Source organism: Actinomadura formosensis (assembly GCF_050948385.1).
Classification (GTDB): Bacteria; Actinomycetota; Actinomycetes; order Streptosporangiales; family Streptosporangiaceae; genus Spirillospora; species Spirillospora formosensis.
In genome coordinates, this window is record NZ_CP192011.1 from 3161040 (window position 1) to 3216780 (window position 55741).

Annotated in this window: 52 protein-coding genes and 3 rRNA genes (2 of these 55 only partly in view); 34 read left to right on the forward strand and 21 right to left on the reverse strand. The window is 71.4% G+C overall.

Annotated features, from left to right (window positions below; genetic code table 11):
* Positions 1-266, forward strand: the 3' portion of a protein-coding gene (locus ACQP1N_RS14965) for an ATP-binding protein (protein ID WP_242608745.1). 103 nt of this gene lie to the left of the window's left edge; the window shows 266 of its 369 coding nt (coding positions 104-369); the start codon falls outside the window, past its left edge; the stop codon is at positions 264-266.
* An 82-nt stretch (positions 267-348) separates the two neighbouring features.
* Here the strand turns inward: ACQP1N_RS14965 and ACQP1N_RS14970 are convergent, their stop codons facing one another.
* Together ACQP1N_RS14970 and ACQP1N_RS14975 are read right to left on the reverse strand one after the other, a co-directional pair.
* Positions 349-1698, reverse strand: a complete 1350-nt coding sequence (locus ACQP1N_RS14970; RefSeq protein WP_067796736.1) for a class II 3-deoxy-7-phosphoheptulonate synthase — start codon at positions 1696-1698, stop codon at positions 349-351.
* A gap of 128 nt (positions 1699-1826) precedes the next feature.
* On the reverse strand, positions 1827-2831 hold the full coding sequence (locus ACQP1N_RS14975; protein ID WP_067796740.1) for a sigma-70 family RNA polymerase sigma factor: 1005 nt from the start codon (positions 2829-2831) through the stop codon (positions 1827-1829).
* A gap of 130 nt (positions 2832-2961) precedes the next feature.
* On the opposite strand from ACQP1N_RS14975, the gene trxA reads away from it, so the two are divergent.
* Together trxA and ACQP1N_RS14985 are read left to right on the forward strand one after the other, a co-directional pair.
* On the forward strand, positions 2962-3315 hold the full coding sequence (gene trxA, locus ACQP1N_RS14980) for a thioredoxin (RefSeq protein WP_067796743.1): 354 nt from the start codon (positions 2962-2964) through the stop codon (positions 3313-3315).
* A 109-nt stretch (positions 3316-3424) separates the two neighbouring features.
* Positions 3425-4276, forward strand: a complete 852-nt coding sequence (locus ACQP1N_RS14985; RefSeq protein ID WP_242608744.1) for a putative RNA methyltransferase — start codon at positions 3425-3427, stop codon at positions 4274-4276.
* Here the strand turns inward: ACQP1N_RS14985 and ACQP1N_RS14990 are convergent.
* Positions 4214-4933: a hypothetical protein gene (locus ACQP1N_RS14990; RefSeq protein WP_433231956.1), complete on the reverse strand. Its 720-nt coding sequence runs from the start codon at positions 4931-4933 to the stop codon at positions 4214-4216. The genes ACQP1N_RS14985 and ACQP1N_RS14990 overlap by 63 nt on opposite strands.
* Before the next feature lie 819 nt (positions 4934-5752).
* On the opposite strand from ACQP1N_RS14990, the gene ACQP1N_RS14995 reads away from it, so the two are divergent.
* From ACQP1N_RS14995 to rrf, 3 genes are all read left to right on the forward strand, one after another.
* A 16S ribosomal RNA gene (locus tag ACQP1N_RS14995) occupies positions 5753-7274 on the forward strand.
* Between the two features lie 414 nt (positions 7275-7688).
* Positions 7689-10799, forward strand: a 23S ribosomal RNA gene (locus ACQP1N_RS15000).
* A 164-nt stretch (positions 10800-10963) separates the two neighbouring features.
* Positions 10964-11080 (forward strand): 5S ribosomal RNA (rrf, locus tag ACQP1N_RS15005).
* The 16S, 23S and 5S rRNA genes sit together here, the layout of an rRNA operon.
* A gap of 57 nt (positions 11081-11137) precedes the next feature.
* Here the strand turns inward: rrf and ACQP1N_RS15010 are convergent.
* Positions 11138-11632, reverse strand: a complete 495-nt coding sequence (locus ACQP1N_RS15010; protein ID WP_433231958.1) for a tetratricopeptide repeat protein — start codon at positions 11630-11632, stop codon at positions 11138-11140.
* Positions 11633-12421: 789 nt separating this feature from the next.
* Positions 12422-13261, reverse strand: coding sequence for an IS5 family transposase (locus ACQP1N_RS15015; RefSeq protein ID WP_433231960.1), 840 nt, complete (start codon positions 13259-13261; stop codon positions 12422-12424).
* 366 nt (positions 13262-13627) lie between these two features.
* Here ACQP1N_RS15015 and ACQP1N_RS15020 point away from each other — a divergent pair, with 366 nt between their 5' ends.
* On the forward strand, positions 13628-13771 hold the full coding sequence (locus tag ACQP1N_RS15020) for an ATP-binding protein (protein ID WP_407642262.1): 144 nt from the start codon (positions 13628-13630) through the stop codon (positions 13769-13771).
* Here ACQP1N_RS15020 and ACQP1N_RS15025 read toward each other — a convergent pair.
* Positions 13756-14418, reverse strand: a complete 663-nt coding sequence (locus ACQP1N_RS15025) for a class I SAM-dependent methyltransferase (RefSeq protein WP_242609063.1) — start codon at positions 14416-14418, stop codon at positions 13756-13758. The genes ACQP1N_RS15020 and ACQP1N_RS15025 overlap by 16 nt on opposite strands.
* Positions 14419-14747: 329 nt before the next feature.
* Here ACQP1N_RS15025 and murA point away from each other — a divergent pair, with 329 nt between their 5' ends.
* The 3 genes from murA to ACQP1N_RS15040 all read left to right on the forward strand — a co-directional run bounded on the left by murA (position 14748) and on the right by ACQP1N_RS15040 (position 18702).
* Entirely contained in the window at positions 14748-16049 is a 1302-nt protein-coding gene (murA, locus tag ACQP1N_RS15030; RefSeq protein ID WP_067807428.1) for a UDP-N-acetylglucosamine 1-carboxyvinyltransferase, read from the forward strand.
* 94 nt (positions 16050-16143) lie between these two features.
* Entirely contained in the window at positions 16144-17037 is an 894-nt protein-coding gene (locus ACQP1N_RS15035) for a hypothetical protein (protein WP_067807431.1), read from the forward strand.
* A 108-nt stretch (positions 17038-17145) separates the two neighbouring features.
* Positions 17146-18702, forward strand: coding sequence for an FAD-dependent monooxygenase (locus ACQP1N_RS15040; protein WP_433231966.1), 1557 nt, complete (start codon positions 17146-17148; stop codon positions 18700-18702).
* A 132-nt stretch (positions 18703-18834) separates the two neighbouring features.
* On the opposite strand, the gene ACQP1N_RS15045 is transcribed toward ACQP1N_RS15040, so the two are convergent.
* Entirely contained in the window at positions 18835-19242 is a 408-nt protein-coding gene (locus tag ACQP1N_RS15045; RefSeq protein WP_067807636.1) for a DUF2795 domain-containing protein, read from the reverse strand.
* 151 nt (positions 19243-19393) lie between these two features.
* On the opposite strand from ACQP1N_RS15045, the gene ACQP1N_RS15050 reads away from it, so the two are divergent.
* Positions 19394-20839, forward strand: coding sequence for an aminotransferase class V-fold PLP-dependent enzyme (locus tag ACQP1N_RS15050; RefSeq protein ID WP_433231970.1), 1446 nt, complete (start codon positions 19394-19396; stop codon positions 20837-20839).
* A 36-nt stretch (positions 20840-20875) separates the two neighbouring features.
* Here the strand turns inward: ACQP1N_RS15050 and ACQP1N_RS15055 are convergent, their stop codons facing one another.
* A complete protein-coding gene (locus ACQP1N_RS15055; RefSeq protein ID WP_433231973.1) occupies positions 20876-22282 on the reverse strand; it encodes a cytochrome in 1407 nt (468 codons plus the stop codon).
* 145 nt (positions 22283-22427) lie between these two features.
* Here ACQP1N_RS15055 and ACQP1N_RS15060 point away from each other — a divergent pair, with 145 nt between their 5' ends.
* Positions 22428-22616 carry a DUF5302 domain-containing protein gene (locus ACQP1N_RS15060; RefSeq protein ID WP_067807642.1) on the forward strand — a complete coding sequence of 63 codons (189 nt, stop codon included), beginning with the start codon at positions 22428-22430 and terminating at the stop codon, positions 22614-22616.
* A 54-nt stretch (positions 22617-22670) separates the two neighbouring features.
* Here the strand turns inward: ACQP1N_RS15060 and ACQP1N_RS15065 are convergent, their stop codons facing one another.
* The 3 genes from ACQP1N_RS15065 to ACQP1N_RS15075 all read right to left on the reverse strand — a co-directional run bounded on the left by ACQP1N_RS15065 (position 22671) and on the right by ACQP1N_RS15075 (position 25438).
* On the reverse strand, positions 22671-23309 hold the full coding sequence (locus ACQP1N_RS15065) for a pyridoxamine 5'-phosphate oxidase family protein (RefSeq protein ID WP_067807644.1): 639 nt from the start codon (positions 23307-23309) through the stop codon (positions 22671-22673).
* A gap of 107 nt (positions 23310-23416) precedes the next feature.
* A complete protein-coding gene (locus ACQP1N_RS15070; RefSeq protein ID WP_067807647.1) occupies positions 23417-24454 on the reverse strand; it encodes an MBL fold metallo-hydrolase in 1038 nt (345 codons plus the stop codon).
* A 102-nt stretch (positions 24455-24556) separates the two neighbouring features.
* Positions 24557-25438: a hypothetical protein gene (locus ACQP1N_RS15075; RefSeq protein WP_433231977.1), complete on the reverse strand. Its 882-nt coding sequence runs from the start codon at positions 25436-25438 to the stop codon at positions 24557-24559.
* Positions 25439-25540: 102 nt separating this feature from the next.
* Between ACQP1N_RS15075 and ACQP1N_RS15080 the strand changes: the two genes are divergently transcribed.
* From ACQP1N_RS15080 to ACQP1N_RS15105, 6 genes are all read left to right on the forward strand, one after another.
* Positions 25541-26185, forward strand: a complete 645-nt coding sequence (locus ACQP1N_RS15080; RefSeq protein ID WP_067793781.1) for a PadR family transcriptional regulator — start codon at positions 25541-25543, stop codon at positions 26183-26185.
* Between the two features lie 157 nt (positions 26186-26342).
* On the forward strand, positions 26343-27320 hold the full coding sequence (locus ACQP1N_RS15085) for an ATP-binding cassette domain-containing protein (protein ID WP_433231980.1): 978 nt from the start codon (positions 26343-26345) through the stop codon (positions 27318-27320).
* Positions 27317-28105 (forward strand): ABC transporter permease, encoded by a 789-nt coding sequence (locus ACQP1N_RS15090; protein ID WP_207393999.1) that lies wholly within the window; start codon positions 27317-27319, stop codon positions 28103-28105. The genes ACQP1N_RS15085 and ACQP1N_RS15090 overlap by 4 nt, the downstream gene beginning before the upstream one ends.
* Before the next feature lie 111 nt (positions 28106-28216).
* Positions 28217-29077: a spermidine synthase gene (locus ACQP1N_RS15095; RefSeq protein ID WP_067793783.1), complete on the forward strand. Its 861-nt coding sequence runs from the start codon at positions 28217-28219 to the stop codon at positions 29075-29077.
* A gap of 32 nt (positions 29078-29109) precedes the next feature.
* Positions 29110-29883: an SDR family oxidoreductase gene (locus ACQP1N_RS15100; protein ID WP_433231981.1), complete on the forward strand. Its 774-nt coding sequence runs from the start codon at positions 29110-29112 to the stop codon at positions 29881-29883.
* Between the two features lie 60 nt (positions 29884-29943).
* Positions 29944-31944, forward strand: a complete 2001-nt coding sequence (locus ACQP1N_RS15105; protein WP_433231984.1) for an ATP-binding SpoIIE family protein phosphatase — start codon at positions 29944-29946, stop codon at positions 31942-31944.
* Positions 31945-31963: 19 nt separating this feature from the next.
* Here ACQP1N_RS15105 and ACQP1N_RS15110 read toward each other — a convergent pair whose 3' ends face one another.
* Both ACQP1N_RS15110 and ACQP1N_RS15115 read right to left on the reverse strand, forming a co-directional pair.
* Positions 31964-33112: a hypothetical protein gene (locus ACQP1N_RS15110; RefSeq protein WP_131732532.1), complete on the reverse strand. Its 1149-nt coding sequence runs from the start codon at positions 33110-33112 to the stop codon at positions 31964-31966.
* 120 nt (positions 33113-33232) lie between these two features.
* Positions 33233-34072 carry a DUF4253 domain-containing protein gene (locus ACQP1N_RS15115; RefSeq protein WP_067793787.1) on the reverse strand — a complete coding sequence of 280 codons (840 nt, stop codon included), beginning with the start codon at positions 34070-34072 and terminating at the stop codon, positions 33233-33235.
* 269 nt (positions 34073-34341) lie between these two features.
* Between ACQP1N_RS15115 and ACQP1N_RS15120 the strand changes: the two genes are divergently transcribed.
* Both ACQP1N_RS15120 and ACQP1N_RS15125 read left to right on the forward strand, forming a co-directional pair.
* Positions 34342-34797, forward strand: a complete 456-nt coding sequence (locus ACQP1N_RS15120) for an NUDIX hydrolase (protein WP_067793788.1) — start codon at positions 34342-34344, stop codon at positions 34795-34797.
* Positions 34798-34879: 82 nt separating this feature from the next.
* Positions 34880-35743, forward strand: coding sequence for an alpha/beta hydrolase (locus ACQP1N_RS15125; protein ID WP_242608739.1), 864 nt, complete (start codon positions 34880-34882; stop codon positions 35741-35743).
* On the opposite strand, the gene ACQP1N_RS15130 is transcribed toward ACQP1N_RS15125, so the two are convergent.
* Positions 35733-36659: a LysR substrate-binding domain-containing protein gene (locus tag ACQP1N_RS15130; RefSeq protein WP_067793789.1), complete on the reverse strand. Its 927-nt coding sequence runs from the start codon at positions 36657-36659 to the stop codon at positions 35733-35735. The two genes, ACQP1N_RS15125 and ACQP1N_RS15130, sit on opposite strands and share 11 nt — an antisense overlap.
* 108 nt (positions 36660-36767) lie before the next feature.
* Between ACQP1N_RS15130 and ACQP1N_RS15135 the strand changes: the two genes are divergently transcribed.
* From ACQP1N_RS15135 to ACQP1N_RS15170, 8 genes are all read left to right on the forward strand, one after another.
* On the forward strand, positions 36768-38204 hold the full coding sequence (locus tag ACQP1N_RS15135; RefSeq protein WP_067793790.1) for a 2-hydroxymuconic semialdehyde dehydrogenase: 1437 nt from the start codon (positions 36768-36770) through the stop codon (positions 38202-38204).
* A gap of 11 nt (positions 38205-38215) precedes the next feature.
* Complete coding sequence (locus tag ACQP1N_RS15140; RefSeq protein WP_275938302.1) at positions 38216-39001, forward strand: 2-keto-4-pentenoate hydratase; 786 nt, start codon at positions 38216-38218, stop codon at positions 38999-39001.
* Positions 39001-39744 (forward strand): 2-keto-4-pentenoate hydratase, encoded by a 744-nt coding sequence (locus ACQP1N_RS15145; protein WP_433231992.1) that lies wholly within the window; start codon positions 39001-39003, stop codon positions 39742-39744. Before ACQP1N_RS15140 ends, ACQP1N_RS15145 begins: the two co-directional genes overlap by 1 nt.
* Positions 39741-40178 carry a RidA family protein gene (locus ACQP1N_RS15150; RefSeq protein ID WP_067793791.1) on the forward strand — a complete coding sequence of 146 codons (438 nt, stop codon included), beginning with the start codon at positions 39741-39743 and terminating at the stop codon, positions 40176-40178. The genes ACQP1N_RS15145 and ACQP1N_RS15150 overlap by 4 nt, the downstream gene beginning before the upstream one ends.
* On the forward strand, positions 40175-40747 hold the full coding sequence (locus ACQP1N_RS15155) for a 3-hydroxyanthranilate 3,4-dioxygenase (RefSeq protein ID WP_067793792.1): 573 nt from the start codon (positions 40175-40177) through the stop codon (positions 40745-40747). Before ACQP1N_RS15150 ends, ACQP1N_RS15155 begins: the two co-directional genes overlap by 4 nt.
* Positions 40748-40757: 10 nt before the next feature.
* On the forward strand, positions 40758-41795 hold the full coding sequence (locus tag ACQP1N_RS15160) for an amidohydrolase family protein (RefSeq protein ID WP_067793848.1): 1038 nt from the start codon (positions 40758-40760) through the stop codon (positions 41793-41795).
* Between the two features lie 4 nt (positions 41796-41799).
* Positions 41800-43071, forward strand: a complete 1272-nt coding sequence (kynU, locus tag ACQP1N_RS15165; RefSeq protein ID WP_067793793.1) for a kynureninase — start codon at positions 41800-41802, stop codon at positions 43069-43071.
* A 192-nt stretch (positions 43072-43263) separates the two neighbouring features.
* A complete protein-coding gene (locus ACQP1N_RS15170) occupies positions 43264-43467 on the forward strand; it encodes a cold-shock protein (RefSeq protein WP_067639228.1) in 204 nt (67 codons plus the stop codon).
* An 89-nt stretch (positions 43468-43556) separates the two neighbouring features.
* On the opposite strand, the gene ACQP1N_RS15175 is transcribed toward ACQP1N_RS15170, so the two are convergent.
* Entirely contained in the window at positions 43557-44231 is a 675-nt protein-coding gene (locus tag ACQP1N_RS15175) for a TetR/AcrR family transcriptional regulator (protein ID WP_067793794.1), read from the reverse strand.
* Entirely contained in the window at positions 44228-45490 is a 1263-nt protein-coding gene (locus tag ACQP1N_RS15180; protein ID WP_067793795.1) for an acyl-CoA dehydrogenase family protein, read from the reverse strand. The genes ACQP1N_RS15175 and ACQP1N_RS15180 overlap by 4 nt, the downstream gene beginning before the upstream one ends.
* 46 nt (positions 45491-45536) lie before the next feature.
* Between ACQP1N_RS15180 and ACQP1N_RS15185 the strand changes: the two genes are divergently transcribed.
* Complete coding sequence (locus ACQP1N_RS15185; RefSeq protein ID WP_067793796.1) at positions 45537-46283, forward strand: SDR family oxidoreductase; 747 nt, start codon at positions 45537-45539, stop codon at positions 46281-46283.
* Positions 46284-46311: 28 nt separating this feature from the next.
* Positions 46312-47268: a quinone oxidoreductase family protein gene (locus tag ACQP1N_RS15190; RefSeq protein WP_067793797.1), complete on the forward strand. Its 957-nt coding sequence runs from the start codon at positions 46312-46314 to the stop codon at positions 47266-47268.
* Here the strand turns inward: ACQP1N_RS15190 and ACQP1N_RS15195 are convergent.
* Both ACQP1N_RS15195 and ACQP1N_RS15200 read right to left on the reverse strand, forming a co-directional pair.
* Positions 47265-47903: a response regulator transcription factor gene (locus tag ACQP1N_RS15195; RefSeq protein ID WP_067793849.1), complete on the reverse strand. Its 639-nt coding sequence runs from the start codon at positions 47901-47903 to the stop codon at positions 47265-47267. The genes ACQP1N_RS15190 and ACQP1N_RS15195 overlap by 4 nt on opposite strands.
* A 61-nt stretch (positions 47904-47964) precedes the next feature.
* Positions 47965-49218: a sensor histidine kinase gene (locus ACQP1N_RS15200; protein ID WP_433232000.1), complete on the reverse strand. Its 1254-nt coding sequence runs from the start codon at positions 49216-49218 to the stop codon at positions 47965-47967.
* Positions 49219-49378: 160 nt separating this feature from the next.
* Between ACQP1N_RS15200 and ACQP1N_RS15205 the strand changes: the two genes are divergently transcribed.
* The 3 genes from ACQP1N_RS15205 to ACQP1N_RS15215 all read left to right on the forward strand — a co-directional run bounded on the left by ACQP1N_RS15205 (position 49379) and on the right by ACQP1N_RS15215 (position 52963).
* Entirely contained in the window at positions 49379-50011 is a 633-nt protein-coding gene (locus tag ACQP1N_RS15205) for a class I SAM-dependent methyltransferase (protein ID WP_067793799.1), read from the forward strand.
* A 340-nt stretch (positions 50012-50351) separates the two neighbouring features.
* Positions 50352-52337: a threonine--tRNA ligase gene (gene thrS / locus ACQP1N_RS15210; RefSeq protein WP_067793800.1), complete on the forward strand. Its 1986-nt coding sequence runs from the start codon at positions 50352-50354 to the stop codon at positions 52335-52337.
* Between the two features lie 29 nt (positions 52338-52366).
* Positions 52367-52963 (forward strand): hypothetical protein, encoded by a 597-nt coding sequence (locus ACQP1N_RS15215; protein WP_433232003.1) that lies wholly within the window; start codon positions 52367-52369, stop codon positions 52961-52963.
* Here the strand turns inward: ACQP1N_RS15215 and ACQP1N_RS15220 are convergent.
* Positions 52945-53475 (reverse strand): Asp23/Gls24 family envelope stress response protein, encoded by a 531-nt coding sequence (locus ACQP1N_RS15220; protein WP_067793802.1) that lies wholly within the window; start codon positions 53473-53475, stop codon positions 52945-52947. The genes ACQP1N_RS15215 and ACQP1N_RS15220 overlap by 19 nt on opposite strands.
* Positions 53476-53667: 192 nt before the next feature.
* On the opposite strand from ACQP1N_RS15220, the gene ACQP1N_RS15225 reads away from it, so the two are divergent.
* Positions 53668-54264: an HIT family protein gene (locus tag ACQP1N_RS15225; protein ID WP_067793850.1), complete on the forward strand. Its 597-nt coding sequence runs from the start codon at positions 53668-53670 to the stop codon at positions 54262-54264.
* A 9-nt stretch (positions 54265-54273) separates the two neighbouring features.
* Here the strand turns inward: ACQP1N_RS15225 and ACQP1N_RS15230 are convergent, their stop codons facing one another.
* The gene (locus ACQP1N_RS15230) at positions 54274-55143 is read right to left on the reverse strand and encodes a polysaccharide deacetylase family protein (RefSeq protein ID WP_067793803.1); all 870 of its coding nucleotides are present in this window, start codon (positions 55141-55143) and stop codon (positions 54274-54276) included.
* A gap of 143 nt (positions 55144-55286) precedes the next feature.
* A protein-coding gene (locus ACQP1N_RS15235) for an elongation factor G-like protein EF-G2 (RefSeq protein ID WP_433232007.1) crosses the window boundary here: on the reverse strand, positions 55287-55741 show its 3' end. Its footprint extends 1711 nt past the window's final position; 455 of the gene's 2166 nt are visible here — the last part of the coding sequence; its start codon lies beyond the right edge, outside the window; the stop codon is at positions 55287-55289.

The window sequence follows — 55741 nt, forward strand, 5'->3', positions numbered from 1 at the left end:
AGGAACTCGTCACCGCGATCGTGGCCGAACTCGTCGCGAACGCCGTCCGGCACGCGGGCACCGCGCTGGAGTTGCGGCTGCTGCGCGGCGCCGGCCGCGTCCGCGTCGAGGTCCGCGACCGCGCCGCCCAGCTACCGCGGCTGACCGTGCCCGGCCCGCTCGACGAGTCGCACCGCGGCCTGTTCATCGTCGACAGGTTCGCCGACTCCTGGGGCGCCGACCCGGTGACCGGCGGCAAGGTCGTGTGGGCCGAGGTCGACATCTGACACAGGGATTCCGCCCTGGAACGTGCCGCCCCGGAAGACTTTCCGTTGGGGTGGCCCACCGGCCGGTGGGCCACCCCAACGTTCAGACGGACTTGCGGTACAGCTCGGCCACCATGAACGCCAGGTCCAGCGACTGGCCCCGGTTGAGCCGCGGGTCGCACGCCGTCTCGTACCGCTGGTGCAGGTCGGTCTCGGCGAGCCCTTCGCCGCCGCCGACGCACTCGGTGACGTCGTCACCGGTGAACTCGATGTGGATGCCGCCCGGGTGGGTCCCGAGCGCCCGGTGGACTTCGAAGAAGCCCGCCACCTCGTCCAGGACGTCGTCCAGACGCCGGGTCTTGTGCCCGCTGGGCGCCTCGAACGTGTTGCCGTGCATCGGGTCGCAGATCCACGCGACCGGTGCGCCGCTCTGGCGCACCTTCTCGATCAGCGGCGGCAGCGCGTCCCGGATCTTGCCCGCGCCCATCCGGGTGATGAAGGTGAGCCTGCCCGGCTCCTGGTCGGGGTTCAGCCGCTCGATCAGCGCCAGCGCCTCGTCGGCGGACGTCGTCGGGCCGAGCTTCACCCCGATCGGGTTGCGGATGTGCCGCAGGAACTCGACGTGCGCGCCGTCCAGCTGCCGGGTGCGCTCACCGATCCACAGGAAGTGCGCGGACACGTCGTACGGCAGGCCACTGAGGTGGTCGATGCGGGTCAGCGCCCGCTCGTACTCCAGCAGCAGCGCCTCGTGGCTGGAGTAGAACTCCACCCCGTGGAACTCGTCGGGGTTCGCCCCGCACGCCTTCATGAACGTCAGCGCCCGGTCGATCTCGGCCGCGAGCTGCTCGTAGCGGCGCCCCGCCGGGCTCTGCTGGACGAAGTCGCGGTTCCACGCGTGCACCTGCCGCAGGTCGGCGTACCCGCCCCTGGTGAACGCCCGGCACAGGTTCAGCGTCACCGCCGAGCAGTGGTAGGCCCTCAGCAGCCGGGTCGGGTCGTTGCGGCGGGATGCGGCGTCGAACGCGAACCCGTTGACCGCGTCGCCCCGGTAGGCGGGCAGTTCGACGCCGCCGCGCACCTCCACGGGCTTCGACCGCGGCTTGGCGAACTGGCCCGCCATCCGGCCGATCTTCACGACCGGGACGCTGGCGGCGTAGGTGAGCACGACCGCCATCTGCAGCAGCGTCTTCAGCTTGTTCTTCACCGCGTCGGCGGTCGACCCCTCGAACGTCTCGGCGCAGTCGCCGCCCTGCAGGACGAACGCCTCACCGCGCGCGACATCCGCGAGCTGTGCTTTCAGCTGGTCGCACTCGCCGGCGAAGACGAGCGGCGGCTGGGTCGCCAGTTCGGCGGCGACGGCCCGGACCTCATCCGGATCGTCCCATTCGGGCTGCTGGGGGGCGGGGAGGGCGCGCCAGGCGTCGAGGTCCCCGGTGACGGCGGATCTGCTCACGCTGAAAGGCTAAGGCACCGCCCGCCCGCGCCGGACGGTGAGCCCGGCCGCGCCCGGAAAAGGGCACGGGGCCGCGGACGCGGAAGCGGGCGGTCCCGGCGCACCGGAACCGCCCGCTTCCGCCGTGCTCAGGCCGCCCGGCTCGCGGCGGTCGCGGGCTCCTGCGCGGAGCCCGATCCGCCGGCCGGCGTCCTGCGGCCGCTCAGGTCCGTCTCGTTCGCCAGCTGCCGCAGCCGCCGCAGCGAACGGTCGGTGATCTGCCGCACCCGGTTGTGGCTCAGGCCGTACCGGGCGCCGATCTGCGCGTACGACAGCGGCTGACCGCTGTCCATCCCGAACCGGGCGCGCAGGATCGCCGACTCGCGCTCCGGAAGCCGGTCGAGCAGCCGTCCAAGGCCCTCGATGTCGTCCAGGGCGAGGATCTCCGCCTCCGGTGTGACGGCGTCCGGGTCCTCCAGCAGATCGCCCATCGACGTCTCGCCGGCGTCGTCGACGGTCGCGTCCAGGCTCGCCGGGTCGCGCCGCCAGCGCAGCAGCTCGTCCACATGGTCGGCATCGGCGCCCAACGCCCCGGCGAGCTCCTCCCGGTTCGGTTCCCGGCCGAGCTCACGGCCCAGCTGGCGTTCCGCGCGCCGCAGCCGCGAAAGTTCCTCCTCCACGTGGACCGGCAGCCGGATGGTGCGGGCCGTGTGACTGAGCCCGCGCCCGATCGCCTGCCTGATCCACCATGTCGCGTATGTGGAGAACTTGAAGCCGCGGCGGTAGTCGAACTTCTCCACCGCGCGCATCAACCCCAGGTTCCCCTCTTGAATCAGGTCGATGAGGGGCAACGAATCGGTCGGATACTTCCGGGCGATCGAGACCACGAGCCGCAGGTTGGCCTCGACGAAGCGCTGCTTCGCGCGCAGCCCCGCCGCGGCCAGCTCCTCCAGCTCCTCACGAGTCGCGCCCGCGGGCACCTTCCCCTCGTCGAGGAGCTGCTCGGCGTACAGGCCCCCTTCGATCGCCTTGGCCAGATCGACCTCCCCCTGCGCGTCGAGCAGGGGGGTGCGGCCGATCCGGTCGAGGTACGCACCGACAAGATCCTTGTCGGTGACATCGACCCTGTCGCCCTTTGTACGGGTTGCAGCCATCCTGACCCTTCTCCGGTGCGATCTCCCTAAGAGGACAACGCTAATTACCGCTCTGTGATTCCCGGGTGGGGAATACTGCGAGGCTGTCAGCCGCTCTATGTCCTGATACCCCGACAGAGGAGAAACCGACATGGCGACGGTCACACTGACCGCTGAGAACTTCGACGAGGTCGCCCAGGCCGACGGCATCGTGCTGGTCGACTTCTGGGCGGAGTGGTGCGGACCGTGCAAACGCTTCGCGCCCGTCTTCGAGAAATCCGCGGGCAGGCACAAGGACATCGTCTTCGGGAAGGTCGACACCGACGCGGAGCCCGAGCTGTCGGAGCGGTTCGGGATCAGGTCCATTCCCACGCTGATGGTGATCCGGGACGGCCTCATCGTCTTCGCCGAGCCGGGCGCGGTGCCCGAACCGGTGCTGGAGAACGTGATCGAACAGGTCCGCGCCCTCGACATGGAGGACGTCCGCCGGCGCGCGGAGACCTGACCGCCGGTCCCGCCGGGTTGCGCGGCCCCGGCGTCCAGCGGACGTGGGGGCGGTCAAAGGACGGCATGAGGGCAAAGAACCGAGTGGCGGCACCCGCCCCGCCCTCCCCATGGACGATGATGGACGGATGCTCGCCGATGTCGTCCCATACCTGGTGTGCCCCGTCTGCGGAGCCGACCTCGAACTGGCCGACCGCGGACTGCTCTGCCCCAGCGGGCATACCTTCGACATCGCGCGACAGGGCTATGCGAACCTTCTGCCCGGCAACGCCCGGCCGGGAACGGCCGACACACCGGAGATGGTCCGCGCGCGCGACCAGTTCCTCAGAGCGGGCTACTTCCAGGAACCTGCGGACAGGCTGGCACTGAGCGTCTCCCGCGCCGGTGCCGCGTTCGTCGTCGACGCGGGCGCCGGAACCGGGTACTACCTGGGCCGCATACTCGACCGGTCGCCCGGCGCGGTGGGTCTCGCGCTGGACATCTCCAAGCACGCGGCCCGCCGCGCGGCCAAGGCGCATCCGCGCGCGGGCGCCGTCGTCGCGGACCTATGGCGCCCGCTCCCGCTGCGAGACGGTGTCGCCGACACGGTCGTGAACGTCTTCGCGCCGCGCAACGCGGCGGAGTTCCACCGGGTGCTCCGCGACGACGGGCTCCTGTTCGTCATGACCCCCTCGCCCCGGCATCTCCGCACCCTCGTGGAGCCGCTCGGCCTCCTGTCGATCGACAGGCACAAGATCGAACGCATGGACGCCGCGCTCGCCGGCTACTTCAAGTTCGATTCGCGTCAGGAGATCGAGACGGAGGTCGTCCTGACCCACGACGAGGTGGCCACGCTCGTGGGGATGGGGCCCAGCGCGCACCATGTCCCGGCCGATCGGCTCCGGAAGCGCCTGCAGCGGCTACCGGACCCATTGTCGGCGCCGTTGTCCTTCGTCCTGTCGAGCTACAGGCGGCTTGAGTAGACGCGCGCCGACGCCCAAGGTGAGCTCCAAGAGCACCTGCGGCACTTCGCCCGGCTCCGCAAGGTCCTCCATGCCCGGCACGTCGCCCGTCTCGTACATGAACGACGTGACGACCGAACGGGCGATGCCGCACAGCAGAAGGCGCTGGAGGCCCTGCCCCGCGCGGAGCCACTCCGCGGGAGAGTCGCCACGGGTCGTGAGAACCGCGCGCCGGCCCTTCGCCCCCCGCTCTTCCGGAAGCGGGTAAAGCGTGGCCCCTTCGAGGCGCGCCGCCTCCCCCAGTTCGTTGAGGACGGGAGGAGCGGGCCGCATGCCCGACGGAGGACGGGCGGCGAGGAAGGGCTTCAAGGTCGCGGCGTAGAGGAGGCGCTCCTCGCGGGTCACTCTGTGGCGGCCGGCCAGACGTACAGAGGCGAGGACCGCCGGGCGTCCGGCGTCCGGAAGCAGCCGCACCACGGCCTCGTACCCGAGTTGGGCGGCGGCCAGGCGAAGGTTCACGAGCGCCGCGCCGCTACTGAGGTGCAGGCTCCGTCCAGCGGGATCGTGCACGGGCCGGAACCTGTCCGGGTCGGCGTGCACCTCGATCAGCCCGGGAACGACCTTGAACCGCCAGGCGTGCACGTCATGGATCGTCGGTCCCATCGTCGCGGCGACCACGAGACGCTCCGCGGAAGTGCGGATGGCGGCGGGCGCATTCACGAGGTGTCCTCCTGACCTCGGCCGAGTGTCGTGCCGGGAGCCAACGCCGCCCCTCGGCCTCGGATACCGCGAGACGAGCGGTCTGCGCACGGTATCTCACTGTGACCCACCGCACGTAGTGCGTGAAGGACGAGGTCAGCAGGGCCGATGGTGTGTTCGGATGACAAGATCGGCCCCATGCGCGGATGACGCGATTTGACGGTGCCTGCGGGGGACCCTAATGTCTCATCTGCCCCGAGGGGACGCGGGACGCCGCAAGGCGGCCGGCCCCGGGGAATCAGACCTCCGAAACGGTTCGAGCGTCGCTCGGACTGATGTAGGATGGCCTGACAGCCTAGAACGGGATGCAGGACGCCGCGAGGTGGCCGGCCCGCAGGGCACCTCCTACGAGATGGTCTTCGCCAGGTCTTCGGCCTGGGGGTGAGTCGTCGCGTGGGGGGCTGGGACGCCTCCGACCGTCAAAAAGATCTTCGCTGATCGGCTTGACAACGGGAGCGAACCGGGTAAGTTAGAAGGGTTGCCCCGGAGCCGGGGTCCGCGGGAGCGGGGTTCGGCGCGGTGGGTGTCCGTTTCTTGAGAACTCAACAGCGTGTTAAAAGCCAGTGCCTTTATCGGCTCGGCCTTTTTGGCCGGGTCGCCCCGTGGCCATCCTCCATTTGTGGGGGTGGTGGGGATTTCTTTGAGGCAATACACGGCCCCCTTGGGGGGTTGTGTGTGCTGGGATTTTCTTCAAGGTTTGGCCGGCCGGGGTTTGTTCCCTGGTGTGGTCGTTGGACCTTAATGGAGAGTTTGATCCTGGCTCAGGACGAACGCTGGCGGCGTGCTTAACACATGCAAGTCGAGCGGAAAGGCCCCTTCGGGGGTACTCGAGCGGCGAACGGGTGAGTAACACGTGAGCAACCTGCCCCTGACTCTGGGATAAGCCCGGGAAACTGGGTCTAATACCGGATATGACCACTCCGGGCATCTGGTGGTGGTGGAAAGTTTTTCGGTTGGGGATGGGCTCGCGGCCTATCAGCTTGTTGGTGGGGTGATGGCCTACCAAGGCGACGACGGGTAACCGGCCTGAGAGGGCGACCGGTCACACTGGGACTGAGACACGGCCCAGACTCCTACGGGAGGCAGCAGTGGGGAATATTGCGCAATGGGCGGAAGCCTGACGCAGCGACGCCGCGTGGGGGATGACGGCCTTCGGGTTGTAAACCTCTTTCAGCAGGGACGAAGCTAACGTGACGGTACCTGCAGAAGAAGCGCCGGCTAACTACGTGCCAGCAGCCGCGGTAATACGTAGGGCGCAAGCGTTGTCCGGAATTATTGGGCGTAAAGAGCTCGTAGGCGGTTTGTTGCGTCCGTCGTGAAAGCCCACGGCTTAACCGTGGGTCTGCGGTGGATACGGGCAGACTAGAGGCAGGTAGGGGAGAACGGAATTCCCGGTGTAGCGGTGAAATGCGCAGATATCGGGAGGAACACCGGTGGCGAAGGCGGTTCTCTGGGCCTGTACTGACGCTGAGGAGCGAAAGCGTGGGGAGCGAACAGGATTAGATACCCTGGTAGTCCACGCCGTAAACGTTGGGCGCTAGGTGTGGGGTCCTTCCACGGATTCCGCGCCGCAGCTAACGCATTAAGCGCCCCGCCTGGGGAGTACGGCCGCAAGGCTAAAACTCAAAGGAATTGACGGGGGCCCGCACAAGCGGCGGAGCATGTTGCTTAATTCGACGCAACGCGAAGAACCTTACCAAGGCTTGACATTGCCGGAAAACCATCAGAGATGGTGGGTCCTTTTTGGGCCGGTGACAGGTGGTGCATGGCTGTCGTCAGCTCGTGTCGTGAGATGTTGGGTTAAGTCCCGCAACGAGCGCAACCCTCGTTCCATGTTGCCAGCACGTAGTGGTGGGGACTCATGGGAGACCGCCGGGGTCAACTCGGAGGAAGGTGGGGATGACGTCAAGTCATCATGCCCCTTATGTCTTGGGCTGCAAACATGCTACAATGGCCGGTACAGAGGGCTGCGATACCGTGAGGTGGAGCGAATCCCTTAAAGCCGGTCTCAGTTCGGATCGAAGTCTGCAACTCGACTTCGTGAAGTCGGAGTCGCTAGTAATCGCAGATCAGCAACGCTGCGGTGAATACGTTCCCGGGCCTTGTACACACCGCCCGTCACGTCACGAAAGTCGGCAACACCCGAAGCCCGTGGCCCAACCACCTTGTGTGGGGGGAGCGGTCGAAGGTGGGGCCGGCGATTGGGACGAAGTCGTAACAAGGTAGCCGTACCGGAAGGTGCGGCTGGATCACCTCCTTTCTAAGGAGCATCAACTGGCTCAGGCGACCCCCTTTAGGGGTGTCTGGGTCGGTGGCCGCCGTTGACGGCGCACGTCCGTCAGGTGGCTGCTCATAGATGTGGAGCACTGGCTATTCAGTTTGCGGGCCGCGCGGCTCGGCAAGTACCGCCTTGACCTCTTGCGGGTCGGGGAGTGGGAACGACGAGCTCCGGGTGGTCGGCAGGCTGGGCACGCTGTTGGGTCCTGAGGGAACGGGCTTAAGCCCGGTGGCCTCGGACTGCGGGACCAGACACCGCACCTTTCCGTGATGGGGGGTGGGGTTCTGGTGGGCCCGGTTGTTTTTTGAGAACTGCACAGTGGACGCGAGCATCTCTGGCGAGAACGCGGTCTTTGGATCGTGTTCTTGTCTGCGATTTGTTTTGATCGTTTCGTGTGTTCAAGTTTTTAAGGGCATACGGTGGATGCCTTGGCATCAGGAGCCGATGAAGGACGTGGGAGCCTGCGATATGCCTCGGGGAGTCGGCAACCAGACTTTGATCCGGGGATTTCCGAATGGGGAAACCTGGCACCCGTCATGGGGTGTCGCCGCCTGCTGAATGTATAGGCAGGTTGGTGGGAACGCGGGGAAGTGAAACATCTCAGTACCCGCAGGAAGAGAAAACAATAGTGATTCCGTGAGTAGTGGTGAGCGAAAGCGGAGGAGCCTAAACCGTGCGCGTGTGATACCTGGTAGGGGTTGCGTGTGCGGGGTTGTGGGATCATCCGGTTGGATCTACCAGTCCAGCGAAGAGTTACAAAATGTTGTGATAGCCGAACGGTATGGGATGGCCGGCCGTAGACGGTGAGAGCCCGGTAGGTGAAATCATGACGTCTCTTGGGTGTGTTCCCGAGTAGCACGGGGCCCGTGAAATCCCGTGTGAATCTGCCACGACCACGTGGTAAGGCTGAATACTTCCTGATGACCGATAGCGGACCAGTACCGTGAGGGAAAGGTGAAAAGTGCCCCGGTGAGGGGTCGTGAAATAGTACCTGAAACCGTGTGCCTACAAGCCGTCAGAGCGTCCTCACTGCCTTCGGGTGGTGTTCGTGATGGCGTGCCTTTTGAAGAATGAGCCTGCGAGTTATGGTGTGTGGCGAGGTTAACCGGTGGCGGGTAGCCGTAGCGAAAGCGAGTCTGAATAGGGCGTTTTCAGTCGCATGCTGTAGACCCGAAGCGGGGTGATCTAGCCATGGGCAGGGTGAAGCGCCGGTAAGACGGTGTGGAGGCCCGAACCCACCAGGGTTGAAAACCTGGGGGATGACCTGTGGTTAGGGGTGAAAGGCCAATCAAACTCCGTGATAGCTGGTTCTCCCCGAAATGCATTTAGGTGCAGCGTCGCGTGTTTCTTGCCGGAGGTAGAGCTACTGGATGGCTGATGGGCCCTACAAGGTTACTGACGTCAGCCAAACTCCGAATGCCGGTAAGTGAGAGCGTGGCAGTGAGACTGCGGGGGATAAGCTTCGTAGTCGAGAGGGAAACAGCCCAGATCATCGGCTAAGGCCCCTAAGCGTGTGCTAAGTGGGAAAGGATGTGGAGTTGCCGTGACAACCAGGAGGTTGGCTTAGAAGCAGCCATCCTTGAAAGAGTGCGTAATAGCTCACTGGTCAAGTGATTCCGCGCCGACAATGTAGCGGGGCTCAAGCACACCGCCGAAGCCGTGGCATTGACATGTGATGTGTTGATGGGTAGGGGAGCGTCCTGCAGCCGGTGAAGCCGCCGAGTGATCGAGTGGTGGAGGCTGTGGGAGTGAGAATGCAGGCATGAGTAGCGAGTCACACGTGAGAAACGTGTGCGCCGAATGACCAAGGGTTCCTGGGGCAGGCTAATCCGCCCAGGGTAAGTCGGGACCTAAGGCGAGGCCGACAGGCGTAGTCGATGGACAACGGGTTGATATTCCCGTACCCGCTGGTATGCGCCAACGCTGAACCCTCTGATGCTAAGACCCCGAATCCCGGGTTGAGCCTTCGGGCTCGGTTCGGTGCTAGCGGTCGGCCCGAGGGGGTAGTAGGTGAGTGATGGGGTGACGCAGGAGGGTAGCTCAGCCCAGGCGATGGTTGTCCTGGGGTAAGCATGTAGCCCGGTGTGCAGGTAAATCCGTGCGCCGTTGAGGGTGAGATGTGATGCCGAGCCGTTTTAGGTGAAGTGAGTGATCCCATGCTGTCGAGAAAAGCCTCTAGCGAGTGTATCGGCGGCCCGTACCCTAAACCGACTCAGGTGGTCAGGTAGAGAATACCGAGGCGATCGGGTGAACTGTGGTTAAGGAACTCGGCAAATTGCCCCCGTAACTTTGGGAGAAGGGGGACCACGCCCGGTGAACGCCCTTGCGGTGGGAGCTGGGTGGGGTCGCAGAGGCCAGGGGGAAGCGACTGTTTACTAAAAACACAGGTCCGTGCGAAGTCGTAAGACGCGGTATACGGACTGACGCCTGCCCGGTGCCGGAACGTTAAGAGGACCGGTTAGATCCCTTTTGGGGGTCGAAGCTGAGAATCTAAGCGCCGGTAAACGGCGGTGGTAACTATAACCATCCTAAGGTAGCGAAATTCCTTGTCGGGTAAGTTCCGACCTGCACGAATGGCGTAACGACTTCCCCGCTGTCTCAACCACAGGCCCGGCGAAATTGCAGTACGAGTAAAGATGCTCGTTTCGCGCAGCAGGACGGAAAGACCCCGGGACCTTCACTATAGCTTGGCATTGGCGCTTGGAGCGTCTTGTGTAGGATAGGTGGGAGACTGTGAAGCCGGCACGCCAGTGCCGGTGGAGTCGCTGGTGAAATACCACTCTGGTCGTTTTGAGCGTCTAACCCGCACCCGTGGATCCGGGTGGGGGACAGTGCCTGGTGGGTAGTTTAACTGGGGCGGTTGCCTCCTAAAGTGTAACGGAGGCGCCCAAAGGTTCCCTCAGCCTGGTTGGCAATCAGGTGGCGAGTGCAAGGGCACAAGGGAGCTTGACTGTGAGACGGACGTGTCGAGCAGGTGCGAAAGCAGGGCCTAGTGATCCGGCACCTACGTGTGGAAGTGGTGTCGCTCAACGGCTAAAAGGTACCCCGGGGATAACAGGCTGATCTTCCCCAAGAGTCCATATCGACGGGATGGTTTGGCACCTCGATGTCGGCTCGTCGCATCCTGGGGCTGGAGTAGGTCCCAAGGGTTGGGCTGTTCGCCCATTAAAGCGGCACGCGAGCTGGGTTTAGAACGTCGCGAGACAGTTCGGTCCCTATCCGCTGCGCGCGTAGGAGAATTGTGAGGGTCTGTCCCTAGTACGAGAGGACCGGGACGGACGGACCTCTGGTGTGCCAGTTGTCCCGCCAGGGGCACGGCTGGTTGGCTACGTTCGGTCGGGATAACCGCTGAAAGCATCTAAGCGGGAAGCCTTCCTCAAGATGAGTTCTCCCACCCCCGTTGTGGGGTGTAAGGCCCCCGGTAGACGACCGGGTTGATAGGCCGGAGATGGAAGCGCGGTGACGTGTGGAGTCGACCGGTACTAATAGGCCGAGTGGCTTGAACACATGATCCGTTCAAACCAAATCGCCGCATGTGTTGCGTGTAGTTGTTCGCGTCCCTGTGTGGTTCCCGGAAAACAACCGGGTACCGCAGCAAAAAGTGAATACCGAGCCTGACGCTCGGACGAGTCTTCCCGCACCCCCGTTTGGTGGGGTGTTGGGGTTGGTCGTTCGGTGGTTTTGGCGAAGGGGAAACACCCGGTCCCATCCCGAACCCGGAAGTTAAGCCCTTCAGCGCCGATGGTACTGCATGGGAGACCGTGTGGGAGAGTAGGACACCGCCGGACTCATATTGTGGAAGGGCCCCGCCGTTACCGGCGGGGCCCTTCTCATTTCTGGGGTTTTCAGTTTTCCAGCAGCTTTTTCGCGTAGTTGGAGAGCGAACGGTTGTAGCGGGGCAGATGCCGTGACAGTGCTTCGAGTGCGAGCCCTGCAGCCTCCCGTTCGCGTCCGACATCGGTGAGCGCGAGCGCCAAGAATGCGGTGACGGCGTCGTCGAGGTCATCGGAGCCGGCATCTCGTTCCGCAGCAAGAAGGGCCACGCTCTCCTCGGCCTGGCCGAGGTTCCGGAGGGTACTGGCGAACTGGATTGTGGCCTGGCGGCGGCGAGGCCCGTCCAGCCCGGCGGCGAAAGCCCGCCGGTAGTGGAGTGCCGCCTCTTCCTCGTTGCCGATGGAGTCATGTGCGGAAGCCAACTCGTATTCGGCGACGGCGTTGCCAGGTGGGAGTTCGCCGGTCAGTTCCATGATCTTTTCAAGGAAGCCCGTGGGCGTGTGGTCGTCGAAAGCGGCCCAGAGATCGGCTATCCGCCGTTCCCAGCCCGGCCCCGGATGGATCATGGACCAAAGGATAAGGCCCCCGGGATGTGCGTATGCGGGGTGAGCTCGCGCAAGAGTTCAGCCGGTCCTCGGATGGTGGCCGATGTGTTCCAGAGGACTTCGTCCGGCGCCTGGTGCAGGCGCGCACTGGGACAGCACGGGGAGCTCCCGCAGGAGCACGCACAGCTCAATCCGTGCGGAGGAAGCGCCGAGACAGACATGCGAGCTGGCGCTGAAAGTCGGATGAGAGTCCGGTGCTGAGGGCCTCGACCCTCGGCCGGTATTGTCCGATCCGGCCCGGCGCGAAGGCATTGCCGACGAGGTCTCGATGAACGCGATGCTCAGGGCGGTCCCACGCTGGCAGCGTCGGGAACGTGGGCGCATACGGTGGAATTCCGTCAGCGGTGGTGCGTGTCCTGCTCTCGCAGCACGCGCAGGCATTCTGTGTGGCCGGTGACGAGGAGCTCCTCGTGCTTTCCGGGAGAATGTCCCGGCATGGGAAAGGTGTCTCGGACAATCCGAAGGCGTCACCTCGGTCCTCGGGACCGCTGAGACTTCACCACTCTCGGCAAAGGTCGGCGGCGACCCCGAGACTGTCTACCCGCAGGACGCCCAGGTGACGCCACGGACAGGCGATACCCGCGGGGACGCAACGCTCGTGCAACCTCCGCTGAGGCAAGATCGGATTGCTCGACAGCGGTCAGAGCCATGGTCGCGTCGGTGCCATCCCACACATTTTGCACCGGCGCGACCATCGTCTGGCTGTGTCTCAGAGGGCGTTTGATCCTGTGGATTCTGTTTGATTCCGGGTCAGGTTCCGCGCCGGGTGAGAGTGGCTTCGCCGGTGAGGCGGCGGCTCATCAGGTCGATCGCGGCTATGTGGATCATGGCTTGGGAGCTGCTCGGCAGGGTCTCGTGGTCACGGGCGAGGCGGCGGTGGAGCATGAGCCAGCCGAGGGTGCGCTCGGCAACCCGGCGGCGTGGCAGTGGGGTGAAGCCGCGGGTCCTGGGATCGCGTTGGACGATCTGCATGTCGATGCCGCGGGTGGCTGCGTGTTCGACCAGGTGCTGGCGGTGGCCGCCATCCACCCGGGTCTTGCGGACGCTGGGATGGTGGGTGGCGATCTGATCGATCAGGGTGGTGCCGGCGGCCGAGTCCTGGACGGAGGCGGCGGTGACCAGGACTGTCAGCAGGAGTCCGAGGGTGTCGACCACGATGCTGCGTTTGCGGCCGACGATCTTCTTGGCGGCGTCGATGCCCTGGTCGGAGGCCGGGACGTTGCTGGAGGTCTTGATGCTCTGGGTGTCGATCACGCCGCCCGAGGGCTCGGCGGCGCGGCCCTTGTGCATGCGCACCGGGCGGTGCAACAGCCCGGAGATCCGCGGGAAGATCTCATCGTCGCGCCGGAGGCGGAAGTGGCCGTGCACCGTCTGCCGGGGCGGGTGGTCGTGGGGCGGGTGGCGCCAGGGGATGCCGGTGCGATCGACATAGAGGATCGTGTCCATGATGGTGCGCAGGTCATGTTCGGGTGGACGGCCGATGTCCAGGACCCCGGCGCGGCGCCGGTCGCGCCGGGCGGTCAGGATCGGTTCGATGAGCTCCCAGCGGGCGTCGGACGGGTCGCTGGGGTAGCGGAGGCGTTCGGTCATGGTACGGGCGTAATGCCGGGTGGATGCCGTGGGCCACGGGCGCGGCCGTCAGGTCGTACAGGTCAGACCGCCGTGGCCATCCGCAAAACCAGACGCGGGCTCTCATTTTGGGATGAGACAGACGAACAGTCATAAACATGGCTCCGGAAGTACCGCTCTTGCCTCGCCTGTCTCAACCGGCTCCCGTGTTGTTCTCCGAGCGAGGTCGCCGCACACAAGGATCGTCACCTATCACCAAATTTCAGGATCAAACGTCCTCTCAGACCGTCGCTCCGCGATCTCCCGTTTCGTGCACTGGCGTCGTGGGCTTGCCGAGGCGGAACACGCCAGGGCGGCCTGGGCACAGCCCTCGGCGGTGGCGACGAAGTGCTGGCCACCGCCATCCTCGACCGCCTCCCGCATCACTGCGAAGTCCTCGCGATCAACGGCCCCAGCCACCCGGCTCAAGAACCGGATGACCGAAGCCACCGCCGCCGGATGAGATTTCATAGACGTCATCCAGTTTGGTGAGGCGATGCCGGCGACTCTGTTCCGTCATCAGGGGAGGTAGCCCAGAACAGGACGTGGCCGCTATCGCCCTCAGGAACGAACTCCTCAGCCTGAACGATCAGACCAGACCGTGTGATCCAGTCCCGGTTGGTGGCCGCGTCGGCGTGGCTCCACCACATGGCAACCCCGCTGCCGAGCCAGTCGCTGTCGGTCCCCGTCCACGCGAGATGCCCCATGGTGCCCAGGAACCATCCACCAGGGCGCAGCCAGGCAGCGATCCGTTCCAGCAACAGTCGCTGCTGCTCCAAAGGGATGTGGATCAATGTATACATCGCCACCACCGCGTCGAACGACGCGGGCGCGAACTCCACGGTTGTGACATCACCGTGCATGAAGGCGGCGCCGGGAACCAGCACGCGAGCCCGACGGATCTGAACCTCGCTGATGTCGATCCCGGTGAGACGATGGCCTGCATCACTCAGATCTCGAGCGACCGGTATGCCGCAGCCGCATCCGATGTCCAGCACCGCAGCCTGCGCGGGAAGCCGCTCACATAGCTCCGCGATCCAAGACTGGTACTTACCGTCGGCCGCGAACTCCTGCTCGTAACGTTCAGATAGCAGGTCATATCCGCGCCGGACCAGTTCCTTGGGATCTTCAGCCTTCACAACCCAGTACGTTATCGGTCGCACCAGGCAGCTCCGCATTTACGTGTACTCGGCTCTGCACATCAAGGAGTACGCCGACATGCAGCATGTGTGCCGCAGGCAAGGGGGCGGGCGGGCCCCGCACTGATGAGCCGGTGGCCTCGGAGGCTCACGCCAGGACCTCTGCGGACGGCTGCGACAGGATCATCGTTCCGTGATGGCCGCCATGCGCGCTCGACCTGCCGAATCAGCGGCTCCGGCGGCCGTCGCTCCGGCGCTGGCCGGGGCGGACGTGCCGGGATCGGGGCGAATCCACCGGGTGGGCGGTGGTGACACCGTAGGCTGCTCGGGTGAGTGAGAAGGTTTGGCAGATCGAGCCGTCGGGGCCGTTGCGCGGGGACGTGACCGTGCGGGGGGCGAAGAACGCGGTCAGCAAGCACATGGTCGCGGCGATGCTGGGGGACGGGCCGAGCACCATCGGCAACGCGCCGGACGTCGGCGAGGTCGGCATAACGGCGGGGATGCTGGAGCACGTCGGGATGTCCGTGGAGCGGGCCGGCGGTGAGGTGACGGTCGTGCCGGGGCCGGTGTCGGACCCGAGCGTCGGCAAGGCGTTCACCGGGTTGAACCGCATCCCGATCCTGATGCTGGGGCCGCTGCTGCACCGGGCGGGGGAGGCGTTCGTGCCGCTGGTCGGGGGCGACCCGATCGGCAGGCGGCCCGTCGACTTCCACGTGGACGCGTTGCGGGCGTTCGGCGCCGAGATGACGTATGCGGCGGACGGGATCCACGCGCGGGCGACGCGGCTGGTGGGGACGCGCATCGAGCTGCCGTATCCGAGTGTCGGCGCGACGGAGACCGTCCTGCTCGCGGCCGTACGGGCGGAGGGGAAGACCGTCATCCGCAACGCGGCGACGGAGCCGGAGATCATCGAGCTGGCGCTGTTCCTGCAGCGGATGGGGGCGCGGATCTCGTTCGCGCCCGACCGGCGGATCGTCGTCGAGGGCGTCGAGCGGTTGAGCGGCGCGCAGACGCGGCTGGACGGTGACCGGATCGAAGCGTTCTCCTACCTGGTGGCGGGGCTCGTCACCGGGGGAGAGGTGCGGGTGCACGGCTGCCCGCAGGACCGGCTGGTCACCGCGATCACGACGCTGACCCGCATGGGTGCGCAGTTCGAGATCACCGATGACTGGATCATGGCGTCGGCGCCGGACGGATTGCGTCCCGCGGCGGTGCAGACCGACACCCATCCGGGGTTCGCGACGGACTGGCAGACACCCCTGATGGTCCTGTTCACACAGGCCGAAGGTATGTCGGTGCTGCACGAGACCGTGTACGAGAACCGGCTTGCGTATGTGCCCGCGCTGCAGAGCATGGGTGCGGAGATCGAGGTTTACGACACGTGCCTGGGCGGCCCGGCCTGCCGGTATCACGACACGGCGGCTCTGCACTCGGCCGTGGTGCGGGGCGTCACCAAGCTCCGGGGCGGGGACGTGACCATGCCCGACATCCGGGCCGGGTTCTCGGCGGTGCTGGCCGCGGCGGTCGCGGAGGGGCCGTCCACGCTCAGGGGCGTGCACCACATCGAGCGCGGCTACCACCGTCCGGTGGAGCAGTTCCGGACGCTGGGGCTCGCGCTGCAGGAGGGGTAGCGGACGACCTGGTCGCGGGTGATGCAGCCGTTCCTTGCCCCCTGATGGCCGAAACCTGCAAGACGAGTGCGCCGCCGGCGGTCACGCTGGAGTCATGAACCTCGACAGGGCATCGGACTTCATGGCCATGCACGCGCGTCCGCTCGACCGCCGCCGCTTCGAACTGCTGACCGGTGACGGCGACAGGGACGCCCTGCCGGCCGCGCTGAACGCCTACCGGAACCCCGACGGCGGCTATGGCCACGGGCTCGAACCCGACCTGCGGTCGCGGACGAGTCAGCCGGGTCCGGCGCTGCACGCGTTCGAGGTGTTCGAGGAACTGGCGCCCGTGACCGCTCCCGAGGCCGTCGCGCTCTGCGACTGGCTGGAGTCGGTGACGCTGCCGGACGGCGGCATCCCCTTCGCGCTGCCCATCCCCGATCCCGCCGGGTGCGCGCCGTTCTGGACGGGCGCCGACCCGGAGGTGTCCTCGTTGCAGATCACCGCGGTGGTCGCGGCGATGGCCCAGCGCGTCGCCGTTCATGATGGGGCCGTGGCCAGGCATCCCTGGCTCGACCGCGCCACCCGCTACTGCCTCGACACCATCCGGGCGAAGGACGAACTGCACGCGCTGGAGCTTGCGTTCGCGCTCTGGCTGGCCGACGCCGTGGAAGACAGCGAAACGATCGCTCTGCTCGGTGAGCACATCCCGGAGAACGGTCTCGTGCACGTCCAAGGCGGCCTGGAGGGCGAGATGATGCGGCCGCTCGACTTCGCGCCCTATCCCGGCCGTCCGGCCAGGGCACTGTTCAAGGGCGAGGTCGTGGAGGCCGAACTGCGGCGTCTCGACGAGCAGCAGCAGAGCGACGGCGGGTGGCTCGTCGACTTCGCCAGCTACTCGCCGGCCGCCCGGCTGGAATGGCGCGGCTACGCGACCGTCAAGGCCGTCTCGATCCTGACCCGCGACACCCGGTACCGGAGCGCGCGGAAGAACCCCGCCCAGGGGTGAGAAACCCTTGCCGCATCGGGCCTCCGGGTAGGTGAGGACGGGCGGTTGGTGGGAAGTGTTCCCTGGGCGAGGGCCGGGCCGCCGGCCGACCGTCGAGAGGGGAGCGTGATGGCGCCCACGGGAAGGCCGACCGGGAACGTGCTGATCGTGGGGGCGGGCCCGACGGGCCTCCTGCTGGCAGGGGACCTGGCCGTGGCGGGCATCGGCTGCACGGTGCTGGAACGCCGCGCGGCGGAGACGAGCAACCTGACGCGGGCGTTCGCCGTGCACGCCCGCACCCTGGAGATGCTGGACGCGCGCGGTGTCGCCGGTGAGCTGATCGCCACCGGGGAGCGGGTGGGCGCGCTGCGGCTGCTCGGCTCGGCCGCCCTCGACCTTTCGCGGTTGCCGGGCCGTTTCCCGTTCGTGCTCGTCACGCCGCAGTACGAGACGGAACGGGTCCTGAAGGAACGGGCGCTCGCGGCCGGGGCGGAGATCGTGTACGGCACCGAGGCCGTCGGGCTCCGCCAGGACGCGGCGGGCGTGGACGTCGAGTGCCGCACGGCCGGCGGCGGGACCGGGACGCGCCGCGCGTCGTACGTCGTCGGCGCGGACGGGGTCCGCAGCACCGTCCGGCGGGAGCTCGGGCTGCCGTTCCCCGGCCAGGCGGTGCTGCGGTCGGTGATGCTCGCGGACGTCCGGCTGGACGAGGCGCCCGCCGATGTGCTGACCGTCGGCGCGGTCGGCGACGCGTTCGCGTTCCTCGCCCCGTTCGGCGACGGCTGGTATCGGGTGATCGCCTGGAACCGCAGGCACCGGGCGCCCGACTCCGAGCCCGTCGACATGGCCGAGCTGCGGGAGGTGACCCGCCGCGCGCTCGGCACCGACCACGGCATGCGCGACCCGCGCTGGACGTCCCGGTTCCGCAGCGACGAGCGGCAGGTCCCGCGGTACCGGGTGGGCCGGGTGTTCCTGGCCGGGGACGCCGCGCACGTCCACTCGCCGGCGGGCGGGCAGGGCATGAACACCGGGATGCAGGACGCGGCGAACCTCGGCTGGAAACTGGCCGCCGAGCTGCAGGGCTGGGCGCCGTCGTGGCTGCTCGACAGCTACCACGAGGAACGGCATCCGGTCGGGCGGCAGGTGCTGCGCGGCAGCGGCGCGCTGCTGCGGTTCGCGCTGGCCGAGCCGCTGTGGCTGCGCGCGGTGCGCGGCGCGGCGGCGTGGGCGGCGGCGCATGTCCGGCCGGTCGCGCGGCGCGCGGCGGGCGCCGTCTCCGGCATCGGCATCGCCTACCCGGCGCCGCGCGGGGCGCACCGGCTGACCAGGCGGCGCGCCCCGGACGTCCCGCTGGCGGGCAGCCCCGGCCGGCTGCACGAACTTCTCGGCGACGGGCGGTTCGTGCTGGTCGTCGCGGCGAACGACCCGGCCGTCACCTATCTGGCGACCAAGCGGTGGGCGGGCCGCGTGCACTGTGCGCTCGCCGGCGGCGCGACCCGGACGACGGCGCTGGTGCGCCCGGACGGCTACATCGCGTGGGCCACCGACGAGACCGCGCCGGACCTGCGGGCCGCCGAGATCCGCGACGCCCTGAGCCACTGGTGCGGGCAGCCCGCCGACCGGACCGTCCACGAACCGCGCCGGATCGGGAGCGTCCCGGGCGAGGACAAGGAGCGGAGGAGCTGACAGGGCAGGCCGGATGTCTCGGGACGGGCCGGCGCCCGCGATCGGCCGCACCGGCCCGAGACCGCCGCCCTCGTCGGCCGGATCCCGCTGCTCCGCGACCGCGCCGTCCGCGGGCAGCCCGCGCGGCGGCGGCTAGTAGCGGCGTTCCTCGCGGCCGTAGCCGAGCTGCTCGGCGACGTCGGCGACGTTCTCGTACTCGCGTTTGGGCAGCGTCCGCAGCAATTCGACCGCGTCGTCGGGTGCGCCGCCCTCGGCGGCGTGCCGGACCAGTTCGTTCGGGCGGGCCGGGTACCGGACCCCGGTGAGCATCCGGGCGAGGGCACTGCGGCCCGCGACGTCCCGCGCGCTCATCCCGGGCGGGGAGCCCTCGCGCGCGTGGGCGCCCAGAGCGGCCGGGTCCGCGGGGTGGTCGTTGGAGAACGGCTCGGTCTCCCTGAACTCCTCGGCGTGCGTGGGATGCCCGCCGCGGACCATGCCCCGCGTCTCGTGGCCGATCTCGTCGTCGAGCTTCGGGCCGTGCTTGTCGCTCTGGTCCGGCATCGTTCGTCCTCCCTGCGCGCCTACGGTCAGAGCGTTCCCGGGCCGCCGCACCCAAACATGCGCCGATCCGGTGAACCCGGCAGAGCGCCCATCTCGGTAGGGGCCCTATGATCCGGGCGGAGTGAGGACGCGCGGCAGGGGGAGGCACGCGGTGGCCGGACACATGACGCCCGAGGAGTTCCGCCGGTACGGCCGGCAGGTCGTCGACTGGATCGCCGACTACCAGGAGAAGATCGAGTCCTATCCGGTGCTGTCCCAGGCCGGGCCGGGCGAGGTGCTGAACGCCCTGCCCGCGAGCCCGCCGGAGAAGGGCGAGGGGTTCGACGCCGTCCTCGCCGACCTCGACCGCGTGATCATGCCCGGGATCACGCACTGGCAGCATCCCGGCTTCTTCGCCTACTTCCCGGCCAACGCCAGCGGCCCCGCGATCCTCGGTGACCTGCTGTCGGCCGGGCTCGGCGTCCAGGGAATGCTCTGGGCGACCAGCCCCGCCTGCACCGAACTGGAGACCCGGACGATCGACTGGCTGGCCGAGCTGCTGGATCTGCCCGGCCGGTTCCGCAGCGACGGCACCGGAGGCGGCGTCATCCAGGACTCGGCGTCCAGCGCCGCCCTTGTCGCGATCCTGGCGGCGCTCCACCGCGCGGACGGCGGGGCCGCCGGACGCGACGGCATCACCCGGCGCCACACCCTCTACATCAGCTCCCAGACCCACTCGTCCCTGGAGAAGGCCGCGAAGATCGCCGGGATCGGGGCCGCGAACGTCCGCGTCGTGGACGTCGACCCCGCGACCCTCGCGATGGACCCCGCCCACCTGGACGCGCTGCTCACCGAGGACACCGCCGCGGGCGCGCTGCCGGTGATGGTCTGCGCGACGATCGGCACCACGTCCACCACGGCCGTCGACCCGGTGCCCACGATCGGCGAGGTCTGCCGCAGGCACGGCGTCTGGCTGCACGTGGACGCGGCCTACGCGGGTGTCGCCGCCGTCTGCCCGGAGTTCCGCTGGGTCAACGACGGGCTCGCCGGGTACGCCGACTCCTACTCCACCAACCCGCACAAGTGGCTGCTCACCAACTTCGACTGCAACGCGATGTGGGTGGCCGACCGGGGACCGCTCATCGGCGCGCTGTCGATCCTGCCGGAGTACCTGCGCAACCAGGCGACCACGTCCGGCGAGGTCATCGACTACCGCGACTGGCAGATCCCGCTCGGCCGCAGGTTCCGCGCGCTGAAGCTGTGGTCGGTGATCCGCTGGTACGGGGCGGAGGGGCTGCGCGAGCACGTCCGCACCGGCGTGCGGCTCGCGCGGGACCTCGCGTCCTGGATCGACGCCGACCCCGGATTCGAGCTGCTGACGCCGCACCCGTTCGGCCTCGTCTGCTTCCGCCCGCGCTGGGACGGCATGCCGGACGAGGAGGCCGACGCGGCGACGCTGCGGCTGATGGAGCGGCTCAACGCGTCCGGCGCCCTCTACCTCACCCACACCAAGGTGGGCGGGCGCGTCCTGCTGCGCATGGCGATCGGCTCGCCCGCCACGCGTGACAAGCACGTGCGGGAGGCGTGGCGCCGCATCCGCGAGGAGGCCGCCGGCTGACCCCCCGAGCGCCGGGCCGGGACGTGGCGGGCCGGGTCAGGAGGACAGGCGCACCATCCGCAGGACACGCCGTACCAGGTTCGCGCCGCTCTCGTCCGGCGCCTCCTGCTCCGCAGCCTCCGCCGCCTCCTCCGCATCGGCGGGGGCGGCGGGCTGCGGCGCCGGCGCGTCACCGGCCAGCTCGTAGGTGACCGGCAGCGACCGCAGGCCGCGGATCAGCGGGGACGAACGCCACGGAAGCTGGTCGGCGGGCAGCGCCAGCCGCAGCGACGACAGCCGCTCGAACAGCCGCTCCACCGCGATCGTCGTGATCGCGGTGGCGAGGTCGCGGCCGAGGCAGGCGTGCGGCCCCGCGCTCCAGGCCAGGTGCGCGCGGGAGCTGTAGATGGGGTCCGGGGCGGTGGACGCGGTGAACGCCGGGTCCAGGTGCGCGGCGGCGGGCGACACCATGACCGGGTCGCCGGCCGCGATCTGGAACCGGCCGAGCCGCACGTCCGCCTTCGCCCACCGGAACGCCAGATTCGCCATCGGCGGGTTCGCGGCCGCCGCCCGGTTGATCACCTCCGGGATCATCCCGGCGGACAGGCTGGCGCGGGCACCGGTCTCGCCGATCAGCACCTCGGTGATGGTGTTGCAGATCAGCGTCCCCGTCACGTCGCCGACCAGCCCGGTCATCATCGACATCTCGCGGGCCAGTTCCTCGGCGGTCAGGTCGGGGGCCGCGGCGAGCAGGTAGGACGGCAGGTCCGCGCCGGGGGCGGCCATCCGCGCCGCGCACACGTCCGCGACCCGGGCGAGCAGCCGGTCCGACGCCTCCCGCGCCTCCGGGCCGGCGTCCATCACCCGCCACAGGTCGATGATCAGTTCGTCGTCGCCGTCCGCCCCGGTGCCGAGCAGCCGCCCGATGACCATCAGCGGCAGCGGGCGCGCGTACTGGGCGGACAGGTCGGCCCAGCCGGCGGGGCCGCTCTCGGCCAGCACGGTGATCAGCTCGTCGGCGTACCGGCGGACGGCCTGCTCCAGCGCCTTCGCCTCCGGCCGGGTACGGTCCTGGAACGGCCGGAGCCCCTCGCTCCAGGCGCTGCGGAGCCGGGTCGAGTCGGCGCCGTCGCGGAACGCCGAGTTGCCGGACTCGACCACCGGCAGCATCGGCCAGTCCGCCGGGACGGAGCCCTCCCGGTACCGGCGCCAGTTCTCCACCCGCCTGCTCCAGATGCCGCGGGTGTCGCGCATGACGTCCAGGGTCTGCGCGTAGCCGATGACGAGCCACGCCGGGACGCCGAGGACGTCCACCGGTGCGACCGGCCCGTACTCCGCGCGCAGCCGCTCGTAGAAGGCCGCGGGACGCGACTCGTAGTCGCGGTTCAGCAGCGGCTGGACGGCGAGCGCGTCCAGTGGCGGGTGGGCGGGGGCGGGGTCTGCCTGCGGTGTCTGGGGCTCCACGGGCACAAACCATAGGAGAGATCGTTTGCCCCTGACATGGTTTGGGGCGGAATCTCCGGAGATGATCTTCCGGTGGGGGCCGGATGGCCGATTCCCCAGGTGGTGTGTGAAGCTGGGGGGGCCACCGACAGAGCTGGAGGTCCGCATGGCCGACTCGTCAGGAGAACCCACGGACGGCGAGGACGACGTGAAGCGCAGGTTCCGGGAGGCCCTGGAGCGCAAGCGCGGAGCGGCGGGCAAGAACGCCGGCGCGGCCGGCAGGAGCGGCTCGAAGGTGCGCGGCGCGCATGAGCGCGCCGATCACCAGCGGCAGTTCCGCCGCAAGAGCGGCTGACCGGGCCGCGCCGACGATGACCCCTGCGCCGCGGGCGCGGGGGTCAGCCGCCGCTCAGCCCCCGTACAGCTTCTTGGAGTAGGTGCCCTCGGAGTAGTACTCCTCCAGCTGCTCCAGGTTCTCCTCGGTGTACTGGACGTCCTTCACGATCCGGGCGTGCGACGGCAGCGAGTCCGGGTTCCAGGTCTCCGGCTTCCACACCTTCGAGCGCATCAGCGCCTTCGCGCAGTGGAAGAAGATCTGCTCGATGTCCACGACCAGGGCGAGCGCCGGGCGGTGCCCCTTGACGACCATCTCGTCGAAGAACGGCGCGTCCCGGACGAGCGTGGCCCGGCCGTTGATCCGCAGCGTCTCGCCGCGTCCGGGGACGAGGAAGATCAGCCCGACGTGCGGGTTGCTCAGCACGTTCATGAACCCGTCCACGCGCCGGTTGCCGGGACGGTCCGGGACGGCGATCGTCGTGTCGTCGATGACGTGCACGAATCCGGGCGGGTCGCCCTTGGGGGAGACGTCGCAGTTGCCGTCCGCGTCGCTGGTGGAGATCAGGCAGAACGGGGACCGGGCGAGCCACTCGCGGTCCCAGGCGTGCAGCGTGACGCGCTCCTTGTCGATCGCCCGCCGCATCGGCGCGCCGAGAAGCTCGCGCAGCTCCGCCGCGGAGGTGATCGCAGTGAACTCGGGGGCGCGCGTCATCGGCGCTCCTTCCACCGGGGAAAACAGAAGATCAGCGTAACCCGGGGGCTTCCCGGGCCTCGGCGGCAGGGGGCGGCGCCGGATCGGTGCCGCGCCGGGAGCGCGGGTCAGCGCCTCGGCGCGTAGCGGCGGACGCCCGCCTCCTCGTGCGCGTCCAGGACGCCCTGGTCGGTCAGGACGTCCAGGTGCGCCTCGATCTCCAGGACGGCCAGCATCCGGCTGAACGCGTCGAGATCGCCGAGCGCGCGCCCGCGGCGCGTCCACGGCATGGCCTCCGCGACCTCGAACGCCGTGCCGCGGCCCGCCCGGACCTGCGCGGCGGCGGCGTCCAGGCGCTGGGCGTGGTGCTCCAGCAGCTCGTCGATCCGGGTGTGGACGCTGGGGCTCACCGGGCCGTGCGCGGGCAGCAGCAGCGTGTCCGGCATGTCGCGGACCAGCCGCAGCGAGTCCAGATAGCTGCGCAGCGGCCTTGGCTCCGGCTCGGTCTCCAGCCCGATCGACGGGGTGATGTGCGGCAGGATGTGGTCGCCCGCGAACAGCAGGCCGGCGCCGGCGTCCCGCAGGACGATGTGGCCGCGCGTGTGGCCCGGTGTGGCGAACACCTCCAGGTCCCGCCCGGTGAGGCCGACGCGTTCCCCGTCGTCCAGCCAGGCGTCCGGCAGCGTGTGCGGGATGTCCCGTTCGGAACGGTCCACATCCAGGGCCGCGATCTCGTCGGCCACGCCGCCCGCGCCGCACCTGCGCAGCATCTCGATCTGGCGGGGATGCAGCCCCCGGCGGACGTCGAACGCCTCGATCGACGGCCGCTCGCCGCGCCCGATCCGGACCCGCGTCCCGAACGACTCGCGCAGCGCGAGCGCCTGCGAGTAGTGGTCCCAGTGCGCGTGCGTGACGAGGAACTGCGCCACGTCGCCGAGCCCGTGGCCGAGCGCGCGGAGGGCCCTCTCCATCGTCGCGCGCGTGTCGGGCATCGCCCAGCCGGAGTCCACGACGACGAGGCCCTCGGCGTCCTCGATGACGTACACGTTGACGGAGTGCAGCGACGGGATGGGCAGCGCCAGCGGGACGCGGTGCACCCCCGGCACCACCGGATGAGCACCCGGCTCGGTCCAGTCAGTCGGCTGCTCCACGACCGGTGCCGTCACCGCGCGCTCCCTTGATTGTCGAATCACGTTCGGATTGAACCTACTTCATCCCGAACATCCGTTCGCCGCCGGGCCCGCGGGCAGACCCGGGTCGGTCTCGGGTCAGTCCCGGCGCGTGTCGCCGCCGGCGCGGCGGGCCTCGGCGGCGGCCGCGCGGGCCTCGCGCGCCGCCTCCTGCGCGCGGTTCCGGTGCTGCTCGGCGCGCGCCGCCCGCCGGGACGCCGCGTCCCGCTCGGCGACGGCCCGGTCCAGCTCGCGGCGGAGCCGGCCCACCTCGGCGGACGCCTCATCGGCCGCGCGTTTCGCCGCGCCGGCCTGGTCCGCCCGCTCGGCCAGCCTCCGCTCGGCCTCCTCCGCGCGCTTGCGCAGCGTCTCCGCCCGCCTTGCCCGCGCCGCGTTCGTCCGCGCGGTGTGCGGCTTCGGCCGTGCGGGCTTCTTCTCCTCGGCCGGCGGCCTCTTCGGCCCGGGTTCCGGTTCGGCGCGTTCCCTGCCGGCCGGGGGCGCCATGGGGAACCCGGCCGGGACGAAGCCCGTGTGGCTGCGGGGCTGCGCCAGCCGTCCCTCGCGGACCTCCTCGGCGATCCCCCCGTCCACCGTGGCGGCCTGAAGGGTGTCCTCGACCTCCCGGACGGCCTGCTCGCGCAGGGGGGCGCCCGCGTCGGCCGCGAGGTCTCCGGCCGTCCGCACGAGCGAGGCGACCAGCCGGGCGCGCCGCTGCTCCAGGTCGTGGAGGCCGCCGCCGGAACCCCACGCCGCGCGCATCCCGGCCCCCACCTCCAGCAGCCGCTCCAGTTCGCCGGCGGCGGAGCGGCTGAGGAGGTTCACCGCCCACGCCGACAGTGTCGGACGCCGCAGCGCGCCGATCCGCCGGGCGAGGGGCGCGTCGCCGTCCCGCTTCGCCTCCCGTGCCAGCCGGTTCCGCGCCGCCACGAATCGTGCGGGCGGGACGCCGTAGAGCTCGTCGGCCGCACTGGAGAAGTCCACGCCCGGTCCCTACCCGCGCCCGCGTCTCCTGGACCGGGCTGGACGGACCGGAGCGCACCCGCCTATACTCGCTTACGAGTACTCGTGTACGAGGAGGGCGGGATGGCCAAGCGGCGCAAGGTGAGCAATCTGCTCGGGCTCGCCGTGCTGTCCACGGTCTCCGCCAGGCCGATGCACCCGTACGAGATGGCCGCGCTGATGCGCGCGCGCGGCAAGGACCGCGACATGGACATCAAGTGGGGCTCCCTCTACACCGTGGTGCGCAACCTGGAGAAACACGGGTTCCTGGCCGTCGAGGGAAGCGTCCGGGAAGGGGCGCGGCCCGAGCGCACCGTCTACCGCATCACGGACGCCGGCCTGGCGGAACTCGCCGACTGGGTCCGGGAACTGATCGCGGTGCCCGAGCGCGAGTTTCCCCGGTTCGAGGCCGGGCTGTCCGTCCTCGGCGCACTGGGGCCGGACGAGGCGGCCGAGCTGCTGCGTCGGCGCCTCGACACGATGGAGCGGCGGATCGCCGAGGACCGGGCCGCTCTCGCGGCGGAGACCGAGGTGCCGCGCATCTTCCTGATCGAGGCCGAATACGACCTGGCGATCAGGCGCGCGGAGGCCGAGTGGGTCCGCGGATTCCTCGCCGAGATCGAGGACGGCTCACTGCCGGGCCTCGGCCTGTGGCGGGCGTTCCACGAGACCGGGGAGATCCCGCCCGAGATCGCCGAACTGGCGGAGAGGGGAGCCTCGAAGGAGTAGCCGAAGCGAGGCCCGGCGGCGGTGCGGCAACACCGCCGCCGGGCCGGAGAACCCACCACCCAGACCTCGCACGGAGCCGGGCCCTGGCGGCGAGCACGCACTCCCAGCCTATCCGGGACCCCTCCGTCGAGCGTGTTGCGCTGCAATGGAGGAGACCATGGCGCACGCCATCGAGGCCGACGGCCTCGTGAAGACCTATCCCGGCGACGTCCGGGCCTTGGACGGCCTGTCCATCACGGTCGGCCAGGGCGAGATCCTCGGGGTGCTCGGCCCCAACGGGGCGGGCAAGTCCACCACCGTCAAGATCTTGACCACGCTGATCCGGCCGGACGCCGGAACCGCGGCGGTGGCGGGGCACGACGTGCTGCGCCGCCCCGACCGGGTCCGCCGCATCATCGGCGTCGTGTCGCAGAAGTCCGGCGCCGACCCCGAGGCGAGCGGCCGGGACAACCTGATCCTGCAGGGCCGCCTGTACGGGCTGTCCGGGACGCGGACGCGGCGCAGGACGGCCGAACTGCTCGCCCGGTTCGACCTGGACGATGCGGCCTCGCGCCCGGTGAAGACCTACTCCGGCGGGATGCGGCGGCGGCTCGACGTCGCCCTCGGCCTCGTCCACCGCCCGCAGGTGCTCTTCCTGGACGAGCCGACCACCGGGCTCGACCCGGAGGCCCGCGCCGCCCTGTGGGCGGAGATCGCCCGGCTCGCCGGGGACGAGGCCCTCGCGATCCTGCTGACCACCCACTACCTGGAGGAGGCCGACCGGCTCGCGCGGCGGCTGGCGATCGTCGACCGGGGGCGCGTCGTCGCGGAGGGCACGCCCGACGCGCTCAAGGGCGAACTGCGCGGCGACGCCGTCCACGTCGAATGGCGGGAGCCGCCCCCGGAGCCGCCGGTGCGCGATGCGCTGGGCCGGCTGCCCGGCGTCCGCGAGATCGTCCTGGACGGGCCGCGCCTCAGCGCCCGCGCCGACGACGGCGCCTCCGCCGTGCCCGCCGTCCTCGCCGCGCTCGACCAGGCGGGCGTCCCGGCCGCCGCGGCGACCGTCGCGCGGCCGTCCCTCGACGATGTCTACCTCCGCTACGCCGGACGCCGTTTCACCCGGCACGAGCCGTCCACCGCCGGAGGCGCCCGATGACCGCCCCGATGACCGCGCTGGTGACCGGAACCTGGTGGATGACCCACCGCCGGCTGTCCGCGCTGCTGCGCAACCCCGTCGTCCTCGTCCTGACGCTGGCGCAGCCGATGGTCTGGCTGTTCCTGTTCGGCGAGCTGTTCGAGAAGGTCGTCGAGCTTCCCGGGTTCGGCGTGCGGTCCTACCTGGACTACATCGTCCCCGGCGTCGTGATCATGAACGCGGTGTCGCTGAACTCGTTCGCCGGGATGGCGACCATGGACGAGATCGAACGCGGCACCCTCGACCGCTTCCTCGTCACCCCGGTGCGCCGCGGCGCGATCGCGAACGCCGGCGTCATCGAGCAGGCGCTCAGCACGGCGTTCCAGTCCCTCGTCATCATCGTGCTGGGCTGGGCGGCCGGCGCGCACTACCCCGGCGGCGCCCCCGGGCTCGCGGTGCTCGTGGCGGCCTCGGTGCTGATCGGCATCGTCCTCGCCGCACTGTCGAACACGCTCGCGCTGCTCGTCCGGGACCGCAACACGATCATCGGCCTGAACGTGATGCTGCTGCTGCCGCTCACGTTCCTGTCGTCGGCGTTCATGGCCAAAGACCTGATGCCGTCCTGGATCCGGCACGTCGCGGCCGTCAACCCGGTGAGCTGGGCCCTGGACGCCTCCCGGGCCGTGCTGTCCGGCGACCCCGACTGGAGTCCGGCCGCCCTGCACGGCTCCTGGCTCCTGGTCCTGACCGCGGCCACGGTGACCCTGGCGACGTACTCCCTCAGGAGCTACCAGAAGACCCAGTGACCGCTAGGAGGCCCGGCGGGCCCGGCCGCCCGCTGTGCGGCCGGGCCCGCGCCCACCGGCGAACCCGGCGGTTGCGCGGAGCCCCGGCGGCGGAGTCCGTAGGGTGGTGGCATGGCACGCAAGGGCAGGCACGGTCCCCGGCCGCGAACCTACGAGATCGCCGGCGGGGAGGCCGAGCTGCTGCGCGACGCCGACCGCGACGGCGGCTGGATGCTGCTCGTCGGCGGCGTGCCGCAGTCCTACGTGGACCTGTCCGACCCCACCTACCTCGACTTCGAGTACATGCGGCTGATGGGCGACGTGGTCGACTCCATCGGCCCGGACGGTGCGGCGCTCGACGCGGTCCACATCGGCGGTGCCGGATGCACGCTGGCCCGCTACATCGCCGCGACCCGGCCCGGCTCGCGGCAGATCGTCCTGGAGCCGGACGCGGAACTGGTGCGGCTCGTCCGCGAGGAACTGCCGGTCAAGGGCGTCGCGGGCCTGCGGATCCGCATCACCGACGGGCGCACGGGCATCGCGGCGCTCCCCGACGACGCCGACGACCTCGTCGTGATGGACGCGTTCGCCGAGGCGTCGATGCCGCCCGAGCTGGCGACCCGCGAGTTCGTCCTGGACGCCGCCCGGGTGCTGCGGCCGCGCGGCGTCTACCTGGTGAACGTCGCCGACGGGTTCCGGCTGCCGTTCGCGCGCCGGATGGCCGCCACCGTCCGGTCGGTGTTCCGGCACACCCTGCTGATGGGCGACCCGGGCGTGCTGCGGGGCCGCCGGTTCGGCAACCTGATCGTGGCCGCGTCGCAGGAGCCGCTGCCGGTCGCCGAGCTGACCCGCCGCGCCGCGGGCGGCATCGTGCGGGCCCGCGTCATGGACGGCGGCGACCTCGCCGCGTTCTGCGCCGGCGCCGCGCCCCTGCACGACGGCGAGGAGATCGTCGCCCCCGTCCCGCCCCCGCAGGTCTTCGGGAACCCCTGACGCAGGAGAAAATCGGCGAAGGAGAGGGACACATGATTCTCGTGACCGGGGCCGGCGGCACGCTCGGGCGGCCCGTAGCGCGGCTGCTGGCGGAGGCCGGCGCGGACGTGCACGGGCTGAGCCGCCGCGCCAGGGAGCCGGAGCCCGGCCTCACCTGGCACAAGGGCGACCTGTGGACCGGTGAGGGCGTCGACGCGGCGGTCGAGGGCGCGGAGACGATCGTGCACTGCGCCAGCGACCCGCTCCACTCCCGGCGGGACCTGCCCGCCGCCCGGCGCCTCATCGAGGCCGCGCGCCGGCAGGGCGCCCCGCACCTGATCTACATCTCGATCGTGGGCGTCGACAAGATCCCCTTCGGCTACTACCGGACGAAGCACGCGGTGGAAAGGCTCATCGAGGAGTCCGGGCTGCCGTACACGATCCTGCGGACCACCCAGTTCCACACGCTGCCGGACATGGTCTTCAACGTCCTCACCAAGATCCCCGGCGTGGCGCTGCTGCCGAAGGGGCTGCGAGACCAGCCGATCGACGTCGCCGAGGTCGCGCAGCGGCTCGCCGGGCTGGTGCTCGCCGCCGGGCCCGCGCGGCGCGTCGACGACATGGGCGGCCCGGAGGTGCTCACCGCGGAGGAGATGCTGCGCGACTACCTCAAGGCGCGTGGCCTGCGGCGGCCCGTCCGGGTGCCGCTGCCGCTTCCCGGACGGGCCGGCCGCGGGTTCCGGGAAGGCCACCACCTGACGCCGGAGCACGCCGTGGGGGAGCGGACCTGGCGGCAGTTCCTGGACGAGGCCCACGGGCACCGCTGAGGTCCGGACTCGCCCCCCGTATCGGCCGCATCGTGCCGCGCGATGACCCATAATCGAGCGATGGAGTCGTCCACACGGATTCTTATTCTCGGCATGGATTCGTCGGGGAGAATTCTGCAGTTCGACCGCAATGCCGCCGCCGTTCTCTCCCCGGATGCGGACGACCTGCTGGGCGCCTACCTGGACGAGGTGATCCCCGGCGCGCGGGACCCGCTGCTGGAGGCGCTGAAGGCCGGGCGTGAGCGCACCGCCATGCTCGCCGTGGAGAGCCCGGTGAGCGGGACGCTCGACGCGGTCGTGACCGTCCACCCGATGAACGGCGGCGTGCCCGACCTCGCGGCGCTCGCCGTCATCCGGGTGCCGGTGCCGCTCGCCGACCGGTTCGTCGACCCGGCCGTCATCCGCCGGGCACTGCTGGACGACGTCCTCCCGCGCATCGGCGCGACCCTCGACCTGGAACTGCTGGCGCGCGGCCTGATGGACGTGCTCGTCCCGCACTTCTGCAACTCGGGCGCGCTGCTGCTGGCGGAGGCCCACATCGACGCCGACGAGCCGCCGGAGCGCCCGGACGGGCCGCAGCTGCGCCGGATGGCGATCGGGTTCGACGACGAGGACCCGGCCTGGGACGCGACGTTCCCCACCGGCGAGTCGCTCGTCTACCCGCCGGAGACGCCGTACATGCAGTGCCTGGAGACCGGCGAGCCGGTGCTGCGCGCGCTCGGCGGCGGCGGCGCGGCCGAGCTCGCGGACGCCTGGCGCCGCCCGCCGGTCGCCGAGCTGCTCAAGGGCGCGTCGATGCTGTTACTCCCGATCGTGTCCTCGGCGGGCGTGCTCGGGTTCTTCGTCTGCACCCGCAACGCGGCGCACCGGCCGTTCGACGCCTACGACGTCGAGATCGGGATGGAGTTCGCCAACCGGGCGTCGATCCTGGTGGAGAGCGCCCGCCAGTACTCCAGGGAACGCGCCACCGCGCTCACCCTGCAGCGCAGCCTGCTGCCGACGGGCCTGTCGGCGCCGTCGCCGGTCGAGGTGCACCACCGCTACCTGCCGGGCAGCCGCCGCATCGAGGTCGGCGGCGACTGGTACGAGTCGATCGCGCTGCCGGGCGCCCGGGTCGCGCTGGTGGTCGGGGACGTCGCCGGGCACGGGGTGAAGGCCGCCGTCACGATGGGGCGGCTCCGCACCGCCATCCACACCCTCGCCGGGCTGGAGCTGCCGCCCGCCGAGGCCCTCGAACGGCTCGACTCGCTGATGCGGACCCTCGGCGAACGCGAACCGCACTTCGCCACCTGCGCCTACGTCGTCTACGACGCGGTCAGCGGCCGGTGCGAGGTCGCGAGCGCCGGGCACCTGCCGCCGCTGCTGGCCCCGCCCGGCGCGGAGCCGCAGTACCTGCCGGTGCCGCCCGCGCCGCCGCTCGGCGTCGGCGGCGACGGCCCGATCGTGACCCGCGAGTTCACCGTCGAGGACGGGACGCTGCTGTTCCTCTACACCGACGGGCTGGTGGAGAACCGGGCCCGCGACATCGACGACGGGCTGGCCCGGCTGCTCGCCACGTTCGGCCCCGGCGCCGCCGCCCGTCCGCTGGAGGAGCTGTGCCAGGCGGCGCTCGACGGCGTCTACGACGACCAGCACCGCGACGACATCGCGATGCTGGTGGCGCGGCTGGCGCGCATCCCGGCCGACCATCACGCCGCCTGGGAGCTGCCCGCCGACCCCGCCGCCGTCCGCCGGGCGCGCGGCCTCGTCCGGGACCGGCTCGCCCGCTGGGACCTGGACGAGCTGACCCACTCCACGATGCTGCTGGTGTCCGAGCTGGTCACCAACGCGATCCGGCACGCGGGCGGGCGCGTCACGCTGCGGCTGGTGCGGGAGGGCGGCCTGGTCTGCGAGGTCTTCGACTCCTCGGACGGGCGTCCCCGCATCCGCATGCACGACGATGAGGACGAGGCGCTCATCTCGGGACGTGGCCTGCACGTCGTGGGACGTCTCGCGCGACGCTGGGGCGTGCGCCGCGCCACCGGCGGCAAGGTCGTCTGGTGCGAGCAGGAGCTGCCCTGACCGCGTCCCGGCGGGCGGCCTAGCGCAGCACCGAGATGTGCACGTGGTCGTAGTGGTTCTGGGTGAGGCCGCCGCGGTCCTCCATCGGCCGCCAGCCGCCGCCCCGCACGTTCCAGATGTGCTGCTTCCAGATGACGTAGGAGATCCCGAGCCGCCGCGCGTTCGCGACCGCGTACCGGGCGACCTGGTCGCCGTGCCGCTGGGCGCCGGCGCTCGGCATCCGCCCGCCGGTGCTCTCCATGAAGTCGCAGGCGCGGCCTTCGCCGTGGTCCTGCGGGTCGCCGGTGGAGCGGTGGCAGCCGATCACGGGGAACGGGCCGAACACGCCGGCGATCTCCAGCAGGACGGTCCGCATCGTGGGCGTCATCATGTTGCCGGTGATGGGGGACCGGTCGCCCGCCGCCCCGTCCGGCCGCCCGGTCACCCGCGGGCGGCCCGTGCCCTTCGCCGGCGTGCCGGAGGTCCGGGACGGCGTCAGCGCCGCCACCTTCGTCCCGCGCGGGAGGATCTTCTTCAGCCGTTTCGCCAGCTTCCCGTGGTCGGCCTTCGGGGCGCTGATGAGGAGCCCGTTCCCGGCCGGCAGGCCCAGCGTGCGGGCCTGGGCGCGGGACACGACCGCGTCGACCTCGCCGATGCCCATCGAGGCGTAGGCGCCGACGCGGACCTTGCCGGGGCCGGTGCTGCGTCCCGCCGGGACGACCGCGCCGAGGGGCAGCGCCCCGCCCCGGCCCTGCTCGAACGAGACGGCCAGCCCGCCGGACGCGACCGTCTGCCACAGCCGGTCGGACTCGGCGGTCGCCGCGGGGGCGAACGCCCGGAACGTGGACGGGTCGACGCCGAGCAGGCCCATGCGGCGTCCGCCGACCCTGGCCTGCGCGGCGTCCACGACCGTGAGACCGGCGACGCCCTTCAGCCGCCGCGTCCGCTCGACCGCGGCGGGCGGCAGCGGGGACGTCCCGGCGACCAGCAGGTGCGGCGTGTAGCGGCGGGTCAGCGGCGCGACGGCCGGTGCCCCCGGCGCGGCGGCCCGGTCCACCGACACGAGGTTCCCCGCCCTGGACGGCCTTCCGCCCACCCGGCCGGAGACGATCGCGGTGATGTCGGCGGCCAGCGTGAGGCCGATCGCCGCCGCGATGCCCCCGGAGAGCGCCCGTCCGCTGCGCCGCATGCGTCTCCGATCCCTCGCCGTTCTCCGCCGCATCGTAGGGGAGCGCGCCGCGACCTGGAATCAGGGTCCGCCTCGCGCGGCGCAAGACGCCCGGTGCGCCGGCCGAGCGTCAGCCGTGCGTCAGTCCCACCAGAACGACCAGTAGGTCTTCCCGCGGATCTCCTCGGCGTACCCGGCGAGGGTGCCGGGCCCCTGGAACAGGATGTCGGGGCAGAACGTCCAGTGCTCGGCCGCGACGTGGACGGCGTGCCGGGTCGTGACCGGCGGGGCGGCGACGCTCAGCTCCAGCGTGTTGAAGCCGAGCGCGACGACGCGGGCGCCGAACCGGTCCTCCCAGGAGCGCAGGACGGCCGACAGCGGCGCCGTCCACTCGTTGTGGTTGAGGGCGCCCTGCCAGCCGACGGCGGCGAGCGCGTCGGCGCCCCGGTCCACCGCGGCGAGAGCCAGCGGCAGGCCGCGCGCGGCGAGGACGCGGGCGTAGCGGTCGGCCATCGTGCCGGGATCGTCCAGCGGGAGGCCGGCGGGCGCGGGGCCGGGGCAGTGCCGGCCGTAGGGGGCGAGGTCGTCGAGGTCGTCGTCGGCCGCCTGCTCGGCGAAGTCGGCCCACACCTCGTACATGAACGCGTGGGGATGGTAGTTGGCGACCTCGCCCACCGGCTCGGGCGCGATCTGGCCGGCCGCCCAGGGCTGGTCGGTCTCGTCCATCAGCAGCGGCCAGAGTCCCGACCGGGGGTGGTCGGCGCGGAGCGCGGCCCACAGGTCTCCGCGGACGGGGTCGTCGCTGAGCCAGAACGCGGGCCGCAGCAGCGGGCGCCGCTGCGGGTAGCCGGGGTCGGGCCAGACGAGATCCCCGTCGGGCAGCGGCACCGACAGCGTCCGCCCGGCGTCGTCGCCCCCGACGCCGTCGTCGAACAGCTGCGGCAGGTCGCCCGGCAGGTGCCGGACCTCCACATCATCCATTTCACGCCGTTCCGATACAGAGCATGCCAGTGGCGATCGTAACGGCGGTGAGGCCGCCAGGGGGACGGCCTCGTGCGGTTCGGCCGTCCCGGGCGGCCCGGATGGGGTACGGTCCGACGCGACCCGCCCTGACCATCAGGTGCGGGACGAGGGCGGCCGGAGGGGAGAAACGATGCCCGGAACGGACCCTGCCGTGCGGCTCATGATCGAAGGGCCCGCCACGCCGCTGGACGCCGGCGTGTCCCCGCGGCGGCGGCCCGCCTGAACGCGTGAGGGTCCGCCGCGCCGTCCGTGCCCTCCTCCTGGACGGTGACGCCCTGGTCCTGTTCCGCCGCACCCGCCCTGACCGGCCCGTCTACTGGACGACACCGGGCGGCAAGATCGAACCCGCCGACGCGTCCCCCGAAGCCGCACTGCGCCGCGAACTGGACGAGGAACTCGGCGCGACCGCGGGCCCCGTCCGCCAGGTGTTCGCGTGCGCGGAGCAGTCACCCGAACTGTGCCGTCTCAACACCTTCTACGTGTGCCGCCTGCTCACCATGGACCTGTCCCGCCGCCACGGCCCGGAGTTCGACGACCCCGCCAACGGACGCTACGACGTCGACCTCGTCCCCTGCGCGCCCGCCGACCTGGCGTCGATCAACCTGATCCCCGGACTCCTCGCCGCCTACCTGGCGGACCACGCCGCCGACCTCGCCGCCCTCGTCCCGGGGGCGCGCCCGTAGGCGGGACGCATAGCGGGGTGGTGATAGGTGGGGGGCGGATCGGTATTTGATCGGGGGCCGGGGGCGGGGAAGGGTGGGGGGAGTGAGCGATCTGGGCGACTGGCCGGGCAGCGAGCTGAGCGACGAGGAACTGGACACCGCCTACAACGTGCGGCGGAAGGCCGGAGAGGAGCTCTTCGCGCGGCACATGGCGCGGTACCGGGAGATGTCGGAGCGGGCCGTGGAGGGGCTGCCCGGGCATCCGGGGATCGTCTACGACGAGGCCGGCGGGGAGCGGCTCGACGTGTGGGGGGTGGGGGACGGGCCGCGGCCGGTGTTCGTCTTCCTGCACGGCGGGTACTGGATGGCGCTCTCGCGGGACGTCTCCTCGTTCATGGCACGGGCCCTGCATGAGCGGGGTGTCGCGACCGTCGTCCCCGACTACACGCTGGCGCCCAAGGCGTCGCTGGAGGAGATCGTCCGGCAGGTCCGGGCGGCCGTGGCGTGGGTGTACCGGCGGGGGCGCGAGTTCGGGCTCGACCCGGAGCGGATCGTGGTGGGCGGCAGTTCGGCGGGCGGGCATCTGGCCGGCATGACCATGGTCGGCGGGTGGCAGGAGCCGCTCGGGCTTCCGGAGGACGTCGTCAAGGCCGCGATGCCGTTCAGCGGGCTCTTCGACATCCGGCCCGTCACCCGCATCTACGTCAACGAGTACGTGCGGCTGGACCTGGAGCGGGCCGCGGCGCTGAGCCCGGCGTTGCTGCCGGCCGGGTATCGGTGCCCGGCCGTCTTCGTGGCCGGGGAGAGCGACGGGGACGGGTTCCTGGCGCAGTCGCGCATGTTCCAGCCGCGGTGGGGTGGCGAGCTGATGATCGTGCCGGGGCGGGACCACTTCGCTGTCGTGCTCGACCTGGCCGATCCGGGGTCGCGGGTGAGCGCGGCGCTGATGGATCTGATCAGCCGGTGAGTTCGGCGGCCTCGCGGCGCAGGTGGTCGAGCATCAGCCGGGCGGACGGGGTCGGGGCGCGGTGCGCGGGGAGCGTCACGCCCACCTGGCGGCGGACGGCCTCCAGCGGGACCGGCAGGGGCGCTATGCCGGCGTCGGTGCGGGCGACGAGTTCGGGGAGCGCGGCGATCATGTCGGTGTCGCGGACGAGGGTGCGGACGGTCAGCACCGAGGTGCACTCCACCAGGTTCCCGGGGAGGGCGAGGCCCTCGGCGCGGAAGAGCTGCACCAGTTCGGTGCGCAGTGCGGTCCGCTCCAGGGGGAGCACCCACGGGTAGGCGAGCAGGTCGGCCAGGCCGAGGTCGGGGAGGGCGCGGGCCGGGTGGCCGTTGCGGGCCACCAGCCGGACGGGTTCGCCGTACAGGGTGATCTGGCGGAGGCCGCGCAGGTCGTCGATCGGGTTGAGGCGGCCGAGGATCAGGTCGATCTCGCCGTCCAGCAACCGGGGCACCTGCGCGTCGAACGTGGCCTCCTGGACGATCACCGTGATGCCCGGACGGTCCCTCTTCAGCGCGGCGATCGCGCGGGGCAGCAGCACGTTCGAGCCCGCGAGGAGCGTGCCGATCGTGACGGTGCCGACCTCGCCGTCCGCCAGGCCGGTGATGCGTTCCCCGGCGCGGCGGAGCTCGGCCAGGGCGGCGCGGGCGTGCTCGATGAACGCGTCCCCGAACATGGTGGGCGTCACGCCGCGCGGGCCGCGCGTGAACAGGTCGACGCCGAGGATGGCCTCCACTTCGCGCAGGCTGCGGGTGACGGCGGGCTGTGCCAGGTGCAGGTGCTCGGCGGCGCGCAGGACGCTGCCGTGGTCGGCGATGGCGACGACGAGCACCAGGTGCCGGAGCTTCAGCCGCCCGTTGAGGAGGTCGATCGCGCGCATGCCGCCTTACTATCACGATTTCGTGATAGCTCACTGGATGATTGGTATTTGCCAGGCATAGCTCGCGGGGCAGAGGATCGAAGACGTCGAGCCGCGCGGGAGGAACAGATGAAGGCCGAGCACTACGTCGCCGGAGTCTTCCGTTCGGACGGTCCGGCCTTCCCGCTCGTCGCGCCCGTGGACGGTACCGAGCTGGGCACCGTTCCCGAGGCCACGCGGGAGGTCGTGGACGATGCCGTGGCAGCGGCACGGGCCGCGCTGAAGGGCGGCTGGGGCGCGATGGGCGCCGAGGAGCGGGCCGCCGCGCTGCGGCGCGTCGCGGACGGGATCGAGGCCCGCTTCGAGGAGTTCGTCGACGCCGAGGTCGCCGACACCGGCAGGCCCCGGGAGTTCGCCGAGACCGTCGACGTCCCGCGTGCGGCCGGGAACTTCCGCGCCTACGCCGACCTGCTGTACGGCCGGCCCGAACGCGCCTACACGACGCGGGTCCCGGGGTGGAGTTCGGGGACCGGGGAGGCGCTCAACTACACGGTGCGCCGGCCGCTCGGCGTGGTGGCGGTCATCTCGCCGTGGAACCTTCCGCTGCTGCTGTCGACCTGGAAGATCGCCCCCGCGCTCGCGTGCGGTAACACGGTCGTCCTCAAGCCGTCGGAGGAGACGCCGTCCACCGCGACGCTGCTCGCCCGGGTCATCGACGAGGCGGGCCTGCCCGGCGGCGTGTTCAACCTGGTGCACGGGCACGGCGCGGGCGCGGCGGGCGAGTTCCTCACCGGGCACGGGGACGTGGACGCGATCGCGTTCACCGGCGAGTCCGCCACCGGCGCCGCGATCATGCGCAACGCCGCCGGCCACGTCACGCCGGTCTCGTTCGAGCTGGGCGGCAAGAACCCCGCGCTGGTCTTCGCCGACGCCGACCTCGGCGCCGCCGTGGACGGGACGGTCCGCTCGTCCTTCACCCATTCCGGCCAGATCTGCCTGTGCACCGAACGCGTCTACGTCGAGCGGCCCGTCTTCGAGGAGTTCGTCCGGGAACTGGCGGCCCGCGCGAAGGCGCTCGGCGGCTACGGTCCGATGATCTCGGCCGAGCACCGCGACAAGGTCCTGTCCTACTACCGGCTCGCCAGGCGGGAGGGCGCCACGGTCGTCGCGGGCGGCGGCACGCCGGCGTTCGGCGACGAGCGCGACAACGGCTTCTACGTCGAGCCCACCGTCCTCACCGGCCTGCCCGAGACGGCCCGCACGGTGCGGGAGGAGATCTTCGGGCCCGTCTGCCACGTCGCCCCGTTCGACACCGAGGACGAGGCACTGGAACTCGCCAACGACAGCCCCTACGGCCTGGCCGCCACCCTCTGGACGGGGGACCTGTCGAGGGCCCACCGGGTTGCGCCGCGGATCGAAACGGGAATCGTCTGGGTGAACTGCTGGAACCTGCGCGATCTGCGCACCCCGTTCGGCGGTGTCAAGGCGTCCGGGATCGGAAGGGAGGGGGGAGAGTACTCCCTGGATTTCTTCTCCGAACCCGTCAACGTCTGCATCCGCATCTGAAAGCGAGCCCAGTGACCACCCACATCGATGCCGCCGCCGAAAGACTGCTCGGCGCCTACGCGACCGGCACGCCGTGCGCGCCCGTCCGCGACCTGATCACCACCGTGGACGACGCCTACGCCGTCCAGGACACGATCACCGAGCGCCGGCTGGGGGAGGGCCGCCGCCTCGCCGGACGCAAGATCGGGCTGACATCGCGGGCCGTTCAGCGGCAGATCGGCGTGGACAGCCCCGACTTCGGCATGCTGTTCGCCGACATGGCCGTCCCGGACGGGGAGGAGATCCCCGCCGGCGCCGTCCTGCAGCCGCGCGCCGAGGCCGAGGTCGCGCTCGTGCTGGAGCACGACCTGACCCACGAGCGGCACACGGTCGCCGACGTCATCCGCGCCACCGCGTTCGCGCTGCCCGCCATCGAGGTGGTCGGCAGCCGCGTCCGCGACTGGGACATCACGCTCGCCGACACCGTCGCCGACAACGCCTCCTCCGGCATGTACGCGCTGGGCAACCGGCCCGTCCCGCTGAAGGACGTGGACCTGCGCCTGTGCGGGATGGTCATGGAGCGGCGCGGCGAGCAGGTCTCCACCGGCAACGGCGCCGCCTGCCTCGGCCATCCGCTGAACGCGGCGCTGTGGCTCGCCGACACGATGGTCCGCGTCGGCCGCCCGCTGCGCGCCGGCGACACCGTGCTGACCGGCGCCCTCGGCCCGGTCGTCCCGGCCGCGCCCGGCGAGGTGTTCGAGGCCCGCATCGACGGGCTCGGCGATGTCCGCGTCGCGTTCGGCAAGGAGGACTCCTGATGGTGGACGTGCACGCTCTCGCGGCGACGCTGGACGAGGCCGCCCGGGACGTCCGGGCCATCCCCCCGCTCACCGGCGCGATGCCGCTGGACCTGGCCGCCGCCTACGCGGTGCAGCGCGCCGGGATCGAACTGCGGCGCCGCCGGGGCGAACGCCTCGCCGGGGTGAAGATGGGCTTCACCAGCCGCGCCAAGATGGCGCAGATGGGCGTCGGCGACGTCATCTGGGGCCTGCTCACCGACGGGATGCTGGCCGGGCCGTCGGTGGACGTGTCGCGCCTCATCCATCCGCGCATCGAACCCGAGATCGCCTACCTGATCGGGCGGGAGGTCCGGTCGGCCACCGAGGTCGAGTCGGCCGTGACCGGTGTCGCGGTCGGGTTCGAGGTGCTCGACTCCCGCTACCGGGACTTCAGGTTCACCCTTCCCGACGTGATCGCCGACAACGCCTCGGCGGCCCGGTTCGGATTCGGCGCCTGGCACCGGCCCCGGGACGTGTCGAACATCGGGCTGCTGCTGGAGATCGACGGGCGGCCCGTCCAGACGGGCTCGTCCGCCGCGATCCTCGGTGACCCGGCGCGCTCGCTGCGGGCGGCGGCGCGGCTCGCGCTCGGCGCCGGGATGGCACTCGAACCCGGCTGGATCGTCCTCGCGGGCGCGGCGACGGCGGCCGTCCCGCTGCCGGAGGGCGCGCACGTCCGCGTCACCGGCGCCGGCCTCGGCGGCGTCGAGGTGACGACGTGACGGGCGAGGCGTTCCTGGTCGCGGGCAAGGCCAGGCCGAGAGGACGGTTCCCGCACCTCAAGCGGGCCGGTGACCTGGTGTTCGTGTCCGGGACGAGTTCACGCCGCCCGGACGGGACGTTCGCCGGGGCGAGCGCCGACCCGATGGGCGTCACCGACCTCGACATCCGCGCGCAGACCCGCGCCGTCATCGAGAACATCCGCGATCTTCTCGCCGCCGCCGGCGGAGACCTGTCCGACATCGTCAACGTCACCGCCTACCTGGTGAGCATGAACGACTTCGGCGGCTACAACGAGGTCTACGGGGAGTACTTCGACGAGACCGGCCCGGCCCGCACGACCGTCGCCGTCCACCAGCTTCCGCACCCGCATCTGCTCATCGAGATCTCGTGCGTCGCCCACATCCCCCGGACCGGTGAGGAGGCCGGAGCATGACCCTGCCGCAACTGTCCTACGGACGGCCGTTCAACTTCGAGTCCTGGATCGACGAGCACCGCGACCTGCTGAAGCCGCCGGTCGGCAACGTCCAGGTGTTCGACGAGGCCGGGCTGATCATCATGGTGGTCGGCGGCCCCAACCAGCGCACCGACTTCCACGACGACCCGACCGAGGAGTTCTTCTACCAGCTCAAGGGCAACATGGTGCTGCGCGTCATGGAGGAGGAGGGCCGCCCGCCGGTCGACGTGCAGATCAACGAGGGCGACGTCTTCCTGCTGCCGCCGCACGTCCGGCACTCGCCGCAACGGCCCGAGGCCGGCTCGATCGGCCTGGTCGTGGAGATCCCGCGGCCGGAGGGGCGCACGGAGGCGTTCGAGTGGTACTGCCCCGAGTGCCACCACCTCGTCCACCGCGCCGAACTCCAGGTGCGCTCGATCGTGGACGACCTGCCGCCCGCCTTCGAGGGCTTCTACGGCGGCGACCGCAAGTGCCCGAACTGCGGCGCCGTCCACCCGGGCAGGACGTGGCCGCGGGCCATGACGCCGACCACGGCTCCCCGTGCCTGACGGGGGCGCCGTGACCGTCATCGACGTCCACGCCCACGTCTTCCCGCGGCTCACCCGCGCGGAGGCCCGCGTGCTCGCCGGCGGGGGGCAGCCGTGGCTGCGCGTCGACGGCGGCGGCACCGGCATGATGATGCGCGGGGACGAGGAGTACCGGCCGGTCGGCGAGGCATTGTGGGACCCGGCGCGCCGGCTCGCCGACATGGACGCCGCGGGCGTGGACGTCCAGGCCGTCTCCTCCACCCCGCTGATGTTCGGGTACGCCGCCGAGCCGTCCCGCGCCGCCGACTGGTGCGAACTGGTGAACGAGCGCATCCTCGCCTTCTGCGCCGCCGCCCCCGGCCGGCTGCTGCCGCTCTGCCAGGTCCCGCTGCAGGACCCGGCGCTCGCCCGCGAGGTCGCGACGCGGGCGGCTGCGGCCGGGCACCGCGGTGTCCACATCGGCAACCACGTCGGCGACCGCAACCTCGACGACGAGGGGATCACCGCGTTCCTCGCGCACTGCGCCACGATCGGCCTGCCGGTCCTGGTGCACCCGTGGGACATGCTCGGCGCCGACCGGATGCGCGGCCACATGCTGCCGTGGCTGGCCGGGATGCCCGCCGAGACCCAGCTGAGCATCCTCGGGCTGATGCTGTCCGGCGCGTTCGAACGCATCCCCGAGTCGCTGCGGCTGTGCTTCTGCCACGGCGGCGGCAGCTTCGCGTTCCTGCTCGGACGGGCCGACAACGCCTGGCACCGCCGCGACATCGTCCGCGCCGACTCGCCGCGCCCGCCCTCGGAGTACCTCGACCGGTTCCACGTCGACTCCGCCGTGTTCGACCCGCGCGCGCTCCGGCTGCTCGTAGACGTGATGGGTTCCGGACGCGTCATGCTCGGCACCGACTACCCGTTCCCGCTCGGTGAGAAGGAGCCGGGCGCGACGATCCGGGCGTGCCCCGGGCTGGACGACGCCGACCGCGCCCGGCTGCTCGGCGGCAACGCGGAGGCGTTCTTCGCGCCCGCCCGGGAACCCGCGCCCGTGCACGATCTGGTGACCACCGAAGGATGACTCAGTGAACGTGAAAGACCCGGCGGGCCTGGAAGAGGAGGCGCGGCGGCTCGATGAGACCGACCCGCTGCCCACCCTGCGCGGCGAGTTCCTCATCCCGCCCGCGCCCGGCGGAGCCCACCCGGAGGCGGCGTACTTCGCCGGCAACTCCCTCGGGCTCCAGCCGCGGAGCGTCGCCGGACGGCTCCGCGAGGAACTGGACGACTGGGCGCGGCTCGCCGTCGAGGCGCACACGCGGGGCCGCCGCCCGTGGTTCGGCTACCACGAGCTGCTCCGCGAGCCCGCGGCGCGGCTCGTCGGCGCGCGCCCGCACGAGGTCGTCGCCATGAACTCGCTCACGGTCGACCTGCACCTGATGATGGCGAGCTTCTACCGGCCCGCCGGGACGCGCACCCGCATCCTCATCGAGGACACGGCGTTCCCGTCCGACGCGTACGCGGTCGCGAGCCAGGCCGTCCACCACGGGCTCGACCCCGCCGCGACGGTCGTGCGGCTGAAGCCCCGCCCCGGCGAGAACATCCTGCGCACCGAGGACGTCCTCGGCCACCTCGAACGCGAGGGCGACACGGTCGCGCTCGTCATGCTGGGCGGCGTCAACTACCTGACCGGGCAGCTCATGGACATGCCCGCGATCACCAAGGCGGGCCGCGCCGCCGGGGCCGTCGTCGGCTGGGACCTCGCGCACGCCGCCGGGAACGTCCCGCTCCGCCTGCACGACTGGGACGTGGACTTCGCCGCCTGGTGCACCTACAAGTACCTGAACTCCGGGCCGGGCGCGGTCGCCGGCTGCTTCGTGCACGAGCGGCACGTCCGGGACGCCTCCGTGCCGAGGCTGTCGGGCTGGTGGGGGACCGAGCCGTCGGTCCGGTTCCGGATGGACCCCGACATCGCGCCGCCCGCGTCCGCCGACGCCTGGCAGCTGTCCAACCCGCCGATCCTCGCGCTGGCGCCCGTCCTGGCGTCCCTGGAGATCTTCGACCGGGTCGGGATGGACGCGCTGCGCGCCAAGAGCCTGCGCCTCACCGGCTACCTGGCGTCCCGGCTCGCCCCCCGCGCCCGGCTGGAGATCATCACCCCGGCCGATCCGGCGGCGCGCGGCACCCAGCTGTCGCTGCGGGTCGCGGACGCGGGCGGGCTCGTCCGCCGGCTCGCCGACACGCGCGGAGTGATCGCCGACGCCCGTGAACCCGACATTGTGCGGCTCGCGCCCGCCCCGCTGTACTGCACGTTCCACGACTGCCACCGCGCCGCCGAGGCTCTCGCCGATCTTGTTTAGGTGTGTCGGTGGGCGAGCCGGGCCCGCATCGGGTAGGTTCGGACATGTTGCACGATGGCGTCGGCCCGGCCGGCCGGTCGCCAGGCAGTCTCGAAGCGTTTTCCCCGGGTGACCGGCGGGCGTGAGATGAGTCCGCTTGCAGCCCGGTCCGCCGCCCGGCGGCCGGTGACGTCCACCCGAAAGGGGAACATCATGGCCGAAGGCACCGTGAAGTGGTTCAACGCCGAAAAGGGCTTCGGGTTCATCGCGCCCGACGGTGGTGGCCCCGACGTGTTCGTCCACTACTCGGCGATCACCACCAACGGGTACCGCAGCCTGGACGAGAACCAGCGCGTCGGCTTCGAGATCACGCAGGGCCAGAAGGGCCCGCAGGCCGAGGGCGTCTACCCGCTCTAGGTCTCACCTGAAGCCCGCTCTAGGTCTCACCTGAAGCGCAGCGAAGGCCGGGGACGCCCGTCGTCCCCGGCCTTACGCGTCCCCGCAGTTCACCCGGCCGGGGCCTTCGGCAGGCGTTCGCCCGAGCGGAGCCGGTCCAGGCCGAGCCAGATGAACTCCACGGCCATCTGCTCGGCGCGCTCGCGCGGCGTGTCGGGATGCTCCAGCCACCACGACACCATCGACAGCATCGACCCGTACATCAGCGGGACGAGCAGCCGCGCGCGCCGCTCGTTGACCTCCAGCGCGGCGGCCGACAGCGCCGGGTCGGCCCGGCGGCGGTGCAGCAGCAGGTCGGCGAACGCGGTGCCGAGCCGGTCGCGCAGCTCCCGCAGTTCCAACCCGACCTCCGGCTTGTCGAGATGCCGGACGACCAGCGCCCACGCGTCCGGCTCCTCGGTGGCGTAGTCGAACAGCACCCGGATCATCGCCCGGATGCCGTCCGCCGAGCCGTGCGCGGCGAGCACCGCCGTGTTCAGCCGGGCCGTGAGCTCGCCGACGATCGTCTCGGTGATCTCGGCGAACAGCTCCTCCTTGGACGCGAAGTGCTGGTACAGCAGCGCCTTGGACACCCGCGCCGCCGCCGCCACATGCTCCATCTGCGTCAGGTGGTAGCCGCGCCGGCCGAACTCCTCCAGCGCCACCTGGAGCAACTGCTCGCGGCGCCGGGCGTGGGGCATCCGCCGCCGCGCGCCCGGCGCGGCCTCCCCCGTGCCGCCGGTCATTTGCCGAGGTACCGGCCCAGCTCGGCGCGGGCGACGGAGCGCACGTGCACCTCGTCCGGGCCGTCCGCGAGGCGCAGCGTGCGCAGGCCCGCCCACATCTCGGCCAGCGGGGTGTCGTCGCTGACCCCGGCGCCGCCGTGCACCTGGATCGCGCGGTCCACGACCTCCAGCGCGACGCGCGGCGCGATCACCTTGATCGCCGCGACCTCGGTCCTGGCCGCCCGCACGCCGTGCTCGTCGATCATCCAGGCCGCCTTGAGGGTGAGCAGCCGGGCCTGCTCGATCGCCATCCGCGACTCGGCGATCTGCTGCCGGACGACGCCCTGCTTGGCCAGCGGCCCGCCGAACGCCACCCGGGACACCGCGCGCTCGCACATCAGCTCCAGCGCCCGCTCCGCCATCCCGAGCGCGCGCATGCAGTGGTGGATGCGGCCGGGCCCGAGCCGGGCCTGAGCGATCGCGAAGCCGCCGCCCTCCTCGCCGATGAGGTTCTCCACCGGGACGCGGACGTCGGTGAACGTGATCTCGCAGTGGCCGTGCTGGTCCTGGTAGCCGAACACGGGCAGCGACCGGAGGACCTCCACGCCGGGCGTGTCGATCGGCACCAGCACCATCGACTGCTGCCGGTACGGGTGCCCGTCCGGGTCGGTCGTGTTTTCTCCGACCCCCTGACGGGGGCCCGCCCCCAGCCTCCCCATCACGATCATGATCTTGCAGCGGGGGTCGGCCGCGCCGCTCGTCCACCACTTGCGGCCGTTGATGACGTAGTGGTCGCCGTCCCGCTCGATGCGGGTGGAGATGTTGGTGGCGTCCGAGCTGGCGACGGCCGGCTCCGTCATCGCGAACCCGCTGCGCATCTCGCCGTTCAGCAGCGGCTTGAGCCACCGCTCCTTCTGCTCGGGCGTGCCGAACAGGTGCAGCACCTCCATGTTGCCGGTGTCGGGCGCCGCGCAGTTGGTGGCCTCGGGCGCCAGGTGGGGGGAGCGTCCCGTCAGCTCGGCGAGGGACGCGTAGTCGGTGACGGTGAGGCCGTGCGCCGGGTCCTCGGCGTCGGGGAGGAACAGGTTCCAGAGGCCGCGCTTGCGCGCCTCCACCTTGAGGTCCTCGACGACCTGGGGGACGTGGTGCTCGCGGCCCGCCGCGCGCAGCTCCGCCCGCTGGGCCGCGTAGACCGGCTCGGCGGGGTAGACGTGGGTGTCCATGAATTCCTGGAGGCGGCCGAGGTACTCCCGGGCCCGCTCGCTCAAACCGAAGTCCATTCCGCTAGAGTAACTGACGAGTCAGTTACTTCGGGAGGGAGCCCCCATGACGGCCTTCGACGGCACCGGCAAGGTCGCGCTGATCACGGGCGGATCCAACGGCATCGGGGCCGCGGTGGCGCGCCGGCTGGCCCGCGCGGGCACCCGGGTCGTCCTCGCCGACGTCGACGTGGACGCCGGCACCGAACTCGCGAAGCGGCTGGACGGGGTGTTCGTCCGCTGCGACGTCCGCGAGCCCGCCGACAGCGAGGCCGCCGTCGCCGCCGCCGTCGAGCACTTCGGCGGCCTGGACGTCGTGTTCCTCAACGCCGGCGTCGCCGGCGGCGGGGGAGTGGGGGACGACTTCGACCTCGCCGCATACCGGCGTGCCATGGGCATCAACTTCGACGGCGTCGTGTTCGGCGCACACGCCGCGCTGCCCGCGCTGCGCGCCCGCGGCGGCGGCGACATCATCGCCACCGCCAGCATGGCGGGGCTCACCGCCACGCCGTTCGACCCCATCTACGGCGCCAACAAGGCGGCCGTCGTCGCACTCGTCCGCGCCCTCGGCCCCGCCTTCGCGGGGGAGGGCATCCGGGTGAACGCCCTGTGCCCCTCATTCGCCGACACCGACATCCTCATCCCGTTGAAGGGGCATCTTCAGGAGACCGGCTTCCCGATCCTGAACCTGGACGACGTCGTCGAGGCGTTCATGCGGATTCTGGGCGCCGACGGCGTGGGCGAGGCGTGGTACGTGGTGCCGGGCCGCCCCGCCGAGCCGTTCACGTTCCGTGGCGTCCCAGGGCCCCGCTGAACGTCCGCCCGAGACCGACAGGAGAAACATGCGCGCGATCCAGATCACCGAATTCGGCGGGCCCGAGGTCCTGAACGTCACCGAGCTGCCCGAGCCGTCCGCGGGGCCGGGGCACCTGCTCATCGACGTCTCGCGGGCCGGGATCAACTACGCCGACACCCACCAGGCCGAGAACAGCTACCTGGCGGCGTCCACGCTGCCGATGGTGCCGGGCGGCGAGGTCGTCGGCACCACCGCGGACGGCCGCCGCGTCGTCGCGCTCGTCGGCACCGGCGGCTACGCCGAGAAGGCCGTCGCGCCCGAGGCGCTGGCCTGGGACGTCCCGGACGCCATCGACGACGTCACCGCGCTCGGCATGATCGTCCAGGGCGCGTCCGCGTGGGTGCTGCTGCGCCGCAGCGTCCACCTGGAGCCGGGCGAGTCCGTCGTCGTGCACGCCGCCGCGGGCGGGGTCGGGACGCTCGCCGTCCAGCTCGCCAAGGCGTGGGGCGCCGGGCGGGTCATCGCCACCGCCTCGTCGGCGGGCAAGCGCGCCCTCGCCCTCGAACTCGGCGCCGACGTCGCGATCGACGCGAACGAGCCCGACCTCACCGGCGCGCTGATCGAGGCCAACGGCGGCAAGCGCGTCGACGTCGTGCTGGAGATGACCGGCGGGACGGTCACCGACCAGAGCCTGCGCGCCCTCGCCCCGTTCGGGCGGCTCGCCTTCTATGGGATGGCGTCGCGCAAGGAGCCGTCGCCCATCCGGCCCGCCACGCTGATGGCGCACTCCACCACGATCGCGGGCATGTGGCTGGCGCACGTCTTCCAGCTTCCCGGCGACGTGATGCGCACGGCGCTGGACGAGCTGTTCGGCCTCGCCGCGGACGGGCGGCTCCGCGTCGTCGCCGGCGGCGAGTACGGCCTCACCGAAGTCAGGCGCGCCCATGAGGACCTGCGGGCCCGCCGGACGGCGGGCAAGCTCGTCCTCGACCCGTCCCGCTAACCCACGAGCCCGTTCTCGTAGGCGTAGACGACGGCCTGCGTGCGGTCACGAAGCGCCAGCTTGGTCAGCACGTGCCCGACATGCGTCTTGATCGTCTGCTCGGCCAGGACCAGCTCGGCGGCGATCTCGGCGTTGGACAGGCCGCGCGCGATGAGCCGCAGCACGTCCAGCTCGCGCGGCGTCAGCCCGGCGGTCGCCTTCGGGCTCGGCCGCTGGTGCCGGCGCCGCCGCGCGAAGTCGCCGATCAGCCGGCGGGTGATGGACGGGGCGAGCAGCGCGTCGCCCGCCGCCACCACCCGGACGCCGGTCACCAGGTCCGCCGCCGAGGCGTCCTTCAGCAGGAACCCGCTGGCGCCCGCGCCGAGCGCCTCGTAGACGTACTCGTCCAGGTCGAACGTGGTGAGCATGAGCACCTTCGGCCGCGCCCCGGCCGGGTCGGCGTCCGGATCGGGCTCGCCGGCCAGCTCGGCGGTGGCGGCGAGCCCGTCCATCTCCGGCATCCGGATGTCCATCACGATCACGTCGGGGTCGAGCCGGCGGGCCATCTCCACCGCCTCGCGGCCGTTGCCCGCCTGCCCGATGACCTCGATGTCCGGATCGGAGGACAGCAGCGCCGCGAGCCCGTCGCGGATCATCACCTGGTCGTCGGCGATCAGCACCCGAATCGTCACGACGCCAACCCTACGGGCCCGAAGATCAGTCCGGGTCCCCGTAGGGCAGCTCGGCCGCCACCGACCAGCCGGCGCCGTCCCGCGGGCCGGCGTCCAGGCGCCCGCCCAGCATCGTGACCCGCTCGCGCATCCCGACCAGGCCGTGCCCGCCGCCCCGCGACTCCTGCGGCGCGCCGCGGGCGCCGTCGTCGGTGACCGACACGGCGAGGGCGTCGGCACCGTACTTCACCTCGACGTGCACCTGCGAGCCCGGCGCGTACCGGGCCGCGTTGCTCAGCGACTCCTGCACGATCCGGTAGGCCGACAGGTCCACCCCGGCGTTCAGCGGACGCGGCATGCCGACCACGGCGGCCGCGACCGACAGCCCGGCACGGCGGGCCGCGGCGACCAGGTCGTCCAGCCGGTCCAGGCCGGGCTGCGGGGCCCGCTCGGCGCCCTCGTCGTCGGACCGCAGCAGCCCCACGACGCGGCGCGTCTCGGTGAGCGCCTCGCGCGCCGCGTCCCGCACCACCCCGAACGTCTGCTTCGCGGCGTCCGGCAGGTCGGGGATCTTGTAGGGGGCGGCCTCCGCCTGCATCGCGATCACCGACATGTGGTGCGCGACCACGTCGTGCAGCTCGCGGGCGATGCGGGCCCGCTCCTCCAGCACCGCCTGCCGGGCCAGGTCCCGCCGGTGCTGCTCCTCGCGCCGGCGCAGCTCCTCCACCGCCGAGTGCCGCCCGCCCACCGCGTCGCCGAACGTCAGCGCGACCCCGGCGATCCCCGTGAGGATCATCGCGAACCAGCTGGGCATGCCGAACAGCACCGCGGGCGCCAGCACCCCGGCGACCGTGACCGCGCCCACCCCGACGGTGGTCTGCCGGTCCGCGCCGACCCCGGTGAAGAACAGGATCACGACCAGGGCCAGGATCGCGGTGACCGGCCACGGCATGAAGCCCGCGCCGTGCCGGACGAAGACCGTCAGCAGCAGGCCGGCCGTCGCGAACCGCCAGGCGGCGAGCGGCCACCGGACCGCGAAGATCAGCGGTGCCGCCTGCAGCACGCCGAGCGGCGCGGCCAGCCCCGGCTTGACGTGGTACACCTCGATCGCGATCGCGATCGACCCCCCGGTGAAGCCGATCGTCATCCCGGCGAGCAGCAGCAGGAGCGGCAGCCGCAGCGCCAGGCGCCGGGGGAGCAGCGTGACGGCCGGGCCGTCCCGGCCGGACAGGAGCGCGGAGCGGACGCCGGCGAGCAGCCGGGCGCGGCCCGCGGACGCGGAGGGGTCTGGTTCGTTCATTGACTCGGAGCCTAGAACCCGCGGCCCCCGGTGGCCTGACCCCGCGGAGGGAGATCCGACCCGCCTCTCGGGTATCACCCGCTGAGCAGCGCGTTCCCGCCGGCCGGCCGACGTGCGGACGATCTTGCGTGCGGCCGGGGTTGCGGCGGAGACTGCAAGAATGACCGATTTCAGCCATCCGATCTTCGCCCGGCTCTATCCGCGGCTGGACGCGGCCTGCGCCAGGGCGGGCGGGGACGCGCACCGCGCCGAGCTGCTCGCCGGGGCGTCCGGCCGGGTGCTGGAGGTGGGAGCCGGATACGGGGCCAACTTCCCGCACTACCCGGCCGAAGTCACCGAGGTCGTCGCGCTCGAACCCGAGCCGCGGCTGCGCGCGAAGGCCGGGCACGCCGCCGGCCGCGCGCCCGTCCCGGTCACCGTGCGTCCCGGCGTCGCCGAGGACCTCGATGCGGACGACGCCTCGTTCGACGTGGCGGTGGCCTCGCTCGTGCTGTGCTCGGTGCGCGACCCCGCGCGGGCCCTGGCCGAGCTGAGGCGCGTCCTCAAACCGGGCGGCGAGCTGCGCTACTACGAGCACGTCAGGGGGACGACACCGGGGAAGCGGCGGCTGCAGCGGTACGCCGACGTGCTGTGGCCGTACTTCGCCGCCGGCTGCCACGTGTCCCGTCCGACGAGCGAGCTGATCGCCGGCTCGGGCTTCACCGTCCGGGACGAGCGGCGCTTCGACTTCCCGGACTCCGGCCCGGGCAATCCCGCCTCACCGCACGTCCTCGGAATCGCCATCCGCGACTGAGCAACGGCAAGATCCCGCATAAAGGTCCGTCTCGCGCATGACCGTGCCCCGCCGCGTATGAGCGTGCCCCGCGCCGCGGCCGTCGGTTACAGTGGTGTCATGCCGTACGTTTTCGTCGAGACGACGACGCCGGGACACTCCCGGCGCGGCGGCGGCATGCCCTGACATGTACGCGGAAGGGCCCCGGGAGCGATCCCCGGGGCCCTTCCGCTTTTCCGGGGATCGCCCTGGGGCCTCCAGGACGAGAGGAGCGCCCATGGCGCCGGCAGCCTCCGGGGGCCACCCCGACTCGATAGCATCGGAACCCACTGATCCCAGTCCACCATCGCGAGGAGTACCCGTGTCCACCGTGCCCGAACTGCGCATCACCCTCGACGGCGGCGAGCGGGCGCTGCCGGCGGGCACCACCGCGGGCGAGGCGCTGGGCGCCGACGGCCGCACCGTCATCGCCGCCCGCGTCAACGGCGAGCTGCGCGACCTCGCCGCCGAGCTGGGCGACGGCGACGCCGTCGAGCCGGTCGAGATCGGCTCCGACGACGGCCGGGCGATCATGCGGCACTCCGCCGCGCACGTCATGGCGCAGGCCGTCCAGGAACTGTTCCCCGAGGCCAAGCTCGGCATCGGGCCGCCGGTCGAGAACGGCTTCTACTATGACTTCGACGTCGCCGAGCCGTTCACCCCCGACGACCTCAAGCGCATCGAGAAGCGGATGCGCGAGATCGTCAAGCAGGGCCAGCGGTTCTCCCGGCGTCCGGTGTCCGACGACGGCGCGCGCACCGAGCTGGCCGCCGAGCCGTACAAGCTGGAGCTGATCGGCCTGAAGGGCTCCGGCCCGGTCGAGGACGCCGCCGACGGCGCGAACGTCGAGGTGGGCGGCGGCGAGCTGACCATCTACGACAACCTCGACGCCAAGTCCGGCGAGCTGCGCTGGAAGGACCTGTGCCGCGGCCCGCACCTGCCGTCCACCCGCGTCATCCCCGCGTTCAAGCTGATGCGCTCCGGCGGCGCCTACTGGCGCGGCAGCGAGAAGAACCCGCAGCTCCAGCGGATCTACGGCACCGCGTGGGAGTCCCGCGACAAGCAGGACGAGTACCTGAAGTTCCTGGAGGAGGCCGAGAAGCGCGACCACCGCAAGCTCGGCGCCGAACTCGACCTGTTCTCCTTCCCGCCGGAACTGGGCTCCGGCCTGCCGATCTTCCATCCCAAGGGCGGAATCATCCGCAAGGAGATGGAGGACTACATGCGCCGCCGCCAGCAGGAGGCGGGCTACGAGTTCGTCAACACCCCGCACATCACCAAGTCGTCGCTGTTCGAGACCTCCGGTCACCTGCCCTACTACGGCGACGACATGTTCCCGGCGTTCGAGGTGGACGACGTCGAGTACCGGGTCAAGCCGATGAACTGCCCGATGCACAACCTGATCTTCCGGGCGCGCGGCCGGTCCTACCGCGAGCTGCCGCTGCGGCTCTGCGAGTTCGGCTCGGTCTACCGGTACGAGAAGTCGGGCGTGGTGCACGGGCTCACCCGCGTGCGCGGCATGACCCAGGACGACTCGCACATCTACACCACCAAGGAGCAGATGGGCGAGGAGATCAAGTCGCTGCTGAACTTCGTGCTCAGCGTGCTGCGCGACTTCGGGCTCTCGGAGTTCTACCTGGAGCTGTCCACCCGCGACGACTCCGGCAAGTTCATCGGCGACCCGGCCGACTGGGCGGAGGCGACCGAGGCGCTGCGCCAGGCGGCGCAGGAGTCCGGGCTGGAGCTCGTGGACGACCCGGGCGGCGCCGCGTTCTACGGCCCGAAGATCTCCGTCCAGGCCCGGGACGCGATCGGCCGCACCTGGCAGCTGTCCACCATCCAGCTCGACTTCAACCAGCCCAAGCGGTTCGGCCTGGAGTACCAGGCCGCCGACGGCACCCGGCAGACCCCCGCGATGATCCACCGCGCGCTGTTCGGGTCGGTCGAGCGGTTCCTCGGCGTGCTGGTCGAGCACTACGCGGGCGCCATGCCGCCGTGGCTGTCGCCGGTGCAGGCGGTCGGCATCCCGATCGGCGACGCCCACGTCCCGCACCTGGAGAAGGTCGCGGCGCGGCTGCGCGAACGCGGTGTCCGCGTCGAGGTCGACACCTCCTCCGACCGGATGCAGAAGAAGATCCGCAACGCGCAGAAGCAGAAGATCCCCTACATGCTGCTGGCGGGCGACGACGACGTGGCCAAGGACGCCGTGTCGTTCCGGTACCGCAGCGGTGAGCAGAAGAACGCGGTCCCGATCGCCGAGGCGGTCGACGAGATCGTCAAGGCGATCGAGGCGCGCATCCAGATCTGACGGTGGGGCCACGACGGGGAGCCAGCGGGATGAAGTCCAGGAGGCCGGCGCGGCGGACCCGGCGCGCCGGGCTCTGGGGCCGGATCGCCGGCTACGGCGGCACCCTGCTGCTCGTGACGGCCGCCGTGATCGTGCTCCTGATGCCGCTGATGGACGACGGCAAGGACGGCGCGGCCGGGTCGGCTGACCCGGCCGCGCCGTCGCCCGGGCGGGAAGGGGCCGGCCCGCCGGCGACGTCGACCAACCCGGTGCCGCGGCAGAACGAGAGCGGCCGGCCGTATCCGGGCGGGCAGGACGGCGGCGGGTCCGGCGGGCAGGGCGGCGGGCCCGACATCCCGCAGCAGAACGGCGGCGGGTCCCTCGGCCGGTGCCCGGACGGCTCGGCGCTCTACCGCGCCACGGCCACCGGCGTGGACGTCCTCGTCACCGTCTCCGGCAGCGGCCTGATCCGGGCGGAACTCGTCCTGCAGGCGCGGGCCCCGCGCTCGCAGCAGGCGTCCGCGAAGGCGGGCAGGCCGCACACCTTCCACTTCACCGGCATCGCGCCGAACCTGGTCGAACGCGTCAAGGTCACCACGGTGTCCGTCGGCGGCGGCATGCAGAGCTGCTATGCGCGCGCCGTCTGATCCGCCCCGCCGCGTGGCCGGGGCGGCGCGGCGGCCATGCGGACGTCCTCGACGGACACGTTGACCGCAGCGACCCGCATCCCCAGCATCAGTCCCGCGACCCGCGCGACGTTCCCCTTCACCACCTGGGCGACGTCCCTGATGACGCTGCCGTACTCGACCGCGATGGCGACGTCGACCGTGACCTCGTCCTCGCCCACGACGACGCGCGCGCCCGCCGGGGCCAGGGCGGCGACCCCGGTCACCTCCTGCGCGGCCAGCGCGGCGATCTTCTCGATCACCGCGTCCTCGATCGTGACGCGGCCCTCCACCACCACGGTGACGTCGCCGGGCGAGCCGTGCAGCGTCATCGGGACCGCGTTCGCCCCCGGCGACTGCACGTCCGGGCCCGGCGCGGGCGGCGCGGGAAGCGGCGTTCCCGGTTGGGGGACCGCCCCCGGGAAGAACGGCATGGATCTGGCCTCCGGCCCCGGCTCGCCGCCTCCGGTCTGCCGCCTGTCGAGCCCGGTCATGATCGCTCCCCACGGTTCGGTTGGATGACCATGGTGGCGGAGCGACCCCGCGCACGTCACGCAAGAACGGCCCGCGGGCGCGTCCGGGGGGGCAGCCCGGCTACGGCCCCGGCCGCGCGTCTCTCTATGCTGCTGGTCAGGCCGTGAACAAAGGAGACCGCCGCCTTGACCGCAGAACCGGAGGAGTCCGTGATGCAGCAGGGGCGCGAGGACGCGCCCGGGGCGGGGGACGCGCACACGCCCCGCTTCGAGGAGGAAAGAGGCGGCGCGGGCGCGCCCGACAACTTCCAGCGGCTCTGGACCCCGCACCGGATGGCCTACATCAAGGGGGAGAACAAGCCGACGGGCGGCGGCGCCGGCGACGGCTGCCCGTTCTGCGAGATACCGAAGATGACCGACGAGGAGGGCCTCGTGGTGGCCCGCGGTGAGTCGGTGTTCACGGTGCTGAACCTCTACCCGTACAACTCCGGGCACCTGATGGTCGTCCCGTACCGGCACGTCGCCGACTACACCGACCTGGAGGAGCCGGAGTACGTGGAGCTGGCCACCTTCACCCAGCGGTCCCTCACCGCGCTGCGCAAGGCCAGCGGCGCGCAGGGCTTCAACGTCGGGATGAACCTCGGCCTCGTCGCCGGGGCGGGCATCGCGGCGCATCTGCACCAGCACGTCGTCCCGCGCTGGGGCGGCGACACCAACTTCATGCCGGTCGTCGGGCGCACCCGGGTGCTGCCGCAGCTGCTGCGCGACACCCGCCGGCTGCTCGCCGACGCCTGGCCGCACGCCGGCTGACCCGGCCGGCTACCCGCGGCGCAGGGCGGGGCGGGCGCGGGCTCCGGGCGGCCTGGGCGGCGCCTGCGAGGCGTTCATCAGCTCCGACAGCGTGACGAACTCGAAGCCCTTGGCGCGCAGGCCGCGGATCATCGGGACTAAGTTGCGGAGCGCGACCAGCCGGTCGCGGTTGCCGGTGTCGTGGGCGAGGACGATCGCGCCGGGGCCGGTGTTGCCGACGATGTAGTCGACCAGCCGTGGCGGGTCGTCCTCGTAGGTCTTCTCCAGCATCTTGATCGACCAGAGCGCGATGTCGTACCCGAACGCGCCCGCGGCGCTCAGCGTGGTCCCGCCCAGGTGGCCGAACGGGGGACGCAGGTAGCGGGGTTCCTTGCCGACGATCCGGTCGATGGCGGCGTGCGCCCGCCGCAGTTGCTCGACGGCCTTGTCGTGGGAGAGGCGGGAGAGGTCCCGGTGCTGCCAGGTGTGGTTGCCGGCCTCGTGCCGGTCCATCCGCCCGTGGACGAGGCGGGCGTGCTCGGCGAGCCGCTCGCCGACGAGGAAGAACGTGGCCTTGACCCGTTCGGCGTCCAGGACGTCGTGCACCATCGGCGTCCAGTTGGGCATCGGCCCGTCGTCGAAGGTGAGGGCGACGAGCTTCTGGGCGGTGTCGACGCCCCAGAGCACGTCCACGTGACCGTTGCCGGGCCGCCACGGGCCCGCGACGGGCACCGCCATCGCCGATGGCGACGCAGGCGTGCCCTCCGGCCCGAGGAGGCCGTCGACCGCCTCGGCCCCGGCCACCAGTGCCACCGCTCCGGCGCCCGCGGCGCCGAACCCCTTCAGGAAGGCTCGGCGGCCGGGGTGCGCCGGGTTCTCGTGGTCCTCCGCGTTGTTCATTATGGGACCACGATGTCACCTGCGCCGCCGTGTGATCATCGGCCGCGCGGCCGAATCACAGATCACCCTGTGGGATGAGCCGGGGATCCCGGAGGGCGAGGGCGGGCGGGCCCGGCGCCGGCACCGCCCGCCCTCCGGTGCGGTCAGGCATCCCTGGACTCGGCGGCGACCTTGTCGGCCAGGTGCGCCGGCAGCGGCTCGTAGCGCAGGAACGTGCGGCTGAACGTGCCGGTGCCCTGCGACATCGACCGCAGATCCGTCGCGTACCGGACGATCTCCAACTGCGGCACCTCCGCCTTGATCATGGTACGGCCGCCGGGCACCGCCTGGGAGCCGAGCACCCGGCCGCGCCGCGAGGTGAGGTCGGACATGATCGGCCCCACGTACTCGTCGGCGATCAGCACGGCCACCTCGTCGACCGGTTCCAGCAGCAGGACCGGCACCTGGCCCGCCGCGTCCTTCAGCGCGAGCGCGCCGGCGGCCTGGAACGCCATGTCGGACGAGTCGACCGAGTGCGCCTTGCCGTCGTACAGGGTGACCTTGATGTCGACCAGCGGATATCCGGCGGACACTCCGCGCGCCATCTGCTGCCGGACGC

What these genes read in the sequence shown, in the direction of transcription:
- ACQP1N_RS15190 (WP_067793797.1), top strand. Translation starts at nt 46,312, where the DNA reads ATGCGCGCGATCCAGATCACCGAATTCGGCGGGCCCGAGGTCCTGAAC.
- ACQP1N_RS15180 (WP_067793795.1), bottom strand. Translation starts at nt 45,490, where the DNA reads ATGGACTTCGGTTTGAGCGAGCGGGCCCGGGAGTACCTCGGCCGCCTC.
- ACQP1N_RS15105 (WP_433231984.1), top strand. Translation starts at nt 29,944, where the DNA reads ATGGAGTCGTCCACACGGATTCTTATTCTCGGCATGGATTCGTCGGGG.
- ACQP1N_RS15145 (WP_433231992.1), top strand. Translation starts at nt 39,001, where the DNA reads ATGGTGGACGTGCACGCTCTCGCGGCGACGCTGGACGAGGCCGCCCGG.
- ACQP1N_RS15185 (WP_067793796.1), top strand. Translation starts at nt 45,537, where the DNA reads ATGACGGCCTTCGACGGCACCGGCAAGGTCGCGCTGATCACGGGCGGA.
- ACQP1N_RS15175 (WP_067793794.1), bottom strand. Translation starts at nt 44,231, where the DNA reads ATGACCGGCGGCACGGGGGAGGCCGCGCCGGGCGCGCGGCGGCGGATG.
- ACQP1N_RS15035 (WP_067807431.1), top strand. Translation starts at nt 16,144, where the DNA reads ATGAACCTCGACAGGGCATCGGACTTCATGGCCATGCACGCGCGTCCG.
- ACQP1N_RS15205 (WP_067793799.1), top strand. Translation starts at nt 49,379, where the DNA reads ATGACCGATTTCAGCCATCCGATCTTCGCCCGGCTCTATCCGCGGCTG.
- ACQP1N_RS15200 (WP_433232000.1), bottom strand. Translation starts at nt 49,218, where the DNA reads ATGAACGAACCAGACCCCTCCGCGTCCGCGGGCCGCGCCCGGCTGCTC.
- ACQP1N_RS15110 (WP_131732532.1), bottom strand. Translation starts at nt 33,112, where the DNA reads ATGCGGCGCAGCGGACGGGCGCTCTCCGGGGGCATCGCGGCGGCGATC.
- ACQP1N_RS15015 (WP_433231960.1), bottom strand. Translation starts at nt 13,261, where the DNA reads ATGACCGAACGCCTCCGCTACCCCAGCGACCCGTCCGACGCCCGCTGG.
- ACQP1N_RS15220 (WP_067793802.1), bottom strand. Translation starts at nt 53,475, where the DNA reads ATGACCGGGCTCGACAGGCGGCAGACCGGAGGCGGCGAGCCGGGGCCG.
- ACQP1N_RS15225 (WP_067793850.1), top strand. Translation starts at nt 53,668, where the DNA reads ATGCAGCAGGGGCGCGAGGACGCGCCCGGGGCGGGGGACGCGCACACG.
- ACQP1N_RS15080 (WP_067793781.1), top strand. Translation starts at nt 25,541, where the DNA reads ATGGCCAAGCGGCGCAAGGTGAGCAATCTGCTCGGGCTCGCCGTGCTG.
- ACQP1N_RS15115 (WP_067793787.1), bottom strand. Translation starts at nt 34,072, where the DNA reads ATGGATGATGTGGAGGTCCGGCACCTGCCGGGCGACCTGCCGCAGCTG.
- ACQP1N_RS15230 (WP_067793803.1), bottom strand. Translation starts at nt 55,143, where the DNA reads ATGAACAACGCGGAGGACCACGAGAACCCGGCGCACCCCGGCCGCCGA.
- ACQP1N_RS15065 (WP_067807644.1), bottom strand. Translation starts at nt 23,309, where the DNA reads ATGACGCGCGCCCCCGAGTTCACTGCGATCACCTCCGCGGCGGAGCTG.
- ACQP1N_RS15090 (WP_207393999.1), top strand. Translation starts at nt 27,317, where the DNA reads ATGACCGCCCCGATGACCGCGCTGGTGACCGGAACCTGGTGGATGACC.
- ACQP1N_RS15095 (WP_067793783.1), top strand. Translation starts at nt 28,217, where the DNA reads ATGGCACGCAAGGGCAGGCACGGTCCCCGGCCGCGAACCTACGAGATC.
- ACQP1N_RS15130 (WP_067793789.1), bottom strand. Translation starts at nt 36,659, where the DNA reads ATGCGCGCGATCGACCTCCTCAACGGGCGGCTGAAGCTCCGGCACCTG.
- ACQP1N_RS15040 (WP_433231966.1), top strand. Translation starts at nt 17,146, where the DNA reads ATGGCGCCCACGGGAAGGCCGACCGGGAACGTGCTGATCGTGGGGGCG.
- ACQP1N_RS15085 (WP_433231980.1), top strand. Translation starts at nt 26,343, where the DNA reads ATGGCGCACGCCATCGAGGCCGACGGCCTCGTGAAGACCTATCCCGGC.
- ACQP1N_RS15045 (WP_067807636.1), bottom strand. Translation starts at nt 19,242, where the DNA reads ATGCCGGACCAGAGCGACAAGCACGGCCCGAAGCTCGACGACGAGATC.
- ACQP1N_RS15010 (WP_433231958.1), bottom strand. Translation starts at nt 11,632, where the DNA reads ATGATCCATCCGGGGCCGGGCTGGGAACGGCGGATAGCCGATCTCTGG.
- ACQP1N_RS15135 (WP_067793790.1), top strand. Translation starts at nt 36,768, where the DNA reads ATGAAGGCCGAGCACTACGTCGCCGGAGTCTTCCGTTCGGACGGTCCG.
- ACQP1N_RS15170 (WP_067639228.1), top strand. Translation starts at nt 43,264, where the DNA reads ATGGCCGAAGGCACCGTGAAGTGGTTCAACGCCGAAAAGGGCTTCGGG.
- ACQP1N_RS14975 (WP_067796740.1), bottom strand. Translation starts at nt 2,831, where the DNA reads ATGGCTGCAACCCGTACAAAGGGCGACAGGGTCGATGTCACCGACAAG.
- ACQP1N_RS14985 (WP_242608744.1), top strand. Translation starts at nt 3,425, where the DNA reads ATGGACGATGATGGACGGATGCTCGCCGATGTCGTCCCATACCTGGTG.
- ACQP1N_RS15215 (WP_433232003.1), top strand. Translation starts at nt 52,367, where the DNA reads ATGAAGTCCAGGAGGCCGGCGCGGCGGACCCGGCGCGCCGGGCTCTGG.
- ACQP1N_RS15060 (WP_067807642.1), top strand. Translation starts at nt 22,428, where the DNA reads ATGGCCGACTCGTCAGGAGAACCCACGGACGGCGAGGACGACGTGAAG.
- ACQP1N_RS15195 (WP_067793849.1), bottom strand. Translation starts at nt 47,903, where the DNA reads ATGATCCGCGACGGGCTCGCGGCGCTGCTGTCCTCCGATCCGGACATC.
- ACQP1N_RS15100 (WP_433231981.1), top strand. Translation starts at nt 29,110, where the DNA reads ATGATTCTCGTGACCGGGGCCGGCGGCACGCTCGGGCGGCCCGTAGCG.
- ACQP1N_RS15155 (WP_067793792.1), top strand. Translation starts at nt 40,175, where the DNA reads ATGACCCTGCCGCAACTGTCCTACGGACGGCCGTTCAACTTCGAGTCC.
- trxA (WP_067796743.1), top strand. Translation starts at nt 2,962, where the DNA reads ATGGCGACGGTCACACTGACCGCTGAGAACTTCGACGAGGTCGCCCAG.